Source organism: Ralstonia pickettii (genome assembly GCF_016466415.2).
GTDB classification, from domain to species: Bacteria; Pseudomonadota; Gammaproteobacteria; order Burkholderiales; family Burkholderiaceae; genus Ralstonia; species Ralstonia pickettii.
The window spans coordinates 508,435-563,621 of record NZ_CP066771.1; the positions used below are offsets into that span (position 1 = coordinate 508,435).

56 protein-coding genes (2 of these 56 only partly in view) are annotated in these 55,187 nt (G+C 64.6%); 26 read left to right on the plus strand and 30 right to left on the minus strand.

Annotation, left to right across the window (positions count from 1 at the left end; genetic code table 11):
- The 3 genes from RP6297_RS02395 to RP6297_RS02405 all read left to right on the plus strand — a co-directional run.
- Positions 1–30, plus strand: partial view of an MFS transporter gene (locus tag RP6297_RS02395; protein ID WP_009239024.1) — the end only. 1,155 nt of this gene lie to the left of the window's left edge; 30 of the gene's 1,185 nt are visible here — the last part of the coding sequence; its start codon lies beyond the left edge, outside the window; it ends in the stop codon at positions 28–30.
- 212 nt (positions 31–242) lie between these two features.
- Complete coding sequence (locus RP6297_RS02400; RefSeq protein WP_009239023.1) at positions 243–632, plus strand: hypothetical protein; 390 nt, start codon at positions 243–245, stop codon at positions 630–632.
- Between the two features lie 19 nt (positions 633–651).
- Positions 652–1,479, plus strand: coding sequence for a hypothetical protein (locus RP6297_RS02405; RefSeq protein WP_009239022.1), 828 nt, complete (start codon positions 652–654; stop codon positions 1,477–1,479).
- On the opposite strand, the gene RP6297_RS02410 is transcribed toward RP6297_RS02405, so the two are convergent.
- Positions 1,469–2,257 (minus strand): DUF1045 domain-containing protein, encoded by a 789-nt coding sequence (locus RP6297_RS02410; protein ID WP_009239021.1) that lies wholly within the window; start codon positions 2,255–2,257, stop codon positions 1,469–1,471. The two genes, RP6297_RS02405 and RP6297_RS02410, sit on opposite strands and share 11 nt — an antisense overlap.
- An 8-nt stretch (positions 2,258–2,265) precedes the next feature.
- A complete protein-coding gene (locus tag RP6297_RS02415) occupies positions 2,266–3,441 on the minus strand; it encodes an alpha-D-ribose 1-methylphosphonate 5-triphosphate diphosphatase (RefSeq protein WP_009239020.1) in 1,176 nt (391 codons plus the stop codon).
- A gap of 170 nt (positions 3,442–3,611) precedes the next feature.
- Between RP6297_RS02415 and RP6297_RS02420 the strand changes: the two genes are divergently transcribed.
- Complete coding sequence (locus RP6297_RS02420; RefSeq protein ID WP_012761276.1) at positions 3,612–6,335, plus strand: bifunctional diguanylate cyclase/phosphodiesterase; 2,724 nt, start codon at positions 3,612–3,614, stop codon at positions 6,333–6,335.
- A 149-nt stretch (positions 6,336–6,484) separates the two neighbouring features.
- Positions 6,485–7,897, plus strand: coding sequence for a methyl-accepting chemotaxis protein (locus tag RP6297_RS02425; RefSeq protein ID WP_009239018.1), 1,413 nt, complete (start codon positions 6,485–6,487; stop codon positions 7,895–7,897).
- A gap of 540 nt (positions 7,898–8,437) precedes the next feature.
- Here the strand turns inward: RP6297_RS02425 and RP6297_RS02430 are convergent.
- From RP6297_RS02430 to RP6297_RS02445, 4 genes are all read right to left on the minus strand, one after another.
- Positions 8,438–9,760: an MFS transporter gene (locus RP6297_RS02430; protein ID WP_009239017.1), complete on the minus strand. Its 1,323-nt coding sequence runs from the start codon at positions 9,758–9,760 to the stop codon at positions 8,438–8,440.
- 169 nt (positions 9,761–9,929) lie between these two features.
- Positions 9,930–11,291 carry an amidase gene (locus RP6297_RS02435; protein WP_009239016.1) on the minus strand — a complete coding sequence of 454 codons (1,362 nt, stop codon included), beginning with the start codon at positions 11,289–11,291 and terminating at the stop codon, positions 9,930–9,932.
- 27 nt (positions 11,292–11,318) lie between these two features.
- The gene (locus RP6297_RS02440) at positions 11,319–11,996 is read right to left on the minus strand and encodes a DUF2848 domain-containing protein (protein WP_009239015.1); all 678 of its coding nucleotides are present in this window, start codon (positions 11,994–11,996) and stop codon (positions 11,319–11,321) included.
- 46 nt (positions 11,997–12,042) lie between these two features.
- Entirely contained in the window at positions 12,043–12,765 is a 723-nt protein-coding gene (locus RP6297_RS02445) for a GntR family transcriptional regulator (protein WP_009239014.1), read from the minus strand.
- A gap of 176 nt (positions 12,766–12,941) precedes the next feature.
- Here RP6297_RS02445 and RP6297_RS02450 point away from each other — a divergent pair, with 176 nt between their 5' ends.
- The 3 genes from RP6297_RS02450 to RP6297_RS02460 all read left to right on the plus strand — a co-directional run bounded on the left by RP6297_RS02450 (position 12,942) and on the right by RP6297_RS02460 (position 15,975).
- Positions 12,942–14,207, plus strand: a complete 1,266-nt coding sequence (locus tag RP6297_RS02450; RefSeq protein WP_009239013.1) for a flavin-dependent oxidoreductase — start codon at positions 12,942–12,944, stop codon at positions 14,205–14,207.
- Positions 14,208–14,252: 45 nt separating this feature from the next.
- A complete protein-coding gene (locus RP6297_RS02455) occupies positions 14,253–15,386 on the plus strand; it encodes an ABC transporter substrate-binding protein (protein WP_009239012.1) in 1,134 nt (377 codons plus the stop codon).
- Positions 15,387–15,459: 73 nt separating this feature from the next.
- Positions 15,460–15,975 (plus strand): MarR family winged helix-turn-helix transcriptional regulator, encoded by a 516-nt coding sequence (locus tag RP6297_RS02460; protein ID WP_009239011.1) that lies wholly within the window; start codon positions 15,460–15,462, stop codon positions 15,973–15,975.
- A 75-nt stretch (positions 15,976–16,050) separates the two neighbouring features.
- Here RP6297_RS02460 and RP6297_RS02465 read toward each other — a convergent pair whose 3' ends face one another.
- Positions 16,051–16,392 carry a hypothetical protein gene (locus RP6297_RS02465; RefSeq protein ID WP_009277266.1) on the minus strand — a complete coding sequence of 114 codons (342 nt, stop codon included), beginning with the start codon at positions 16,390–16,392 and terminating at the stop codon, positions 16,051–16,053.
- A 343-nt stretch (positions 16,393–16,735) separates the two neighbouring features.
- On the opposite strand from RP6297_RS02465, the gene RP6297_RS02470 reads away from it, so the two are divergent.
- Positions 16,736–17,950, plus strand: coding sequence for an HD-GYP domain-containing protein (locus RP6297_RS02470; RefSeq protein WP_009239009.1), 1,215 nt, complete (start codon positions 16,736–16,738; stop codon positions 17,948–17,950).
- 27 nt (positions 17,951–17,977) lie between these two features.
- On the opposite strand, the gene RP6297_RS02475 is transcribed toward RP6297_RS02470, so the two are convergent.
- Positions 17,978–18,151, minus strand: coding sequence for a hypothetical protein (locus RP6297_RS02475; RefSeq protein ID WP_009239008.1), 174 nt, complete (start codon positions 18,149–18,151; stop codon positions 17,978–17,980).
- 232 nt (positions 18,152–18,383) lie between these two features.
- Between RP6297_RS02475 and RP6297_RS02480 the strand changes: the two genes are divergently transcribed.
- The 3 genes from RP6297_RS02480 (at position 18,384) to RP6297_RS02490 (ending at position 22,163) form a co-directional block, all read left to right on the plus strand.
- Positions 18,384–19,370, plus strand: coding sequence for a DUF6685 family protein (locus RP6297_RS02480; RefSeq protein ID WP_009239007.1), 987 nt, complete (start codon positions 18,384–18,386; stop codon positions 19,368–19,370).
- 105 nt (positions 19,371–19,475) lie between these two features.
- Positions 19,476–19,892 carry a hypothetical protein gene (locus tag RP6297_RS02485; protein WP_009239006.1) on the plus strand — a complete coding sequence of 139 codons (417 nt, stop codon included), beginning with the start codon at positions 19,476–19,478 and terminating at the stop codon, positions 19,890–19,892.
- An 87-nt stretch (positions 19,893–19,979) separates the two neighbouring features.
- The gene (locus RP6297_RS02490) at positions 19,980–22,163 is read left to right on the plus strand and encodes a TonB-dependent receptor (protein ID WP_009239005.1); all 2,184 of its coding nucleotides are present in this window, start codon (positions 19,980–19,982) and stop codon (positions 22,161–22,163) included.
- A 54-nt stretch (positions 22,164–22,217) separates the two neighbouring features.
- On the opposite strand, the gene RP6297_RS02495 is transcribed toward RP6297_RS02490, so the two are convergent.
- Both RP6297_RS02495 and RP6297_RS02500 read right to left on the minus strand, forming a co-directional pair.
- Positions 22,218–22,853: a hypothetical protein gene (locus tag RP6297_RS02495; RefSeq protein ID WP_009239004.1), complete on the minus strand. Its 636-nt coding sequence runs from the start codon at positions 22,851–22,853 to the stop codon at positions 22,218–22,220.
- A gap of 137 nt (positions 22,854–22,990) precedes the next feature.
- The gene (locus tag RP6297_RS02500; RefSeq protein ID WP_009239003.1) at positions 22,991–23,578 is read right to left on the minus strand and encodes a hypothetical protein; all 588 of its coding nucleotides are present in this window, start codon (positions 23,576–23,578) and stop codon (positions 22,991–22,993) included.
- A gap of 172 nt (positions 23,579–23,750) precedes the next feature.
- On the opposite strand from RP6297_RS02500, the gene RP6297_RS02505 reads away from it, so the two are divergent.
- On the plus strand, positions 23,751–24,056 hold the full coding sequence (locus tag RP6297_RS02505) for a hypothetical protein (RefSeq protein ID WP_009239002.1): 306 nt from the start codon (positions 23,751–23,753) through the stop codon (positions 24,054–24,056).
- 218 nt (positions 24,057–24,274) lie between these two features.
- On the opposite strand, the gene RP6297_RS02510 is transcribed toward RP6297_RS02505, so the two are convergent.
- On the minus strand, positions 24,275–24,616 hold the full coding sequence (locus tag RP6297_RS02510) for a hypothetical protein (RefSeq protein ID WP_009239000.1): 342 nt from the start codon (positions 24,614–24,616) through the stop codon (positions 24,275–24,277).
- A 204-nt stretch (positions 24,617–24,820) separates the two neighbouring features.
- On the opposite strand from RP6297_RS02510, the gene RP6297_RS02515 reads away from it, so the two are divergent.
- Complete coding sequence (locus RP6297_RS02515) at positions 24,821–26,284, plus strand: aminotransferase-like domain-containing protein (protein ID WP_009238999.1); 1,464 nt, start codon at positions 24,821–24,823, stop codon at positions 26,282–26,284.
- A 9-nt stretch (positions 26,285–26,293) separates the two neighbouring features.
- On the opposite strand, the gene RP6297_RS02520 is transcribed toward RP6297_RS02515, so the two are convergent.
- Genes RP6297_RS02520 through RP6297_RS02535 form a run of 4 tightly spaced genes read right to left on the minus strand, consistent with a single transcriptional unit; the run spans position 26,294 to position 30,112 of the window.
- Complete coding sequence (locus tag RP6297_RS02520; protein ID WP_009238998.1) at positions 26,294–26,962, minus strand: PqiC family protein; 669 nt, start codon at positions 26,960–26,962, stop codon at positions 26,294–26,296.
- Positions 26,959–28,602 carry a PqiB family protein gene (locus tag RP6297_RS02525; protein WP_009238997.1) on the minus strand — a complete coding sequence of 548 codons (1,644 nt, stop codon included), beginning with the start codon at positions 28,600–28,602 and terminating at the stop codon, positions 26,959–26,961. Before RP6297_RS02525 ends, RP6297_RS02520 begins: the two co-directional genes overlap by 4 nt.
- A complete protein-coding gene (locus tag RP6297_RS02530; protein ID WP_009238996.1) occupies positions 28,599–29,336 on the minus strand; it encodes a paraquat-inducible protein A in 738 nt (245 codons plus the stop codon). The genes RP6297_RS02525 and RP6297_RS02530 overlap by 4 nt, the downstream gene beginning before the upstream one ends.
- Entirely contained in the window at positions 29,333–30,112 is a 780-nt protein-coding gene (locus RP6297_RS02535; protein WP_009238995.1) for a paraquat-inducible protein A, read from the minus strand. Before RP6297_RS02535 ends, RP6297_RS02530 begins: the two co-directional genes overlap by 4 nt.
- Before the next feature lie 236 nt (positions 30,113–30,348).
- Here RP6297_RS02535 and RP6297_RS22665 point away from each other — a divergent pair, with 236 nt between their 5' ends.
- On the plus strand, positions 30,349–30,858 hold the full coding sequence (locus RP6297_RS22665) for a hypothetical protein (protein WP_009238994.1): 510 nt from the start codon (positions 30,349–30,351) through the stop codon (positions 30,856–30,858).
- Positions 30,859–30,876: 18 nt separating this feature from the next.
- Here RP6297_RS22665 and fghA read toward each other — a convergent pair whose 3' ends face one another.
- Both fghA and RP6297_RS02550 read right to left on the minus strand, forming a co-directional pair.
- Positions 30,877–31,740, minus strand: a complete 864-nt coding sequence (gene fghA / locus RP6297_RS02545) for an S-formylglutathione hydrolase (protein WP_009238993.1) — start codon at positions 31,738–31,740, stop codon at positions 30,877–30,879.
- Between the two features lie 22 nt (positions 31,741–31,762).
- Positions 31,763–32,869: an S-(hydroxymethyl)glutathione dehydrogenase/class III alcohol dehydrogenase gene (locus RP6297_RS02550; protein ID WP_009238992.1), complete on the minus strand. Its 1,107-nt coding sequence runs from the start codon at positions 32,867–32,869 to the stop codon at positions 31,763–31,765.
- A 231-nt stretch (positions 32,870–33,100) separates the two neighbouring features.
- On the opposite strand from RP6297_RS02550, the gene RP6297_RS02555 reads away from it, so the two are divergent.
- Positions 33,101–34,903: a methyl-accepting chemotaxis protein gene (locus tag RP6297_RS02555; protein WP_009277271.1), complete on the plus strand. Its 1,803-nt coding sequence runs from the start codon at positions 33,101–33,103 to the stop codon at positions 34,901–34,903.
- A 27-nt stretch (positions 34,904–34,930) separates the two neighbouring features.
- Here the strand turns inward: RP6297_RS02555 and RP6297_RS02560 are convergent, their stop codons facing one another.
- From RP6297_RS02560 to RP6297_RS02570, 3 genes are all read right to left on the minus strand, one after another.
- Positions 34,931–35,599: a glutathione S-transferase family protein gene (locus RP6297_RS02560; protein WP_009238990.1), complete on the minus strand. Its 669-nt coding sequence runs from the start codon at positions 35,597–35,599 to the stop codon at positions 34,931–34,933.
- A 253-nt stretch (positions 35,600–35,852) separates the two neighbouring features.
- On the minus strand, positions 35,853–37,610 hold the full coding sequence (locus RP6297_RS02565) for a GGDEF domain-containing protein (protein WP_009238989.1): 1,758 nt from the start codon (positions 37,608–37,610) through the stop codon (positions 35,853–35,855).
- A gap of 339 nt (positions 37,611–37,949) precedes the next feature.
- Positions 37,950–38,231: an antibiotic biosynthesis monooxygenase family protein gene (locus tag RP6297_RS02570; protein ID WP_009238988.1), complete on the minus strand. Its 282-nt coding sequence runs from the start codon at positions 38,229–38,231 to the stop codon at positions 37,950–37,952.
- A 253-nt stretch (positions 38,232–38,484) separates the two neighbouring features.
- Here RP6297_RS02570 and RP6297_RS02575 point away from each other — a divergent pair, with 253 nt between their 5' ends.
- Positions 38,485–39,534: an AI-2E family transporter gene (locus RP6297_RS02575; protein WP_009238987.1), complete on the plus strand. Its 1,050-nt coding sequence runs from the start codon at positions 38,485–38,487 to the stop codon at positions 39,532–39,534.
- Between the two features lie 40 nt (positions 39,535–39,574).
- On the opposite strand, the gene RP6297_RS02580 is transcribed toward RP6297_RS02575, so the two are convergent.
- Positions 39,575–40,819, minus strand: coding sequence for a saccharopine dehydrogenase family protein (locus RP6297_RS02580; protein WP_009238986.1), 1,245 nt, complete (start codon positions 40,817–40,819; stop codon positions 39,575–39,577).
- Between the two features lie 441 nt (positions 40,820–41,260).
- Here RP6297_RS02580 and RP6297_RS02585 point away from each other — a divergent pair, with 441 nt between their 5' ends.
- The 3 genes from RP6297_RS02585 to RP6297_RS02595 all read left to right on the plus strand — a co-directional run bounded on the left by RP6297_RS02585 (position 41,261) and on the right by RP6297_RS02595 (position 45,258).
- Positions 41,261–42,847, plus strand: coding sequence for an isocitrate lyase (locus RP6297_RS02585; RefSeq protein WP_009238985.1), 1,587 nt, complete (start codon positions 41,261–41,263; stop codon positions 42,845–42,847).
- 269 nt (positions 42,848–43,116) lie between these two features.
- A complete protein-coding gene (gene tcuC, locus RP6297_RS02590; protein ID WP_009238984.1) occupies positions 43,117–44,412 on the plus strand; it encodes an MFS transporter in 1,296 nt (431 codons plus the stop codon).
- Positions 44,413–44,475: 63 nt separating this feature from the next.
- Positions 44,476–45,258 carry a substrate-binding domain-containing protein gene (locus RP6297_RS02595; RefSeq protein WP_009277273.1) on the plus strand — a complete coding sequence of 261 codons (783 nt, stop codon included), beginning with the start codon at positions 44,476–44,478 and terminating at the stop codon, positions 45,256–45,258.
- Positions 45,259–45,294: 36 nt separating this feature from the next.
- Here the strand turns inward: RP6297_RS02595 and RP6297_RS02600 are convergent, their stop codons facing one another.
- The 3 genes from RP6297_RS02600 to RP6297_RS02610 form a co-directional block, all read right to left on the minus strand.
- Positions 45,295–46,212 (minus strand): LysR family transcriptional regulator, encoded by a 918-nt coding sequence (locus RP6297_RS02600; RefSeq protein WP_009238982.1) that lies wholly within the window; start codon positions 46,210–46,212, stop codon positions 45,295–45,297.
- A gap of 198 nt (positions 46,213–46,410) precedes the next feature.
- Complete coding sequence (locus RP6297_RS02605; protein ID WP_037027485.1) at positions 46,411–47,913, minus strand: GGDEF domain-containing protein; 1,503 nt, start codon at positions 47,911–47,913, stop codon at positions 46,411–46,413.
- A gap of 236 nt (positions 47,914–48,149) precedes the next feature.
- Positions 48,150–49,013 (minus strand): SDR family oxidoreductase, encoded by an 864-nt coding sequence (locus RP6297_RS02610; RefSeq protein ID WP_009238980.1) that lies wholly within the window; start codon positions 49,011–49,013, stop codon positions 48,150–48,152.
- 103 nt (positions 49,014–49,116) lie between these two features.
- Here RP6297_RS02610 and RP6297_RS02615 point away from each other — a divergent pair, with 103 nt between their 5' ends.
- Positions 49,117–50,016, plus strand: coding sequence for a LysR family transcriptional regulator (locus RP6297_RS02615; RefSeq protein WP_009238979.1), 900 nt, complete (start codon positions 49,117–49,119; stop codon positions 50,014–50,016).
- On the opposite strand, the gene RP6297_RS22790 is transcribed toward RP6297_RS02615, so the two are convergent.
- The 5 genes from RP6297_RS22790 to RP6297_RS02640 all read right to left on the minus strand — a co-directional run bounded on the left by RP6297_RS22790 (position 49,952) and on the right by RP6297_RS02640 (position 52,065).
- On the minus strand, positions 49,952–50,170 hold the full coding sequence (locus tag RP6297_RS22790) for a hypothetical protein (protein ID WP_397467652.1): 219 nt from the start codon (positions 50,168–50,170) through the stop codon (positions 49,952–49,954). The genes RP6297_RS02615 and RP6297_RS22790 overlap by 65 nt on opposite strands.
- 380 nt (positions 50,171–50,550) lie before the next feature.
- Positions 50,551–50,835 carry a hypothetical protein gene (locus RP6297_RS02625; RefSeq protein WP_009238978.1) on the minus strand — a complete coding sequence of 95 codons (285 nt, stop codon included), beginning with the start codon at positions 50,833–50,835 and terminating at the stop codon, positions 50,551–50,553.
- Between the two features lie 59 nt (positions 50,836–50,894).
- A complete protein-coding gene (locus tag RP6297_RS02630) occupies positions 50,895–51,275 on the minus strand; it encodes a hypothetical protein (protein WP_009238977.1) in 381 nt (126 codons plus the stop codon).
- Positions 51,276–51,362: 87 nt separating this feature from the next.
- On the minus strand, positions 51,363–51,647 hold the full coding sequence (locus RP6297_RS02635; protein WP_004629776.1) for a hypothetical protein: 285 nt from the start codon (positions 51,645–51,647) through the stop codon (positions 51,363–51,365).
- A gap of 91 nt (positions 51,648–51,738) precedes the next feature.
- The gene (locus RP6297_RS02640) at positions 51,739–52,065 is read right to left on the minus strand and encodes a hypothetical protein (protein WP_004629775.1); all 327 of its coding nucleotides are present in this window, start codon (positions 52,063–52,065) and stop codon (positions 51,739–51,741) included.
- A gap of 711 nt (positions 52,066–52,776) precedes the next feature.
- Between RP6297_RS02640 and RP6297_RS02645 the strand changes: the two genes are divergently transcribed.
- The 5 genes from RP6297_RS02645 (at position 52,777) to RP6297_RS22800 (ending at position 54,333) form a co-directional block, all read left to right on the plus strand.
- Positions 52,777–53,007 carry a hypothetical protein gene (locus tag RP6297_RS02645; protein ID WP_009277277.1) on the plus strand — a complete coding sequence of 77 codons (231 nt, stop codon included), beginning with the start codon at positions 52,777–52,779 and terminating at the stop codon, positions 53,005–53,007.
- Positions 53,008–53,088: 81 nt separating this feature from the next.
- Positions 53,089–53,343, plus strand: a complete 255-nt coding sequence (locus RP6297_RS02650; protein ID WP_009238976.1) for a hypothetical protein — start codon at positions 53,089–53,091, stop codon at positions 53,341–53,343.
- A 101-nt stretch (positions 53,344–53,444) separates the two neighbouring features.
- The gene (locus RP6297_RS02655) at positions 53,445–53,657 is read left to right on the plus strand and encodes a hypothetical protein (protein WP_004629768.1); all 213 of its coding nucleotides are present in this window, start codon (positions 53,445–53,447) and stop codon (positions 53,655–53,657) included.
- A gap of 178 nt (positions 53,658–53,835) precedes the next feature.
- Positions 53,836–54,141, plus strand: coding sequence for a LysR family transcriptional regulator (locus RP6297_RS22795; RefSeq protein ID WP_051132532.1), 306 nt, complete (start codon positions 53,836–53,838; stop codon positions 54,139–54,141).
- A 54-nt stretch (positions 54,142–54,195) separates the two neighbouring features.
- Positions 54,196–54,333, plus strand: a complete 138-nt coding sequence (locus RP6297_RS22800; RefSeq protein ID WP_370452702.1) for a type 2 periplasmic-binding domain-containing protein — start codon at positions 54,196–54,198, stop codon at positions 54,331–54,333.
- A gap of 500 nt (positions 54,334–54,833) precedes the next feature.
- Here RP6297_RS22800 and RP6297_RS02665 read toward each other — a convergent pair whose 3' ends face one another.
- Positions 54,834–55,187, minus strand: the 3' end of a protein-coding gene (locus RP6297_RS02665) for an SDR family NAD(P)-dependent oxidoreductase (protein WP_009238974.1). The gene runs 354 nt beyond the window's last position; the window shows 354 of its 708 coding nt (coding positions 355–708); its start codon lies off the right edge, out of view — the gene reads right to left on this strand; its stop codon occupies positions 54,834–54,836.

Genomic DNA, 55,187 nt, shown 5'->3' on the forward strand with positions numbered 1-55,187 from the left:
CGGTCGATCCGCCTGCCGGAACATCGCTGATGGCCCCGGGCTGCCGCCCGAATCTGCCCAAAAAATATGCAGTTCCTCTGCGTTGACTTTCCTGTGCGCTTGCCATAGCGTACGACGAGGAGAGGGGGTTTCCCGGCGCCGGCGCCAACGTCCAAGTTGCGCACGACATCGGGATGCGTTCAAAACGAGGCTGCTCCATGTGATTTGACCAGCCCAAACGACCCATAGGAAAGGAGCTTCAGATGCCGTACAAACGTCTTACCCTCGTGGCAGCGGTCGCTGTCGTAGCAGCCATCGGCACCGTGGCCCACGCGCAGACTGACCAGAAGAAGTTCGACCCCTATAGCCAAGGCGCGAAAGTCGGCGAGAAGTTCGATCCGTACCAGCAAGGTGCGAAGGCCGGCGACAAGTTCGACCCGTATTCGCAAGGCGCCAACAAGAACGACAGCACCGCCAGTGCGCTCAACCCCGGCGCTCAGCCGGCCAATGTCGAGAAGGGCAAGTACGACACGTACACCCAGGGCGCGAAGGCCGGTGACAAGTTCGATCCGTACAGCCAGGGCGCGAAGGCCGGCGGCAAGTTCGACCCGTACAGCGAGGGCGCCAACAAGAAGGACGCGCCCAAGCAGTAAGCCCGTGCCGATCGGGTCCATGAAGACGCTGATGCATCGCCCGATGCATCGGCGTTTTTCTTTATGGAACGCCGCCGCAGTCGTGGCGGCGATTGCGTTGGCGTTGGCGTTGGTGTTGCCGGCGCAGGCAGCGGGACTGTGCTCCGCGCCGTGGGTGCACGACGGCAGCCGCGTGCGCCTGGACGGCAACGGCAAGACGCCGATGATTGTCGAGTTCACGCTGCACGATGTCAGTCACGACATGCAGGACGGCTGCGAAATCGGCCTGCACATCTACGCCAAATCGGGCTTGGTGGCGCTGGGCGGCCGCCCCATCGAGACGGTGCAGGAGCACCAGCTGCTGGTGGACGAAGCTGGCGTGGTCACGCGCATCGTCAGCATCAATGGCCGCGTGTTTGCGCAAAGCGAACATGCCGATCTGGTCGGCACCGTGAGCACGGCCATCTCAGGCATGTTCCTATACGGCGCCGGCTTGGCGCCCGAAGCCCAGATGCTGCCGGGCGATACGTATGAATCGAGCTTCGACTTCGATGTGGTGTCGCCGCGGCTGGGGATCTCCGTGGGGCGCATGCGGGCCGAGCGCGCCAAGGTGGAGGTGTCGGAGCGGGAGGTCGGGCCACCGCAGCCGATGAACACCGTGGTCGGCCAGTTGCAGTGCCGGCCGATCCGCTACACGCGCACCGCGCGCCTCGGGGTGCTGCGGCTGGGCAATGAAACGCTCGAGCCCGATCCCACCGTTGCACACATCACCGATTGGTATTGCCCGGAAGCGGCCGTCGTCATGCGCCAGGAGGTCGAGCAGCACGGCCAGACGCAGGTGATCGACGTGGTCGAACTCAAGCGCTAGGCGTGCCGTGTGCAGCGCTGAAGTCTTCGGTGCTGCCGTCAAACCAATACACACGCACCACGTTGAAAGGCGCTTCCGGCGCAGCCTGCGAGAACAACGCGATGTGGTCGATGGGCATGGCGGCTGGCAGCACCACGCGCGTCGCTTCCAGCGCGCGATAGCACGCGAGCTGCTCGGCATGGTCGAGCCGGCTGGTCAGCGTGACGTGGAACGTGAACGTATCAAACACATACGGATAACCCCAGCGCTGCAGATGGCGCTCCTGTACCTCTGACAGGCCGGCGCGGCGGCGGCGCGCGAGTTCAGTGGGCGGTGGGGGTGCGCGGAAGGCGTCGAACTCGCCGACGCACGCATCGGCGAACTGAAGGAGCGTGTCGCGGGCGGGATCGCCATGACGCAGCCTCCAAGCCAGGAAGCCGCGCAGCGTCTGCAAGGCGGGCTCGATCGCGAAGGCCTGCTGCTGCAGTGCAAAACCGCGCAGCGCGGCGTCCAGTTCATCGACCGTACGATCGCTGGCCAGGCGGAACGGCGGCTTGAACGTCGCGTGCAGGCCGTACTGACGCGGCGCTTCGGTCCAGCGGTCGAGCGTGGCGAGGTCGATGCCGGCTTCGCGCACAAATGCCTCGCGCTGATCTGCGGAGATGACCGTGTTGGTGCGGGCGCAGCGCCCGAGCCACCGTGTGCCCAACCCGTACCACGGCTCGGGCGGCAGCAGGTAGAGCGCGTATCGCCAGGCCGTCGGTATCGATGACGATAAGGGTGCCCTCGCCTGCTGCATGGCGTTGCTCAGCCGATCAGCGGCAATTGGCCCGCGGCATGGCGCAGCCGTCCGCCCACCACGGCCGCCACCACGCGAGGCAGCCCGGGGCGGCGGTCATCCACCACGATGGCATCGGCGCGCAGCCCAGGCGCGAGTACGCCGCGATCCGTCAGTCCTGCGGCTTCTGCCGGGTTGGCGGCCACCAGCGCCCAGGCCTCGGCCAGTGGCACCACGCCGCGCTCGGCGAGCTTGAACGGAGCTGCCAGCAGGGCCGGGTAGTAATAGTCGGAAGCCAGCACGGTGCCCAGGCCCGCCGCCACCATGGCCGACGCATTCGGTGCGCCATGATGGCTGCCGCCACGCACCACGTTGGGCGCCCCGAAGACGGTATGTCCGCCATGCGCGCGCGCTGCCCGCGCGACATCCTCGGTCAACGGAAACTCCGTGACTGTGCAGCCGTGCGCGTGGAAGGTATTACGCGTGGCGATGTCGGGTTCATCGTGTGAAGCCATGCAGATGCCGCGTTGCTGCGCCGCCCGGGCGAGCGTGCCGGTCACCTCGTTGAGCCTCGTCGCATTGGCTGCGGCAGCATTCAAACGGGCCAGGAATGTGTCGATGTCGCACTCGGCGCGATCGGCGTATTGTGCGAGCTTGCGCGCGTCGCCCAGCTTGTCGCGCATCATCGGCAGGTGATCGTTGAATGACAGGAAGTGCACGCGACCGGCATCCATCCAGGCGAGCGCATCGGCAACGCCATCGGCGTGATGCAATTCGAAGCGCAAGTGCATCAAATGCTGTGCCCCCAGGTGCGGGCGCATGGCATCGAGCGTGTCGAGCATGCGCACGGCGTAGGCGCGGCCACGCAGGCCGCCCTCCCAGGAATACGTGACGCCGTGGAATTCGGTGGTGATGCCGCAGGCCAGCAATTGGCCGTCAACGTCGGCCAGCGCGGTCTCGTAGGGAAAGGCCACACCGGGGCGCGGCATGACGGCGCGTTCGAAGGCATCGCCGTGCAGATCGACGATGCCGGGCAGGACGAGCAGGTCGCCGTAGTCGATCATCCCGCGAGTCGGGCTCCCGTCACACGCAGCGATCTGCCCGTCGCGAAATTGCACGGCAGCTTCCGCCAGCCCTTCGGCGAGCAGGGCGCGTCGCGAAATCAGGCCGGCCACGTGGCCGACGGAAGACGAAAACGATTGCATAACGCCAAGGTGCGAACAGTTGTGCAGGAACGTCGTGCGGGCATTGTGCCGCAACTGACGTGCCGCTTGACCGCATATCGGCCATTTGTCCCACCCTGAAGGGGGGAGAGGCAGCCAAACGCCTTAACTTTCCCGACACGATGGTCGATATCTTGAAAAAGAACCCAGATATGGACGCCACCTCTGCTGAGCGGCCTGACCGTCCTGAACCGGATGTGATCGATCAGGACAGCCCCAGGCCGCTGCCGCTCGCTGATGACCGCTACGAAGCGCTCGTCCGGCAAATGCCGGATGCGCTGTACATCGTGGCGGACGACATCATCGTTTTCGTCAACGAGGCGGGCGTTCGCCTGTTCGGCGCGCAGACGGCACGCGACATCGTGGGCCATGAACTGGACGAGTTCGTGCACGACAACTCGATGCACCTCGCCCGCCAGCGCCGGGAGTGGATGGTCTCGCACGGTGCAGGCTTGCCCCCGGTCGAGCAGACCTTGCTGCGCTGCGATGGCACGCCGGTGGAGGTCGAGGTGCTTTCCGCGCCGGTGCAGCTTGGCTGGCGCACCGCCATTCAGGTGGTGGCACGCGACATCACCCAGCGCAAGCAGGCCGAACAGGCCCTGCGCGAATCCGAAGCCAATTATCGTGCACTGGCTGCCGAAACCGCACGCGCCAAGGAATTGCTGCGTTGCGAAAAGACCGTGCTCGAACTCAGCTCGCGCAACGTGCCGTTGCCCGACCTACTGGCCGAGGTGTGCCGGCTGGTGGAGGCGCTGCTCGACGACGGCGCCATGTGCTCGGTCCTGCTCAGTGGTGATGGCGAGCACGTTACGCAGGCCGTGGCACCGTCGCTGCCTTGCACGCTCTCCCAGGTGCTGGTTGGGATCGCGATTGGCCCTTCGGTCGGTTCATGCGGCACGGCCATGTTCCTGAACAAGACCGTGGTGGTGGAAGACATCGACGCCGACCCGCTCTGGGATGGCTACCGCGACATCGTTGCGCCGCTCGGATTGCGCGCGTGCTGGTCGACGCCCATCCGCGGCGACAACGCGCAGATGATCGGCGCGATGGGCATCTACTACGACTCCCCGCGTGCGCCCACGCGCGACGCCATGGGGTTGCTCGACGGTATTACCGACATCATCGGCGTGGCCGTGCAGAAGGCGCATATCGCGCGTGATCTGAGGGAGAGCGAAGAACGCTATCGCCTGGCCGTCGACAACCTTACCGAAGGCATCGTCGTGCAGGCGGCCGACGGCACCATCCTCGCGTGCAACCCGAGCGCGCGGCGTATTCTCCGGGCGGGCAGCGTGTCGCCGGTGGGCACCAGCCACCTGGCGCTGATGCGGCGCTCGTTGCGTGAAGACGGCAGCGAGATCCCGGTCAACGAGCGCCCCACGCGCGTGGTGCTGGCCACCGGACGGCCGCTGCTGGGCTTGACTGTTGGCCTGGAACTGGTTGACGGCGATGTGGTGTGGGTGCACGAAAACGTGCTGCCCATCGTGCGCCCTGGCGACGATACCCCCTCAGCCGTGCTGATCTCGTTCAACGATATCGGGCCGGCCCGCGCGGCCCAGCAGCAGCTCACGTTCCTCGCGCAGCGTGATGCGCTCACCGGCTTGTACAACCGCGCGTACTTCTCGCAGCGCATGCAGGCGGTGATGGAGCAGGCCGCCAGCCAGGCCAACGAGGCGCGCCAGGTCGCCGTGCTGTTCCTCGATCTGGATGGCTTCAAGAAGGTGAACGACACCGCTGGTCATGAAGCGGGCGACCACCTGCTGCGCATCGTCGCGCAACGCCTCTCGGCCTGCGTGCGCCAGAGCGATACGCTGGCGCGCCTCGGCGGCGATGAGTTCGTCGTGCTGCTCGACAATGTGCGCTCGTTGGGGGAAGCGGAGCGCTTGGCCAAGCGCATCGTCCATTCGATCGCGCAGCCGTTCTCGACGAGCGGCACGGAGTACTACCTGGGCGCGTCGATCGGCATCGCGCTGTACCCGGAGCATGGCAACGACGCCGCCACGCTGCTGCGCTGTGCGGATGCCGCCATGTACAACGCCAAGCAGAACGGCCGCAACCAGCATCGCGTGTACACCGCGCGCCTGTCGCAGCGGGCGCAGCGGCGCTTCCAGCTGGAATACCACCTGCGCCGCGCGCTGACGGCGGGCGAGCTGTCGTTGCGCTTCCAGCCCATCGTCGACGCCACATCGATGGACATCGTCGGTGCTGAAGTGCTGCTGCGGTGGCACAGCACCGAACTGGGCGAGGTGTCCCCCGCCGAGTTCATTCCCGTGGCGGAAGACGCCGGACTTATCGGCGACATCGGCGAATGGGTGCTGGCGCAGGCGTGCCGCCAGGCCGCGCATTGGCGCGCCACCTGCATGCCGGAGTTCTTCGTGGCCGTGAACCTGTCGCCGCGTCAGTTTGGCGAGGGACTGGTGCCGACCATCTCGCGCTGCCTGACCGAAGCTGGCTTGCCCGCGAGCGCGCTCGAAATGGAGATCACCGAAGGCCTGCTCATGCGCGACACGGCCGCAGTGATGCCGATGCTCGATGCGCTCACGGCCCTGGGCATTCGCATCTCGATCGATGATTTCGGCACGGGCTATTCGTCACTGTCGTATCTGCAACGCTTCCCGATCGACAACCTGAAGGTGGATCGCTCGTTCGTCTCGGGCATTCCGCGCCATCGCGATTCGGTGGTGATCTCGCGCGCCGTGGTCGCGATGGCCGCGTCGCTGGACATGACCGTCACGGCAGAGGGTGTCGAGACGCTGGAGCAGGCCGAGTTCCTGCAAGCCGCGGGGTGCGACAAGTTGCAGGGTTTCCTGTTCGGCCCCCCGATGACGGCTGCCGCCTACGAGTCACGGCTGCGCCGCGACCGTTCCGCGCGGGCCTAGTGCTGCGCAAGGCGCATGTAATGCCCGCGTAAGTCAGGGCGGGTAGCGTCGCTCAAGCGCGCTTCGCACGTGCCGATACCCCCCTTAGAGGGCCGCTTCGCCATCAGCGCGAGGGCGCACACAACAACGACAATTGGAGACAACCGCACGTGAAGCCATTCGCCTGGGGCCGCGGCCCGAAAGCCTCTCCCGACCTTGTTGCCCGTATTGCCGAAGAGGCCGGCCGCGTCGGCATGGGCATCTGCGAGGTCTCCGGCAACGTGGAAGACGTGGCCGTGCGCCTGCGCCGGCAGGCCGACGTGTTTGATCAGTTGCGCAACGCGGCCGATGTCACCATGCGCGGCAATCACGATATCGCCGTGGCGGCGCGGCATGCGCGCGAAGTCGCATCGCATGCCAGCGAAGAGGTGAGCGGCTCGCGCGAAACGGTCGATGCATCGCTGCGCGACATTCGCGAGCTGGCCGTTGGTGTGGCGAGCATGGAGCAGCAGATTGCGGCACTGCGTGAAGCGCTGATCCAGGTGGCGCAGGCGTCCGAGCAGATTTCGCAGATTGCCAAGCAGACCAATCTGCTGGCGATCAATGCGGCCATTGAAGCCGCTCGCGCGGGCGAATCGGGCCGCAGCTTCGCAGTGGTTGCAGGTGCGGTGAAGCAGCTTGCCGGGCAGACCGCCGAAGCGACGCAGCGTATCGAAACCACCTTGGCGGATTTGTCTGGCCAGACCGACAAGCTGATCGGCGACAGCAGTGCAAACGTTGCGCGCGCCCAGCGTGTGGATGCCGGCACGCAGGCCATTGGCGCGGTGATTGGCGTGGCGGGCGAGGCCATTGCGCGCTTCGATGTCGAGGCGACGAGCATTGCGGAATCCACTGCGGCCATCGAAGATGAATGCGCGTCGCTCGCGCGTGAGGTGGAGGCGATGGCCGAGGGTGTGAAGCAATCCAGCCACAACATCGACAACGCGCAACGGCAGCTTTCGGGGTTGCTGGGGGCGTCGGAAACGCTGATCCGGTTGACGGCTTCGACGGGCGTGCAGAGTGCCGATACGCCCTTCATCGAAGCGGTGCAGACCGCCGCCGGCAAGATCAGCGCATTGTTTGAATCGGCGCTGGCACGCGGCGATATCAGCGAAAGTGATCTGTTTGATCGCACCTATGCGCCGGTGCCGAATACCGATCCGCCGCAGCATATGACGCGATTTACGGCGTTCACGGACCGTGTGTTGCCTGCGGTACAGGAGCCGTTGCTCCAGTTGGATCCGCGCGTGGTGTTCTGCGCGGCGGTCGACACCAACGGCTATCTGCCGACGCACAACCTGAAGTTCTCGCAGCCGCAGGGGAGTGACCCGGTCTGGAATGCGGCCAACAGCCGCAACCGCCGGCTGTTCACGGATCGCACGGGGCTGGGGGCGGCGCGCAATACCGAGGCGTTCCTGTTGCAGACGTATCGTCGGGATATGGGTAACGGGACGTTTGCGATGATGAAGGATGTGTCGGCGCCGATTTACGTCAAGGGTCGCCACTGGGGTGGTTTTCGGATGGGCTACAAGGTGGCCGGCTAAGGTCCGTAACGCCTGGGGTGGGGTTCAGAACTTCGCTGATGGGGTTCGGAACGGCATTGCTGAGGTTCGGAACTCCATCCGTGTTGTTCAGAACGGCATCTGCTTGGTCGGACCTTGGCGCTTTTGGCGTTTGGAACGTCGTGAATGGGGTTCGGGACTGCTTTGGGCGGGTTCGGAACCTCATCGGTGGGGTTCGGGACTGCTTTGCTGGGGTTCGGGACGTCTAGGGGCGGGGTTTGGGACCTTGCTGGTGGAGTTTTTAGTGTTGATGGTGCATCCCTTGTTTCGTCCCCTGCCGGGGCCGACTTACTTTCTTTGTCTTGCCAAAGAAAGGTAAGCAAAGAAAGGCGCGCCCGAGATAGCGACCCCCTCCTTGAATTTCTGTCGCAGGGAGGGGAAGGAGGCAAACTCGCTGCGCTCAGACAGGCCTCCTTCCCTTTTCCTCCCTGCAACAGAAATTCAAGGCGCCATCTAGGGCAGGAACGTCAACGGCCAAACCATCGCGGCGCGGGAGTTGGCCGCGATGGTTCATCTGCGTGCTTAGTGTTTGCGCGTGCCCAGGATGACCAGGACGGCGGCGCCCAGCTCCAGCGCGGCTACGAAGTAGAGGCCGGCGGAGAGGTGGCCGGTGCTGGTCTTCAGCCAGCCGATCATGTACGGCGCGACGAAGCCGGCGAGGTTGCCGATGGAGTTGATCAGCGCGATGCCGCCTGCGGCAGCGGTGCCGGCCAGGAAGACAGCGGGGATCGACCAGAACACCGGGAACGCGGCGAGGATGCCGATGGCGGCGACGGTGAGCGAGATCAGCGCGAGCGCCGGCGAGCCGAGCAGTGCGCCTGTTGCGACCAAGCCGGCGGCTGCGATGACGGCCGCAATGGCGCAGTGCATGCGGCGCTCGCCCGTACGGTCGGAATGCGCGCCGTTCCAGACCATCGCGATCGTGCCGGCGATGAACGGAATGGCCGCGATCAGGCCGATCTGGAAATTGCCCTGGACGCCCAGCTCCTTGATGATCGACGGCGTCCAGAAGGCGATGGTGGCATTGCCGCTGACCACGCAGAAGTAGATGGCTGCGCAGACCCACACGCGGGCGTTGGCGAGTGCCGCACCAAACGAGGCGTGCTTGGCGGGGTCGCGATTCTCCGCTTCAACGGCGCGAACGACGGCGTCTTGCTCGGCGGCGGAAAGCCATTTGGCCTGTCGAGGCGTTTCGGGCAGCCACGCAAGCACGGCAAAGCCGGCCAGCACGGAAGGAATGCCTTCGAGCAGGAACAGCCATTGCCAGTTGGCGAGGTGGCCCACGCCTTCCATGCGGCTCATGATGAAACCCGCAACCGGGCCGCCCACCACGCCCGCGATCGCGAACGAGGTCATGAACAGGCCGTTGATACGCGCACGGTGTGCGGAGGGAAACCAGTACGTCAGGTACAGCACCACGCCCGGGAAAAAGCCGGCTTCAAAGATGCCCAGCAGAAAGCGCATCACGTAGAACGAGGTCGGCGTCTTCACGTAGATCATAGCCATCGAGGCCAGGCCCCACAGGATGGTGATGCGTGCCAGCGTCTTGCGTGCGCCGATCTTTTCCAGCAGCAGGTTGCTCGGCACTTCGAACAGGAAGTAGCCGATGAAGAAGATGCCGGCGCCCAGGCCGTACACCGCTTCGCTGAACTGCAGATCCTGCAGCATCGACAGCTTGGCGAAGCCGACATTGACGCGGTCGATCCACGCGAGGATGAACAGCACCACCAAAAACGGCACCAGGCGATACGCAATGCGGCGGTAGGTGGCATCCAGCTCGGTGCTGGGAAGCGGACGACTGGCCGGGTCGGTCGGGTTGGCCGGCAAGGCTTGGGTTTGCGACATGGTTTCCTCCAATAGCGTGTGAGGGCGCCTGCGCTTCGTGTGCTGCTGTGTTTTACGAAACGCAGGCGTGAGTTGGGCCCGGCACGTCTGCAGCGCGCCTTTTTTGGACTTGGCTTGGGAAACCGCCTGCGTGGCCCGAGCGCAGGCGGCGAAAGTTCTGGCTAGTCGATCAACGCCGCAGGGCTGCCTCCACCGCCCGGCCGACGCGCAGGATGCGCGCGTCGTCGTTGGCGAGACCGCAGAGCGACAGACCGACCGGCAGTTCACCGGCCGCGTGTACCGGCAGCGTCAGCGCGCAGCCGTCCAGGAAATTGATCACGCTCGGATTGCGCAGCGCGAGGGCGTTGACGCGGAAGAAGGCTGCATCGTCCGCTTCAAGCGGGGCGACCTCGGGCGGCACGATGGCCACCGCCGGCATCAGCCATGCATCGAAGTTGCCCAGGCGCTTGCGAGCGGCGGCGATCATGCGTGCGCGTGCGTTGATCACATCGATGTATGCGGCCGCGCTCATCTGGTCACCACGGCGGATGCGCGTGGCGACGCGCGGGTCGTACTGGGCTTCCGCACGCGCGAGCAGCGAACGATGCCATGCCCAGGATTCCGCGGCCGAGAAGCCGCCGCCGCTGTTGATCTCGGGCAGTTGCAGCAGCTCCGGAAATTCAAAACGCACGATGTGCGCGCCGGCACGTTCGAGCTGTTCAACAGCGCGGTTGAATGCAACGGCGACCGTGTTGTCGAGATCCGCACCGACATAGTCCTGCGTGACGCCGAAGCGCAATCCGGCCAGCGGCACGGCGGCGGTGTCGAATGCGTCGTTGCCTGACTCGCCGCTCAGCACGGCGTCGACGATTGCGCAGCAGTCGACCGAGTTGGCGAGCGGGCCGCCGGAATCGAGCGACGTGGACAGCGGCACGCCGCCCGTCATCGGGACGCGGCGTGCGGTGGGCTTGAAGCCGGTCAGATTGCAGAACGCAGAGGGAATGCGGATCGAGCCGCCGGTATCCGTGCCCAGCGCCGCCACGGCCATGCCGCCCGCAACGGTGACGGCGCCGCCCGACGTGGAGCCGCCCGCTGCACGTGCGCCGTCCGCTGGCGTGCGCGGCGTGCCGTAGTGCGGGTTCAGCCCCAGTCCGGAGAACGCGAATTCGCTCATGTTGGTGCGGCCCAGCAGCACGGCGCCGGCCGCGCGCAGGCGTGCCACGGCAGCCGCATCGGCAGTGGCGCGCGGCTGGTCCGCCAATGCGCGCGAACCGGCTGCCGTCACCTGACCCGCCACGTCAAACAGATCCTTGATCGACACGGGCAACCCGGCCAGCAGCGAGGGCACATTGCCCGCAGCACGCGCGGCGTCGGCCGCGCGTGCCATGGCCAGCGCGGCTTGCTCGTCGATGCTTACATAGGCGGTCCCGCCTGCGGCGCGATGCGATTCGGCGCGCTCCAGCGCGGCTTCGGTCAGCGCGACGCTGGTGGTGCGGCCGGCGGCCAGGGCAGCGGCCAGCGAGCGGATCATGTTCGGGCGGGGCGTCATCATGCGGTGATCTCCGTGAGGTGGGGCGCTTCAGCCTTCAACAGGCAGCGTGTCGACAGCATAGCGATGGCGCAACTCGGTGCCCGACACGGGGTCGATCAGGGCCATGTCGAAGGCCTCGCCGAAACCGAGTTCGCCGATGATCGGCTGCGTGCCGCAGAACATGGCGGTGCCGACCGGCAGCGTGTCGTTGCCGGTGTAGCGGCGGATGAGGTCGCGCGGGTCGAGCATGCGGGTGACGCCGCCTTCCTGGTACAGCGCGGTCTGGCCGTCGCGGGTGCGCCAGGTCTTCATCTGCAGGCTGTCCCAATGATCGGCCAGCGCTTCGAAGCGCCACACGTCGCGGCTTACGGGCTTGGCGCACATCTGCTTGGACACCGTCACGCCATAGGCTTCGACCTTGCGGTCCGTGTGGTCCGAACCAATGCCGACCAGCAGGCCCATCGGCGTGGAATACAGCACGAATTCCGCTTCGCCGGACGAATCGGCGCCAGGAATCTCCACGGTGGCGTCGGTGGTCAGCAGCGAGGCCGACACGCGGTAGAAGCACGGCACGCGCGCCGGACGCGCCACGCCGATCGCTTCAAGCTCGGCGATGTGGTGTTCAACGGCTTGCGCATCGCGGCCGGTCCAGCCGGCAATGACGAGGTGGTCCACGGTTACGTCGATGGGGCCGTGGCCAATCAGGTTCAGGTGCAGCGTGGTCATGCGGAATCCGGAAGAGGCGGGAACAACAAACGGGGGGAAATCGGGATCAGAGCGTGCGGATGATCGTGCGGCGGAACTCGTCGATGTGCTCGCGAATGGCCTCGCGCGCTGCAGGCACGTCGCGGCGCTCCAGTGCATCAAGCACGGCAAGGTGCTCGTCGTACACGTTCTGCAGGTGTTGCGGCTCTGACAGCGACAGGAACCAGAAGCGCGCCTGCTTCTCGTGCAGGCCGCGCAGCAATTCGGCCAGCACGCGGTTGCGCGAGGCCGCGGAAATGGCGAGGTGGAACTTGAGGTCCAGCGCGGCCAGCGCGGCAATGTCGCGGTGTTCGATCAGCGCGGGCGATGCATCGACGATGGCGCGCATGGCGTCAAAATCCGCCGGGTGGGCGCGCTCGGCGGCCAGCGTTACGCACAGGATCTCGTTGGTGGCGCGCACCTCGATCATGTCGAGCACGTCGTTGAGCGACAGTGGCGTCACCAGCACGCCCTTGCGCGGCAGGATCTGCACCAGCCCCTCCACCTCCAACCGATGCAGCGCCTGGTGGATGGGCGTGCGGCCCAGCCCCAGCAGCGCGCCGAGTTGCGCTTCGTTGAGCGGCTCGCCGGGGCGGAATTCGCACGCCATGATGCGGCGCTTGATCTCGTTGTAGGCGAGTTCACGCATGGCGGCGCCCTTGGGCGCATGCGCAGCAGGTTCGACGGCAAACGGTGCAGATGCCGGCGCGGTTTGGGCGGAACCGGAAACCAGCTTGATCGGACGCGACATGGAAGCGACCTCGATTCGTGTAAAAGTCGAGTGATGGTATTGTGATATCTCACAGAGCGTCAAGCGTGCAACGCGCTGCTTTCAGCGGTCTTTGTCTAGGTATTTGCCCTGATATGCCCCTGGCGTGATGCCGTTGAGATTCGTTATAGACTGCAACAAATTTCAGGGAGACAGCCATGAAGATCGCCATCATCGGGGCGGGCATCGGCGGCTTGACGCTCGCGTTGATGGCCGAGCGGCAGGGTTTTGAAGTCGAAGTGTGGGAGGCCGTGCAGACGCTGCGGCCGCTGGGCGTTGGCATCAACCTGCTGCCGCACGCTGCGCGCCAGTTGTGCGAGCTGGGGCTGGAAGACCCGCTGAGCGCGCTGGCGATACGTACCTCCGCGCTGGCTTACTACAACCGTTTCGGCCAGCCGATCTGGCACGAGCCGCGCGGGTTGGCCGCCGGGTATGACTGGCCCCAGTTCTCCATCCATCGCGGCGAATTCCAGATGGCCCTGGCCGATGCCGTGATTGAGCGGCTCGGTGCGGATTGCATCCGCCTGGGTCACACCTTCGAAGCGGTTCAATCGACAGGCGAGAAAGGCGGCCCCGTGCGCTTCACGCTGCGTGATCGCACCAACGACACCGTTGTCGAATCCTCAGCCGACGTGCTGATCGGTGCCGATGGCATCCACTCGGCCGTACGCCGGCATTTCTACCCGACGGGCGATGCACCGCGCTTTGCGGGCCGCATGCTGTGGCGCGCCGTCACTGAAGCCGAGCCGTATCTCGATGGCCGCACCATGTTCATGGCGGGCCATCAGGACCAGAAGTTCGTCGCCTATCCGATCTCCGAACCGCTGCGCCAGCAGGGCCGCTCGCGCATCAACTGGATTGCCGAGCTGCGCGTGCCCGACGAGGCGCCGCCGCGCAGCGACTGGAACCGCGAGGTCGACCGCGCGATCTTCCGCAGCGCCTTCGCCGACTGGAAATGGAACTGGATCGACATTCCCGCCTTGATCGACGGCGCGCAGGCCGTGTACGAATTCCCACTGGTCGACAAAGACCCGTTGCCACGCTGGACTTTCGGCCGTGTCACGCTGCTGGGCGACGCGGCGCATCCGATGTATCCGATCGGCTCGAACGGCAGCGCGCAGGCGATTCTCGATGCACGCGCGTTGGTCGATTGCCTGCTCGCCACGCGCGACACCGGCGTGGCGCTGCGTGAGTACGAGGCCGATCGCCTGCCGCGCACCGCTGGCATCGTGCTGCGCAATCGCCTCAATGGCCCGGAGCAGGTCATGCAACTCGCGCATGAACGCGCACCCCAAGGCTTTGCGAGCATCCATGACGTGATCCCGCGCGCCGAACTGGAAGGGATTGCGATGCGCTATAAAAAACTGGCCGGTTTCGATCCGCAATCGCTGCGCGATCAGCCGCCCATGCCACGCCGCGCCTGAAAAGCCCGTAACGCATTCACACGCTAGAAGAGAAAAGGGGACCCCATGACCACCCGCCGCACCCTCTGCGCCGCTGCTGCGCTGTTGCTTGCCACTGCAGCCCACGCCGACATCGTCGTTGGCGTGAGCCTGTCGACCACAGGTCCGTCGGCGTCGCTCGGCATCACGCAGAAGAACTCGCTGGCGTTCTATCCGGACACCATCGGCGGGGAAAAGCTGCGCCTTGTGGTGGTGGATGACGCCTCCGACCCGAGCACCGGCACGCGCCTGGCGCGCAAGCTCGTAACGGAAGACCACGTCGACATCATCGTTGGCTCATCGGCGGTGGCACCGTCGATTGCGATTGCCGAAGTCGCCACCGAATCGCACACGCCGCAACTGGCGTTGGCGCCGGTCGAGCTGAAACCGGGCAAGGGCGATTGGACCTACCGGCTTGCGCAGCCGATCTCGCTGATGGCCGAGGCGATTGCCACGCGCATGGCGGCGTCCGGCATCAAGAACGTCGGTTTCATCGGCTTTGCTGACGCGTACGGCGAAAGCTGGCTGAAGGACTTCACCGCCGCCGCCACGCCGCGCGGCATCAAGATCGTTGACGTAGAGCGCTACGCCCGCGCAGATACCAGCGTGACAGGGCAGGTCGCCAAGCTGGTCAGTATCAAGCCCGATGCGGTTTTGGTGGCCGGCGCGGGCACGGGCGCTGCGCTGCCGCACACCGCGTTGCGCGATCGCGGTTATGTGGGGCCGATCTATCAGACGCACGGCGCGGCGACGAAAGACCTGATCCGCATCGGCGGCAAGGCGGTCGATGGAGCCATCCTGCCGGCCGGCCCGGTGATCGTGGCGGAGCAATTGCCCGACAGCCACCCGAGCAAAAAGACGGCGCTTGAATACGTGACGCGCTATGAGAAGGCCAACGGCCCCGACACGCGCACGCAGTTCGGTGCCCACACGTGGGATGCGCTGCAGGTGCTCCAGCGCATCGTGCCGGTGGCGCTCAAGAAGGCCAAGCCGGGCACATTGGAGTTCCGCCAGGCGCTGAAGAATGCGCTGGAATCGGAGCACGACATTGTCGTTTCGCACGGGGTGCTCAACTACACGGCCACGGATCACTTCGGCTTTGACGCACGTGGCCGTGTGCTGCTGACCATCGACCACGGCAAATGGAAATTGCTGAACTGACGCGTATGCGCCCGCATGGCCGGCGGGCGCATCGCCGACGATAATCGAGGGGTCCTTCACCATCGACACCGCCATGCCGCGCACGCCCAAAGCCGACGACCTGTATCCCGCCGTGGCCCCTTCGGGGCATTTCAACCCGCATCTGGCGGACGTCGAGTATGGCGCGCTCGATGGGCTGGTCGGCTACGCCGTGCGCCGCGCGCAACTGCACATCTACGAAGATTTCGTGCGTTCCCTGCAGGCGTGGAACATCACGCCGCCGCGCTTCTCGGCCATGACCGTGATCGCGCACAACCCGAACCTCAAGCTGACGGAGCTGGCCAACATCCTGGGCGTGGCACGCTCCGGTGCGGTGCTGCTGGTCGATACGCTCGAAGACATGGGCATGGTCGAGCGCCAGCCCTCGCCCAAGGACAAGCGCGCATTCCGGCTTGTGCTGACCGCCAAGGGAGCGACCACCCTCGACGAAATCACCCGCGCCGTCACCGCGCACGACGCCCGCGTGACGGCGCATCTTTCGGCGGACGAGCGGCAGACGCTGCTGGCGTTGCTCAACAAGCTGGCATCGGGGCCGGATTCCGCTTCCTGATCGGCAAGCCGGCGCGTGCAAATGACAAGCGGCCCGAAGGTGGGCCGCTTTGCTTTGGAGCGAACTGCGAACGCTTCAGCGCTTGTTCGCGTCGATGGCCTTTTGCCAGAGGTCCTTGTCGGGCGGATACAGCGAATCGAAGTATTCGCGCAGCGTGCAGATTTCCTGGACGATCTCGAACGGAAATCCCTGGCGGCCGCCACGGTCGTCAATCTGCAGGCTGTTCAGGTAGCGCCGGCAGCCGATGAAATCGGCCCATTTGGCGGCAATCGTGTTGATGATGCGCGGAAACTTCCGGCCGAGTTCGATCGGCCGCACCGGGTCGGGCAGGGACGCGAGCCACCGGATGGCGTCGCGGGTGAGCGCGAAGTCATCGGCGTTATGCTGCTTGCGTTGAGAGACGGGATCTTGAGTCATATCGGATGCGCATCCTTGAGGGCTAGTGTACCCCTCCCGCGCCGGGCCGCCAGCCCGCCCGGCGAGGGTCTTGACGCGCCACCTGTTTGATTCGGCCTCTGCCACAGCCGGTTTTCCGGTGTTTGCTTGCCGCGGCTGCAGTATGCCGCGCGCCGCCCAACCCATATCCACCTCAAGTTTTGTGCAGGGCTGCCGATAAGCCAAGCGCGGTTTGTCGTGCTGGAGGACCAGAGCATCCACCAGCGTGAAGCGCCTGGACTGCGAAATACGAGCCAGTGTCGGCTGGCACGCCGCTCCCCTAATTCAATCAAAAAACCGGACTTCGAGCCGAGGTAGGCAGGGTATGAAGCGAATCGATGCGAGCCAATTGCGTGTCGGCATGTTTGTGATGAAGCTGGGCGGGTCCTGGCTGAAGCACCCGTTCTGGCGTGCGCAATTCCAGTTGTCGCACCAGGGCCAGATCGACGACATCCGCAAAGCGGGTATCACCGAGATTTGGATCGACCCCGAGCGCGGCGAAGATGTCATGTCCGAGACGCTGATGCCGGCACCGGCTCCGGCGCCCGCACCCGAGCCGCTCACGCGCGAGACGGTGGCTGCGCGACCGCCGATCACGCCGACGTCGCTCAAGGAAGAGTGGAAGCACGCCCAGCAGCTGATGCAGAACGGCAAAGCGACGCTTGGCCACATGTTTGCCGAGGCGCGCATGGGCCGTGCGCTGGAAACCGAAAAGGCGCTGCTGCTGGTGGACGACGTGTCGAACTCGCTGGCACGCAACTCTTACGCGCTGATCGCCCTGGCGCGCCTGAAGAACAAGGACGACTACACCTACCTGCATTCGTTTGCCGTGTGCGCGCTGATGGTGGCGCTGGCCAAGACGCTGGGCTTGCCCGAAGACGAGATCCGCGAATGCGGGCTGGGCGGGCTGGTGCATGACATCGGCAAATCGGCCATGCCGCGCACGCTGCTCGACAAGAGCACGGCGCTGACCAAGGACGAACTGGCGCTGCTGCAGACGCACGCCGTGGGCGGCCATCACCTGCTGCAGGGCACCGGACAGTTCAGCGAGATTGCACGCGAGATCTGCCTGCACCACCACGAGCGCATTGACGGCAGCGGCTATCCCGACGCCCAGAAGGCCGACGGCATCAGCCTGTGGGCCAAGATGGGCGCGATTTGCGACGTGTACGACACCCTCACGTCGAGCAGCCCCTATCACCATGCGTGGTCTCCGGCGCAGGCCCTGAAATACATGATGGCGCGCACCGACACGCAATTCGATCGCACCGTCTTCCAGGCCTTTACGCGCAGCGTGGGCATCTACCCGGTCGGCACGCTGGTCAAACTGCGCACCAACCGGTTGGGCGTGGTGGTTCACCAGAACGACGCGTCTGCGTTGAAGCCGGACGTGGTCGTCTTCTATTCGGGCAACACCAAGACGCGCGTGCGCCCCGAGCGCATCAGCCTGGGCAAGTCCGACGATTCCATCGTCACCGTGGAAGACGCCACCACGTGGGGTTTGTCGGACGAGGAAGTGTCCGACATGTGCCTGGTCTGAGGCGCCGGCTCTCGGCGCTGGAGGGCGTCAGTAGTCTTCCACGGGGGGCTCGTTCTGCTCGGCGGGATCGGGGTGCGTGTCGCGAGGCACCTGTGGGCCGCCGGGCTTGCGCTTGTCCGGCGCAGGCGTGGTGTTCGGGTGTCCCGTGTCGGCGGGTGGCTGCGTCGTATCGGTTTCGGAATGACCTGGTTGAGCGGACATTGCGGTTTCCTCCTGATCTGCGGATGCCTCTCTTCCAGCATGTCGCGCGCCTGGCAAGCCCCTACGGTTCATGTGTATGTTTCTTAACACGGACTTCAACAAACTTCATGGCACACCCCTCTAAAGTGGGGTAATTTTGAGTCGTTGGTTTTTACATTGCTGAACATTCGCCACACATTCAGAGCGATGTCGGCAACCCGCAAACAAACGATTCAGTCTTCCGGGGGGTGACATGAACGTTTCCAATCTGCTGCATGCGGCGTCGAACTGGGTCATCCAGTCGCGCGCCTTCAATGTCACGCAATCGGTTGCACACCATCGCACGCCCAGCGATGCGCTGTCGCACTGGAAACTCGATATTTGGCACAAGAGCGTGCCGTTCCTGTTCGAGGGCGGCCTTGCCGAACCCGCGCACCAACTGTTTCCCAAGCATCTGGCGCATGCCGAATGGGTGGACGAGCTGCATCACCATCTGAGCCAGCTTGTGGGCGTGCGCCGGGAGCATTGCAAGATCGACATTCGCGCCGTGACGGGGCTGGCGCAGTCGCCGTGCTCGGTGCATTCGTTTCCGAGCATGCTGGTGTTTGCGCATCAGCATTGCCGCCGCATTCCGCATAGCACGGACGCGGATTTTGCCGCCAACCGGCGCCACGTCTTCCGCTACGCAGATCAGGCCAACGTGTTCCGCGCCTACGACTTTGCCGGCGGCGAGCTGTTCTACATGAACGAGTGGGGCGCCCACCATTTCGCGGCGCTGGCGTTGCAGGCTCGCACGCAGAACCGTGAGCTGCTGGTCGATGCCGAGGTGCGTCATGCGCGTTCTGCGCTGGGACTGCGCCGGTTGCTTGACAGCTTCCATGTGATCGGCGCGCGGCGGCAAGGGCAGCAGCGCTACGGCACCCGTTTGTCGGAAGCGCTGGCCAGCCACCAGGTACCGCATCGCTGGATGCATGGCCGTCGTGAGGCCGAAGGCTTTGAACTGTGCTTCCTGCCCAAATCGGATCGCTTTGCCAATTGCGTGGGCGAACAGCTCATGCGCGACGGCTGGTTCGACTACGGCGCGTGGCTGGCAAGCCTGCACGATGCCACGGAGCTGGGTGCCCCCGCGCAACGCGCCGAGGCCGCCCGCAAGACGCGCCCGAACTGGAAGCGCGTGCCGGTGCCGAGCCTGGGCGTGCCGACGGGTCTCATGCCGGGCTTTGCGCACACGCGCTTGTAATACAAGCGCGCTACGCTCGGGGGTTGTTCTGCCCCTCCACCTGACGGATTGCTGAATCAGGCGGCTGGTGTCAGAATTCGCAACTTAGTTGCATTGGGGCGCACAATGTCGGGTGACATTGTGCGCCGGCACCTGCGCCCGACCTTGCGTTCCTTCCGCTCATCCTTCCTCCATCCGCGTTGGCTGGCTTGCCTGCTGACCGTGTTCCTGCTGTTCGGTCAGCAGGGCGCGCTGCGGCATGCGCTCTCGCATTGGAGTGAATTCAGCGAAGCGACCGGCGTCGCGTTCAATGCCGCTGCCACGGCCAAGCCGGCCAGTGCCGAGCGCAGTCAGCCCGCGCAGGAACACGCCGCGTGCCTGCAGTGCGCGGCCTATGCCGCCCTGGCGGCTGCCTTGCCGATGCTGGTGGCGCTGCGGCTGGCACATACGCGCCGCTGGCACTTTCCGCACATCGGTTTTCATGCGGGCGCGCCGGTGTTTCCGGTCGCCGTGTGTTCGCGCGATCCTCCAATCCGCCTTTGATTCCTGCCTTGCCCGTCGGCGCGCGCGTTGTAGTGACGCATGCGCGTGCCGCTGTTTAACGCATCCGCTCGATTCAAAGGTTTTTTCATGATTCCCTTCCAGCCCCGCAAGCTGGTGATGGCGCTTGCCGCCGTCCTGCCGTCCGTCGCCTCGGTTTCCGCCCTGGCTCAGGAGGCCACACCGCCGGCCGCCGCGCCTTCCACGCCCGCCACGACGGCACCCGCCACCAACGTGCGCGACCTCAGCGAAACCCGCGTCACGGCCAAGCGCCTGGACGCCGCACGCAATGCGCTGTCGCCGGACACCGGCAGCTCCGTCTACAAGTTCGACACCGATGACATCGCCCGCCTGCCGCTGGGCGATGCCACGCCGCTCAACCAGGTGCTGCTGCAGGCGCCGGGCGTGGTGCAGGATTCGTACGGGCAACTGCACGTGCGCGGAGACCATTCGAACCTTCAGTACCGCATCAATGGCGTGATCGTGCCTGAGCCGATCAGCGGTTTCGGGCAGATGCTCGATACGCGCTTCGCCAACCAGATCAACGTGCTGACCGGTGCGCTGCCAGCGCAGTACGGCTACCGCACCGCCGGTATCGTCGACATCACCACCAAAGGCGCGTCGACCGACGAGGATGGCGAGCCGAAGGCCTTTGGCGGCGAGATCGGCACGGTGCTGGGCAGCAATGCCACGCACGAGGTCAATGCGCAGATCCAGGGCACGAAAGACCGCTTCAGCTATTACCTGTCAGGCGTGTTTGCCGAAAACAACATGGGCATTGAAAACCCGACGGGCAACCGTAACGCCACGCACGACCACACCACGCAAAACAAGTCGTTCGGCATGCTGTCGTACCTGCTTGATAGTGATAGCCGCGTAAGCTTCATGTTCGGCACGTCGAACGGCCGCTTCCAGATTCCGACGCGCCCGGGCTTGACGCCGAAATTCACGCTTGATGGCGCAGTGCCGCCGGCGTCGGAAGCGCTCAACGCCAATCAGCGCGAGAAGACTGACTTCCAGATCCTGACGTATCAGCAGAAGGTATCGCCCAAGCTGGACTACCAGGTGTCGGTGTTCCGCCGTGTCAGCCGCATCGACTACATGCCCGACCCGATCGGGGATCTGGTCTACAACGGCGTGGCGGCCGACATCATGCGCCGCAATGAGGCCTACGGTGTGCAGGGCGACGCAAGCTACAAGCTGACCGACAAGCACACGCTGCGTGCCGGCGTGTTCGTGCAGCGCGAGCGCTATGTGGCCAACAACACCGCCAGCGTATTTGCCGCCGACGCCTCCGGTGCGCAGACCAGCACCACGCCGTTCACCATTGTCGACAACCACAGCGGTAGCGGGACAACCTTCGGCGTCTACCTGCAGGACGAGTGGAAGCCCACCGACCGGCTCACCGTCAACTACGGCGCACGCTACGACCGCGTCAACACCGTCGTCAGCGAGCAGCAATTGAGCCCGCGCCTGGGCTTGACGTATGACCTGACGTCGCGCACCCGCGTGCATGCCGGTTACGCGCGCTACTTCACGCCGCCGCCCACGGAGAAGTTCGACAACACCTCGGTGCAAGCCTTTGCCGGCACGACCAACGCGCTGCCTTCGGATGCGAACACGGCCGTCAAGTCGGAGCGCTCGAACTACTTTGATCTGGGGATTTCCCACCAGCTCACGCCGCATCTGACGCTGGGACTGGATGCGTATTACCGCGACGTGCGCCATTTGCAGGATGAAGGGCAGTTCGGCAATGCGCTGCTGTACTCCGCGTTCAACTACGAGCGTGGCCGGATCTACGGGCTGGAAGGCAGCGCGAACTATCGCAACGGCAACTTCGGGGCGTATCTGAACCTGGCCGTGTCGCGCGCGCAGGGCAAGGGCATCGAGACCGGCCAATTCCACTTCGATGCGGACGAGCTGGCCTACATCAACAACCATTGGGTCAACCTCGATCACGACCAGCGCCTGACCGCGTCGGCGGGCGTGTCGTATCGGTATTCCGGCACGACCTATTCGAGCGATGTGCTGTTTGGTACGGGACTGCGCAACGGCTTTGCCAATACCGACCACCTGCCTGCCTACTGGCAGATGAACGTGGGCGCCGCCCGCGACTTCAACCTGCCGACGCTGGGCAAGTTCAAGACGCGGCTGACCGTGCTGAACATCTTCGACCGCAGCTATCAGTTGCGCGACGGCACGGGCATCGGCGTGGGGGCGCCGCAGTTTGCGCCGCGCCGTACGTTCCTGTTGTCGGTCAGCAAGCCGTTCTAATGAAATCGGGCCAGCACATGTGGCTGGCCCGATGTTGCATCCACTACTTCGTCATCACATCGGCGGGACCATCCCGTCCTTACCGACCAACACGCGTTGCGCAACCAGTGTGCCCTGCGCATCGGCGCGTACGAACATCACGACATGCGCGCCGGCCTTCAAGTCGTCGCGCCGGCCCGGCTCGAAGGTGACGATCGGCACCTGCGGCGGCACCACGATGCGCTGCTCTCCATCCTTGTATTTGACAGACAGCGTGCGGCCCTGCGCCCCGGTGACGGCGCCTGCCTGCTCGACCGTGCCGTTGGTCATGCTGCTGTTCGGCCCCAGATCGTAGGGGCGGTGGCCGTCTCCGGTGCCGCGCATGGCTTCCGGAAACACGTGTACCTCCAGCGCACGGAGCGTGCCGTCCGGCTCCTTGACCGCAGCCGTGCCGATGTAGCTGCCGGCCCGAATGGCCGACGGCTCGATCGGCGCAACCTGCGTGACGCTGATGTCCACCGGCAGCGTCACGGTGGCCTTGTTGCCGGACGTGTCGGTCACGTCGACAGCGGAGCTGTGAACCGCATTGATGGTGGCCCGCACACGCGTGGGCGCGGCGGCGGTGCTTTGTGCGGAGGCGGGGAGGGGAAGGGCAGCAGTCAGAAGGGCGACAACTGCAGCAGTACGGGCAGAAAAGCGTAGACGGGTCATAGGGCAGGCACGTGAGATTCACCCAGACGTGGGCGCGGCGGGCCAGCGTGCATGCGCGTTCGCGAAGCGCTGGTCCGCCGCCAGTCTAGACCGGACCGCGCTGGCGTGCAGGGCGGCCCGCGGTCATCCCGCCCGGCTCAACCGCGATGCTGACCCGGCACGCGCTTGCCCTTGTACGTCGGGCGGCTGCGGCGCATGTTGTCGGCCCCAGTCGTGCTGCCTCCGGTGGGCGATTGCACCGGCAGGTCGCGGCTGCCGGCTTGCGGGTCGATCGGCGCATCGTCCAGCTCGACGGCGTCGGGGGCGTCTGCGTCGTCGTTTTCTCCGGCCAAGCCTGTGGCGTGCTCGAAGTTCTCGTCGTCGATGGGGGTGTCGACTTCCGGGTCATTCAGGTCCCGTATGGTGTCGGGCATTAAGTCGCCGCCCTCGCGTATCACCGGTTCGCGCCCCGCTGCGCGCCGCTCGCCCGTGCCGGTGGAATCGGTGTCGCTGTCGAGATTGACGTCGCCAAGGTCCGCGCCAGCCGTGCGGTTGGCTGCATTGCCATGCGGATGGACGGCGGGATCCTCGTCAATGCGATCTTCGACGTCGCTGCCCAGACCCGGGCCGCCGACCACGTCACTGCCCGAGTCCGAACTGTCGGAGGGGCCGAGGGCGTCGGTGCCGTGACCCTTGCCGGTTTGTGCAGGTGCCTCGCCGGTGCGATACAGGTTGCTGGTAGCCATGTGGATTCTCCATGCGTGCTTGTGCGCCAAGGCGCGACACTGCGAATGCAGCAAGGCGGATACCTGCGCGCGGCGCAAGCGGCGTCCGCCAGCGCACTGTTTGGGCGGCACGCTCGTTGCGACCCACTTTGCCGCGGGCAAGCCGCTCGCAACTGAAACCAGGAGGCTGACGATGAAGCAACACGCACAGCAACCGCACAAGCCCGCTGCACAGGCGGGAGGAAACGCGGGGGAACGAACGAGTGAGAGTAAGAAGGGCGAACGCCGCGATCAAGCGCAGAAGGAAGGGGCTCGCGCCAAGGGCAGCACAGAATCCGACCGCGCCGAGCGCACTTCGATGCAGCACGGCACCGGCCAGTCTGCCAAGCGCCCGACGCCGGCGCCCGCTGAAGACGGCCGTGCCGCTGCTCAAGAGGGGCAAATGCCGCAAAACCAGCAGCGGCTGGGGCAGCACCAGAACAGCCGGAAACAGCCATGAGCGGTACCCATACACCCCGTGATGACAACAAAGCCAAAGCGCCTTCGAGTGACGCCACCGCCAAACCCGTCGCGCCGGCCATCCCAAGCGAGAGCGGCGTAGGCGAAGAGGACCCGGGCGACTTCGAAAACGCTTCGATCAGCGCGGGCGACGGGGAACGCCCCGCAGCGCCGCCCGCAAAGCCAGACCGGCGGCGCTAGCCGCTCAGCATCGTCATTTCAGCCGCGCGAGGTCTGGCGCGGCTGAATGATGTTTGCCAGCCAACGCCCCATCGCTGACCACATCGGGCGTGGCGTGCGGGCAGCACCGGCGACGATGCGCAGGTGCGCGCCGGAGCGCTCATCGGCACGCAGACGCCACCACCCGGACGTTTCCACAACGTGCGCGTGGCCAGCGCCGAGGGTGTACCGCGCGGCTGCCACCGAGCGCGATGGTGGCTCCAGCCGCAAGCTGCCTTCCAAAGTCACGAGCGTAGTTCCAACGGGCAGCCAGTGCAGGCCGGCTTGTCCGGGGCAAAGCGCCAACCATTGCGGTTCGTGTGCGGATGTCGTCGCAGTCATGTCGATCTCCTGAACATGGCTGCAGCGTAGGGAACACGCCGGGCCGCCAATAGACACAGAGCGGGGCGACGTGAGCCGCAACACCCGAGGTGTTGTGACCATCTGTTACGGTACAGTTTGCCGCTGTCTGTATCTGTTGCGGTCGCGGTCGTACCGGCATGATGTGCTGGACTCTACCCGCCGCCTGTCGTCGCCCTCGCCGCCATGTCCGTCACCGAGTTGACCTCCCCGCCCGCGCAGCCGCTGTACCGGACGCTTGCCGACCATTACCTCGGCGCGATTCGCAGCGGGGTGCTGGCGCCGGGCGAGCGAATGCCGTCGGTGCGCATGCTGATGCGCACGCACGCCGTCAGTCTGTCGACTGCGCTGCAGGTATGCCGGCATCTGGAGGCGGAAGGCTGGCTCGAAGCGCGTGAACGCTCGGGTTACTTTGTGCGCCAGCCGCGCCGGGCGCTGCTTGCGCCGGTGAAGGAACCCGAGGTGTCGACGCCGGATCCGGCGGCCTACGTGGGCGTGCATGCGCGCGTGTCGGCCATCGTGGCGCGCGGGCAGCAAGCCACAGTGCATGTCGATCTATCCGGCGCGAGCGGGGCGGCCGCGTTGTATCCGGCAGCGGCGCTCAACCGGATTGCGTCGCAGGTGCTGCGGCGGTATCCGCTGCTGCTGACACAGGCCGTCATCCCGAACGGCCATCCTGAATTGCAGACTGCCGTGGCGCGTCGTGCCCTCGACATGGGCGTGCAGGTCGCGCCGGACGACGTGATCGTCACTCACGGCTGCATCGAGGCGGTGAACCTCGCATTGCGCGCGGTGGCCCAACCGGGCGATACCGTGGCCGTGGAATCGCCGACTTATTACGGGTTGCTGCAGGTGCTGGAAAGCCTGGGCATGCGCGCGGTGGAAATTCCGACCAGCCCGCGCACCGGCATGTCGCTGGAAGCGCTGGAGATGGCGGTGCAGGCCTACGGCAACATTCGCGCCGTGGTGGTGGTGCCCAATCTGCAGAATCCGCTCGGCAGCATCATGCCCGACGCCGCCAAGCGCCGGATGGCGGCCTTTTGCGATGCCAACCGCATCGCGCTTATTGAAGACGATACCTACAGCGCGCTCGGCGACAGCCCCACGCCGCTCAAGGCGCTCAAGGCATGGGACCGCACGGGCAACGTCATCTACTGCGCGTCGTTGAGCAAGGTGTTGGCACCCGGCCTGCGCCTGGGCTGGATGGCGGCCGGCCGCTGGCAGGGGCGCGTACAGATGCTGAAGTTTGCGCAATCGCGGCCGAACGATTCTTGGTCGCAGGTGCTGGCGGGGCGTTTTATCGCCTCGGGTGCGTACGACCGTCACCTGCGCACGCTGCGCCAGACGTTGCGCGAACAGCGCGAGCGGATGGCCGAATCGATTGCCGGATGTTTTCCGGCCGGCACGCGGTTATCCGTGCCGTCAGGCGGGTTGGCGATGTGGGTGGAGTTGCCCGCGAACGTGTCTTCGATGGAATTGTTCGATGCGGCGCTGGCGCAGGGCATCCGCATTGCGCCGGGGACGATGTTCTCGAACCTGAACCGCTTCGATCATTTCTTCCGCATCTGCTTCGGGCTGGAACCTTCGGCCAACCTCGAAGCTGCGCTTGCCACGCTCGGCCAGCTCACGCAGCAACTGGCCGAGCGCTGACCGATCGACCTACCGGCACCACGCCGGCACAGCGGAAGGCGCTTCCAGACCCTGCACGCTCTGCGCAATCTGTTGCGACCATTGCTGGACGAGGCGTTGCGTGGATGACACCACCGCGTTGACGCCAGCCTCTGAATCCGCGGCTGCGGATGGCCCAGACACAGGTAGCGCAAGCATCGTCTGGCAGGTGAGCGCGGCGGTGCTCGCGCCTTGGGCGGCCGCATCGCGCGATACGCGCCACGTCACCAGCGCCGTCACGCCTTGGCCGGGCCGCGCGTCATAGCTGCGCATTTCGGCACCGATGCGGTAGAGCGGCACGCCCGCAGGCGCTGCGGCACTTCCCACGTCCACGGCAGACAGCGTGGTCGCCAGGTTCGCAGACAGCGCATCGCGCAGTTCCGAACCGAACGGCGCGGCCCAACGTTGCTGCTCAAGCGCCACCACTTCGCTGTCGGACGTACGCAGCACGATCTGCGGCTTGTCCAGGCGATCGGGCACCCGCACGCCCGAGAGGCGGAATGCACGCTGAAAGCGGCTGGTGTCGGTTGCTTCAGGGCGCGCCGACAGCGTATGCAAGGTCGGCTCGGGCGAGGCGCACGCGCCAACCAGCAAGGCCACGGCAGCGCCGCCGGCCACGCGAAGAGAAAAAGACAGCATCGTCGTTTGCATCGGCATCATTGCGCGTCCTTTGCCTTGCCGCGGATCAGCGCTTCCGGGTGGCGGTCCAGATAGTCGGTCAGCACGCGCACGGACGCGGCGGCCTTGGCCACCTGTTCCAGCGTGTCGCGCGCATTGCGTTGCAGCGGGGCATCGTCGGAGAAGACCTGCCGCGCAGAGTCGAGCGTGCGGCGCGCCTCGGCCAGCGTTTCCTTCATCTGCGGGGCGAGATCGCTGTTGACGGTCTTGGCCAGTTGCTCGGTCTGCTTGAGCGTAGCGTCGAGCGTCGTCAGCGTGCGGTGAACATCCTGTCCGATCTGCTCGAACGGCACCTTGTTGAGCTTCTTGGCGATGCCGGCAATCTGCGCTTCGATATCGTCCGTTGGGTTGTCGGCCGTGGGGAACACATACGCGCCGTCGCGATCGCGCATGCCGAAGCGCGGCGGGGTCTTCTCGCGCTCGGCCGTGTCGATGAAGTCGAGGTTCACGAACTGCTGTCCCGTCAGCAGGCTCGCGCTCTTGAGCTGCGCGCGCATGCCGTTCTTCACCAGCACGTCGAACTGCGTGCGGACGTCTTCGGCGGCGTGCTGGGGGTTGTCGTCGCGGATGTCCATGCCGAAGCGCGTGGGGTACAGCGTGGCCGTCACGGGCAGCACGAACTCGTGGCGCTTCTTGCTGTAGTGGATGCCGATCGACTTGATCTCGCCCACGTTGATGCCCTTGAATTCCACCGGCGCGCCCACGTTGAGCCCGCGCAGCGAGCGGTGGAAGTACATCACCACGGTCTGCGACAGGTGTTCAGGGTCTTTCAGTGCCATGGTCTCATTGCGCACGAGCTGGAACTCGGCGTCGGAGGCGGCCGTCTCGTGATCGGCTTCTTCGGGCGTCTGGAACGCGATGCCGCCGAGCGCCACGGTCAGGAGCGATTGCGTATCGACCTTCAGCCCGTTGGCGTCGAGCTTGAGGTCGATGCCGCTGGCGTTCCAGAACCGCGTGCCGCGTGCCACAAACTTGTCGAACGGCGCGTTGACGAAGATGTGCAAGGTCACGCCCTTGCCGTCGGCGTCGATGTCGTAGGCAGTGACTTGCCCCACGCGCACGCGGCGGAAATACACCGGGGCGCCGATATCGAGCGAGCCCAGGTCGGGCGCATGCAGCGTGAACTGTTTGCCCGGGGCATCCGCGGAGATGGCTGGCGGTGTGTCGAGGCCCTTGAAGACGGATTTCTTCTCTTGCGAGCGGCCGCCGTCCACGCCGATGTAGGCCCCGGAGAGCAGCGTGCCGAGCCCCGAGATGCTGCCGGCCGCCACGCGCGGACGCACCACCCAGAACCGAGTGTCGGACGCGGCAAACGCCTTGCCGTCATGCGTGAGTTCGATCAGCACCACGGCGCCCGACCGGTCGTCGGTGAGCCCCACAGCCTTGACCACGCCGATATCGACGCTCTTGTATTTCACGCGCGTCTTGCCTGCCTCAATGCCCTCGGCCGAGCTGAACGTGACAGTCACTTGCGCGCCGCGCGCGAGGATCACGCGCGCCATGAGCGTGGCGCCCACCGTAAGCGCCACGATCGGCACCAGCCAGATCAGAGAGGGCAGCCAACGCTTGCGCTTCATGCGGCGCGGCGCGGGAATGTTTTCGTTATCGACGGGGTCGGTCATACATCGGTCTCTTCAGGATCGGGCTCGTCGATGACGTCCCAGATCCGGCGGGGATCAAAACAGCGGGCGGCGAACATGGTCAGCACCACCACGGCGGCAAACGGGCCGACACCAGGGCCGGGTTTGATGATGGCCAGCGTCGACAGATGCACAAGCCCTGCGAGCAGCGTTACCACAAACACATCGAGCATCGACCACCGGCCGATGATCTCGACCAGCGCGTACAGTCGCGTGCGCAGTCGCGGGTTCCAGCGCCAGCGTTGCTGCACCGAAAGGCACAGCACCGCCAGGATGCCGAGCTTGGCCAGCGGCACCAGAAAGCTGGCAATGAACACGATGATGGCCAGGTGCCACGAACCCGACGTCCACAGGTAGACGATTCCGCTCATGATGGTGTCCTGCTGCGAGCCGAGCAGGGTGTCGGTAATCATCACGGGCAGCAGGTTGGCCGGCAGGTACATGGCGGCTGCCGCAATCAGCAGCGCCCAGCAGCGCGCCAGGCTGTCGGGTTTGCGCACGTGCATGGGCGATAGGCAGCGCGGGCAGACGGGCGCTGCGGCGGTGTCGTCGGGCGCGTCTTCGCGCGTGAGCACCGCTTGCGTGGCGGCCGGGGTTTGGGGCATGCGCGCGAGCAGTCCGCAGCGCTCGCATGTCACCAGGCCGTGTGCGGCGGCCCGCAGCGGGCGACCCTCTTGACCGGGTTGCGCCTGTGCAGGCGTGGTGGCGCTGTTCATGGGCGATCCTCGCCGGGGCGGGCCGCGGCGTCCATGCCGGTCGGCGCGTCGACTTGCGAGCCAGGCGGCAGCGTCAGGCCGATCTCGCGCCAGAACGGCCGCAGGTCGATCGACAACGCCACCGTCAGGAACACGGTCAGCGCGGCAAACGCCCACAAGCCCGCGTCGGCTTCCAGCGACACCATGCGCGCCACTTTGATGAGCGCCACCACCACGCCCAGCATGAAGATCTCGACCATCGCCCAGGGGCGAATCAACGCAGCCGCGCGCAGGACGAGCGCGGCCGCCGGATGCTGCCGCCCGCGCCATCTCGCGATAAGCAGCGGCGCCAGCACCGACATGTACATCAGCGGAAAGAACACCGTGGTGAGCGCCACCAGCACGGCAGCGAAGAGCATGTCGTAGTCATACAGCGCCACGATGGCGCCCCACAGCGTGGTGGCGTGCCGGTTGCCGCCGCCGTTCATCTCGGCAATCGGAAAGATGTTGGCGACGATGTAGACGATGAGGCCCGTCACCACCAGAGGCAGCAGCACCGACAGCCGCTCGCTTTGATTGCGATACAGCTTGATGCCGCAGCGTGTGCAATGCGCCTCTTCATCCAGCGCAATGACTTCGTGGCGATGCAGGGTGTCGCAATGCTCGCAGGCGATCCAGGCATCGGGATCGCCCGGCAGCGGCAGGGCGACCGGGGCGGCCTTGGCATCGGTGGTGTCGCCCGCTGGGCGCCATGACTGGGGCAGCGGGATGGGGAGTTTCACGGTGAGCAGCTCCATCGTCGGGCTGAAGGCGCGGTGGCAGCGTTGGACACGCACGCGACGGCGCACCGATAGTCGGGCAGGCGATTATACATACACAGTTGAATGTATAGCTGAGTGCGGACCTCCGCATTTTGACGCACGGTCTCAAGCAAATATCCAGCCAATCAGTGCGTTCGACGATGGCGCCGGGTGATGGCGGAACGGGCCTTGCTGAGTTGGAGGGGCACATCCTCAACCTCAAGGAGCCATTCATGACGTATCTCCGTGCATCTTCTCTTGTTGTCGCGCTGGCGCTGGCCGGCGGTACCGCGGCGGCTTATGCCCAGACGGGGGCGGCCCAATCCAATAGCACGGCGGGCGGCAGCAGCATGTCCCCCGCCGGCGGTACCAGCACCGACGCGACCACCACGGGCAGGGGGGGCACCGCCGTCGACGGTGGTTCGACGGGCAGCGGGCGGGACGCCACCCGCAATCGCAATGCCACCGGCAAGCAAGGACGCTCCGGCAACACATCGTCGCGCTCGGGTTCCAGCGGCGGCAATGGCGGGAGTGCGAACGATTCGACCGGCAGCACGACCGGCGGCGGTTCGGGCGGGGTAGGGGTAGGCGCTCCTGGCACGGGCGGTTCGATGGGCGCGCCGGGCGGCGGTAATGGCGGAGGTACCGGCGGCGCTGCCGGCTCGGGCGGTGTCGGTGGCGGGGCAGGCAGCGGCGGCGCCGGCGGGGCCGCGGGCGGCAGCGGCGGTGGTAGCGGCCGCTAACCGCGCGCTCACCTGCTGCTAACGCAGTTGTGCCGCGTGGTGCAGCAGGTGGTCTTCGATGAAGGTCTCGATGAAGTAGTAGCCGTGGTCGTACCCGGGGTGGCGGCGCAGTTGCAGCGGCTGCCCGGCTGCGGCGCATGCGGCCGCGAAGTCATCCGGGTACAACTGTTCTGCCAGAAATTTGTCGGCCTCGCCCTGATCGACCAGGATGCCGCGCGGAAACGGGCACGACGCCTGCTGCATCAACTGCGTGGCATCGTGCGCTGCCCAGGCGGTGCGATCGTCCCCGAGATACCCGGTGAATGCCTTGATGCCCCACGGGCACACAGACGGATGCGCAATGGGCGCAAACGCAGACACCGAAGCAAAGCGTTCCCGATGGCGTAGCGCCAGCGTCAACGCGCCGTGGCCGCCCATCGAGTGCCCAAAGATGCCAATGCGCCCGGCCGCCACCGGAAAGACCACGCGCGCGATGTGGTGCAGTTCGTCGGCGATATAGCTTTCCATGCGGTAGTGCTCGCGCCATGGCGCCTGCGTGGCGTCCAGATAGAAGCCGGCGGCAATGCCGAAATCCCAGCTGTCGGTTTCGCCGGGGGCGTTCGCGTCGCGCGGGCTGGTGTCGGGGCCGATGAGGATGAGCCCCTCGCGTGCTGCCACGCGCTGCGCACCGGCCTTGATGGCGAACGTCTCTTCCGTGCACGTCAGGCCCGCCAGATAGAACAGCGCGGGGCAGCTCGTGCCTGCCAGCGCCTGGGGCGGCAGGTAGACCGAGAAGCGCATCGGCAGCCCGATCGCCGTCGAGGCATGCTGATAGAAGCGCTGCACGCCACCAAAGCAGGCGTGTTCGGAAAGCAGTTCAAGTGCCGGTACCGGGATCGTCATCGCGTGGCTCCATCCCCAAGGATCAATACAACACGACCGAACGGATCGACTCACCGCGCTTCATCAGCTCGAAGCCTTCGTTGATGCGCTCCAGCGGCAGCGTGTGCGTGATGAGGTCGTCGATGTTGAGCTTGCCTTCCATGTACCAGTCGACGATCTTGGGCACGTCGGTGCGGCCGCGGGCGCCGCCGAATGCGGAGCCCTTCCACTCGCGGCCGGTCACGAGCTGGAACGGGCGCGTGCTGATCTCCGCGCCGGCTTCGGCCACGCCGATGATGATCGATTGGCCCCAGCCCTTGTGGCAGCACTCCAGCGCCTGGCGCATGACCTTCGTGTTGCCGATGCATTCGAACGAGTAATCCGCGCCGCCATCGGTGAGCTGGATGATGTGATCGACCACGTTCTCCACATCGCTCGGGTTGATGAAATGCGTCATGCCGAACTTGCGTGCCATCGCCTCGCGTGCGGGGTTCAGGTCCACGCCGATGATCTTGTCGGCGCCCACCATCTTCGCGCCCTGGATCACGTTCAAGCCGATGCCGCCCAGACCGAACACAACCACGTTTGCCCCCGGTTCCACCTTGGCCGTGTAGACCACCGCCCCCACGCCCGTGGTGACGCCACAGCCGATGTAGCAGACCTTGTCGAACGGCGCGTCGGGGCGGATCTTTGCCAGCGCAATCTCCGGCACCACGATGTGATTGGCAAACGTGGACGTGCCCATGTAGTGAAACAGCGGCTTGCCATCGAGCGAGAAGCGCGACGTGCCGTCCGGCATCAGGCCCTTGCCCTGCGTGGCACGAATGGCCTGGCACAGGTTCGTCTTGCGCGACAGGCAAAACTTGCACTGGCGGCATTCCGGCGTGTAAAGCGGGATCACGTGGTCGCCGGCTTTCAACGATGTGACACCTGCCCCCACCTCGAGCACGACGCCTGCGCCCTCATGCCCGAGGATTGCCGGGAAGATCCCTTCCGGGTCTGCGCCCGAGAGCGTGTAGTAGTCGGTATGGCAGATGCCGGTCGCCTTGATCTCGACGAGCACCTCGCCGGCACGCGGGCCTTGCAGGTCCACTTCTTCCACAGTGAGCGGAGCACCGGCTTTCCAGGCGATGGCGGCTTTGGTTTTCATGCGCATTCCTTTTTTTGAAGTGGAGCCTGCCCGACGTGGGCAGCCTAGGGAGGGCGATTGTAGAACGTTGCCTGCCCCGGCAACGTGACAACAACGTCATGTTCGACAAATCAGACTTCAGATTCTCTTACAACGGCCGTTTCTTGTGCGACGGCAGGCCGACAGGGCCGCGTGCCGCATGCCTTACATGGTGGAACCCCTGCCATGGGCCTCGTAGTAGGAAACCATACCGTGCTTGCATCCATCCGTACTCGCATTTTGCTGACCTGCGTTGCCATCGTGGTCGGCGCATTGACCTTTGCCGGCGGTCTCAACTATCTCGTGACGCGCTCGTACAACGACGAGTCCATCCGCCAGAACCTGCAGTCCGTCGCGCGCGGCCACATCGCTGGCATCGACGACTGGGTGGCGTCCAAGACGCAGATGATGGCGTCGCTGCAAGACGTGGCGGTGTCTGCCGATCCGATTCCGGTCTTCAAGGCCGTGCACAAGGCTGGCGGCTTCATTAACGTCTATGTCGGCTATCCCGACAAGTCGTACAAATTCTCGAACCCCGAAGGCATTCCGCCGACGTATGACCCGACCGCGCGCCCCTGGTACAAGCAGGCGGTGGACGCTGGCAAGCCCGTGGTGACGCCGCCGTACGTGAGCGCCAGCACTGGCCAGCTCGTGGTGACCTTTGCGGTGCCCATTCTGGAAGGCGGCACGCTCAAGGGCGTGATTGGCGGCGACGTGGCAATGGACAGCGTGATCGCCAACGTGAAGGCCATCCATCCGACGCAGGCGAGCTTCGGTTTCCTCGTCAACGCTGCGGGCAAGATCGTTGCGCACCCGAATGACAAACTCACGCTCAAACCGGCAACTGAGCTGGCGGCAGGGTTGAACGAAGCCACACTGGCATCGCTGGCACAAGCCGACAGGCCCGTGGAAGTGACGGTGGATGGGGCGTCCAAGCTGCTCTACCGCCAAGGCGTGAAGGGCACCGACTGGGGCCTGGTGGTGGCGCTGGACAAGTCTGACGCCACCGCGGGTATGCGCTCGCTGGTGATGACGTCGATTGGCGCGCTGGTGGGCGTGGCCATCGTTGCAGCACTCATCGTCGGTGCAATGACGGCACGCGCGTTCCGCCGCCTCTCGATGATCCGCGATGCAATGGACGACATCGGCTCGGGCAGCGGCGACCTCACCAAGCGTCTGCCGTCGGACGGCGAAGACGAAGTCGCGCAGATCGCCCGTTCGTTCAATGCGTTTGCCGACAAGCTCACGGCGGTGATGCAGCAGATCCGCCTGGGCAGCGATTCGGTGCGCTCGGCCGCGCAGGAAATTGCCGCCGGCAACGCAGACCTGTCGCAGCGCACGGAAGAGCAGGCCAGCTCGCTGGAAGAAACCGCGTCTAGCATGGAAGAACTGACGAGCATCGTGAAGCAGAACGCCGACAACGCGCGTCAGGCCAGCCAGCTTGCCGTCACGGCGTCGGACGTGGCCACGCGCGGCGGCAACGTGGTCGGCCAGGTTGTGCAGACCATGGGCGGCATCAACGAGAGCAGCAAGAAGATTGCCGACATCATCGGCGTGATCGAAAGCATCGCCTTCCAGACCAACATCCTGGCGCTGAACGCGGCGGTGGAAGCCGCGCGTGCCGGCGAGCAGGGCCGCGGCTTTGCCGTGGTGGCCAGCGAAGTGCGCAGCCTGGCGCAGCGTTCGGCCGGTGCGGCCAAGGAAATCAAGGCGCTGATCAGCGACTCGGTGGATCGTGTGAGCAACGGCACGGCGCTGGTGGATCAGGCCGGCGTGACCATGGCCGAGATCGTCGATGCGGTGAAGCGTGTGACCGACATCATGGGCGAGATTTCGTCAGCGTCGGAAGAGCAGAGCAGCGGCATCGAGCAGGTCAACCAGGCCGTCAACCAGATGGACCAGGTGACGCAGCAAAACGCTGCGCTGGTCGAGCAGGCGGCTGCCGCTGCGGAATCGCTGGAGGAACAGGCCCACAACCTTAACGAGGCAGTGGGGCAGTTCCGCCTGTCGCACTGAGTCCGCTAGACCTACGCGGTTGCAGCGTTATGGGGCCGGGGCGGCGTTTGTTGCCTCGGCCTTTGCCTTGTCCTGCGCTTCGGCCAGCGCCACGTCGGCAGCTTGCGCGCGCTGCATGGCTGGCCGCGCCATGACGCGGTCAATGTAACCGCGCACCAGCGGTGTTTCCGGGATGAGCTTGAACATCGTCGTCCAGCCCAGCGCCGCACCCCACAGCACATCCGCCGCGATAAAGCGTTCACCCAGCAGGTAAGGACCTTTCTCCAGCTGGGCTGTCAGCGTGCCAAGCATGGTGTCGAAGTTGCCATACGGTGACATCGAATACGCTGCCGGTTCGCGTTTCATCGAGCGGTCGACGATGGCCGGCTCGAAGCACGCGCCGTAGAACGCCATCCAGCGCAGGTACGCACCGCGCAGCGGATCACCCACCGCCGGCGATAGCCCGGCCTCCGGATACAGCTCCGCCGCATACAGATACACCGCTACCTGCTCGGTGATGACCGCATCGCCGTGACGCAGTGTCGGCACCTTGCCCAGCGGATTGATGGCAAGAAACTCCGGTGTCTTGTGCTGGCCGGTCGTCAGGTCGAAGGCATGCAGTTCGTAGTCGGCGCCGAGTTCTTCGAGCAGCATGCGCGCGCCCCGCGAGCGGCTGCGTGGCGAGTGGTACAGAATCAGGCGGCGGTCTTGCGGCATCGTCGGCTCCGATGTGCAGTGCAATGGGTGGATGACAGCTTGCCACTGTAGGCGGTCGATCCGGCTCCGTCTTGGAAGAATGCGCTGCGGCGGTGCATCATCGCGGCATTGTTTCTGCTGCTGCCGCTTCCAAGAGCGATCTGCGTGAGGTTGTCGACAAACCAAACACACGCAACTTCCGGCGCCTTGTGGGAAAGGCACCTGCGGAGTATTGCGTATTGGCGCGCCAATCAGCCTTAGCGCTCTCCGCGCATCAATCCGCCGCGAGCGCCACGTCGGGCGACGCAGGCGGGCGGTCCGCCATCACGCAGTTGCGCCCCGCCAGCTTGGCGGCATAGAGCAGATGGTCTGCCCGCCGCAGCAGCGGCTCCAGTTGGGGGCCATCCGCCGCGGGCGCTGCCGCCACGCCAAAGCTGGCCGTCATGCGGCAGGGCAGATCGGTACCGGTGGGCACCGTCACCTCGGCAATGCGATGGCGCAGATGATCGGCCACCGCGCGGGCCTGCGCGAGGCTGTCTGCCCAAACCATCACCGCGAATTCCTCGCCGCCGATGCGCGCCACCATGTCGGCCGACGGGCCTTCAGCGCGGCACAGTCTTGCAACGGTGCGCAGCGCTTCATCGCCCACGGCGTGGCCGTATGTATCGTTGATGCGCTTGAAGTGGTCGATGTCGAACATGATCAGTGCAATGAGCCGCGCCTTCGGCTGCGGCGATTTGCACATCGCGCCGGCGCGGTCCTCAAAGGCGCGACGGTTGAGCAACTGGGTGAGCGGGTCGGTCTCGGCCATGCGCGAGAGTTCCTGCATCAGGTGCGCGCGTTCCACCTCCAGCCGGCGGCGCTCGATGCTATTGATGCGCAGCACGCGGATCGCGTCGAACATCGCTCGGATCTCGCGCCGCGCAAAGTCGGTCGGGATGTGCACACTCAAGTTGCCTCGCGCAATCCCGTCGATCAGCCGCGTGGCGTTGACAAACGGCCCCACCACGTTGCGGCGGAACGAAATCGTCATCCACGCCAGCGCGCCCAGCACCGACACCACGGCGCCTGCCGAGCCCATCAGCACCAGCAGCATCGCCCGCCGATGTTCGCGGATGTCGTCATCCGCCAGGCGCAGCACGATATCGCGGAAATCCGTGATGGCGCGCATGGTAGGCACGTATCGCTCGGCGAATGCGGCTGGGGTGATATCGACACCGCCAAGCTGGCTGGCCTTCGCGCGCACGGCCGCCACGTAGCGCAACCCGTCCCCGAAGTACTGGGCGCCAAGCGTGGCCAGGGCGTGCTGGTTCAATGGCGCCCGCCCGCCCACGCGGGTCTCGATCATGCTGCGCAGTTGGTCGATGCGGCCTTGCGTGCGTTCGATGGCAAGCTGCTCGTCAAACGTGAGCATGCGGTGCATGGCCAGCGCACCGGTAAAGCGCGAACCGAGCTGGCCCGCGTATTCACGCAGATCGGCCGACAGCCGCGCCAGCGTCAGGCAATTGAGCACGTCGGGATCGCCGCGCGTGATGTTGGCCGTGCGCGCGTTGACGATGGGCAGGAATTCGGGGATGACCGCGATCATGCGGTTCACGCCATCGGCCAGGTCGTCGCTGCTGCGTGAGCGCAGGGGCAGGGCGGTCAGCCGGTCGATGTTGGCGCGCGCGGCGGCCAGATGCGTCTGGGCGCGGCGCGCGGCCTGGATGTCGGCCTCGCAGCCTGGGCAATGTTCAGGGCCCAGCGCGTCGAGCAATTGGGCGACGTGCTCGTCGCTGGTGGCGCGCATGCGTTGCAGGGCCGCGCTGCGCTCGGCCGGCACCGGCAAGTCTTCGCCGAGAACGCCGTTGGTCGGGCCGCGTTCGGCTGAAACCTTCTCCATGGCCAGCAACGTCATGCGCAGCGCCTGGACGCTGCGGGCGGAATCGTCGGCACGGCCGTAGGCCAACCATGCATAGCCCAGCAGCCAGCACGATAACGACAACACCGGAACGAGGACGATGGCGACGCTGGCGCCAAAGCGCCTGTCCATCGACGTTTCAGAAGACATGAACGGAGTGGTGGAGCGTCTTGGCGGGCGGTTGGGCGGGCCGGAAGGCGGTTGCGAACGGGTTGCACAGGTGCCGACGCGCTTGCCGCGTGCAGTACACGTTTCTGGCTAACGGCAGCATTGGACGCTTCTTTACCGTGCCATTGGACCCGCGCCGCGAGCGCGGACTGCAAACAAATGCAAAAGGATTTTTTACGGAATATTCAGGCCGGAGCCCTGAAAAAAGGGCCGGGCGGCCGGGTTGTTGCCGCGGCATGGCACGAGATGGCGCCACGCGCATCCCGTGCCTGGATGAGCATCGAACGATTCGGGGCGGGTCGACTACTTGACCGCCACCTCGGAGTGCACCACTTCCGGCGCCTTGGCAAAGAACGGGCCGACCAGCTTGCGCCATTCCTGGAAATCGTCGGATTCGCGAAAATCGACCATATGGTCTTCCACGGTGTTCCAGCGCACCAGCAGCACGTAGCTGGTGTCGCGCTCGACGAGGTGATGCAGCTCGGCGCAGTGGCACCCCTTGGCGCGCGCAAACAGCGGCAAGGCTTGCTGGACGGCGGCTTCAAACTCGCGTTGCTTGCCGGCGAGAATTTCGATGTGGGCCATTTCGAATACCACGTTGTGCTCCGTTTGGTTGGAAGGGTGAGCAGACTATAGCCGGCAATCGGTTTCGCCATCGCCTGGCGTGCATGAGACTGTTCGGCGCGCGGGCGTCAATGTCGGGTTGGCTTCCAAACGTCTGTCTGCCCGGATGCGGCCCCTATGACAACGGCAACCGCGCGGGCATACTCGGATTTCATTGCCTTGGCCCGAATCCTGCTCAGGCCTTTCAGGCGTCACCTTCAAGCAAAAACAACCCATGGATAGCGGAAACGGCCACCAGAAATTCTTCTTCCTCCTGCTGTTTGTCGTCACCCTCGGGCTCTGCTGGATCCTCTCGCCGTTCTTTGGCGCGGTGTTCTGGGGCGTCATCCTGGCGATTCTGTTTCAGCCCGTGCAGCGCGCGCTGGTCGCCCGGATGGGCAAGCGGCCCAACCTGGCGGCGCTCGCCACGCTCACGCTGATCATTCTCATCGTGATCCTGCCCGTGATCTTTGTGACGGCGACCATCGTGCAGGAAATCGGCGTCGCCTATCAGCAGATCCAGGGCGCGCAGCCGAATTACTCCAGATACCTCTCCGAGGCGGTGCAGGCGCTGCCGACGTGGGTGCAGCAACTGCTTGCCAAAGCCGGCCTGACGAACATTGCCGGCATCCAGAAGAAGCTCGCCGATGGCGCTGCGCAGATCAGCCAGTTTGCCGCCACGAAGGCCCTGAGCATCGGGCAGAACACGTTCCAGTTCGTGGTGGGTTTCGGCGTGATGCTCTACATGGTGTTCTTCCTGCTGCGCGACGGCACCGACATTGGCCGCCGCGTGCGCCGCGCGCTGCCGATGGACGAAGAGCACAAGCGCCTGCTGCTGAACAAATTCACGACCGTCGTGCGCGCCACCGTCAAAGGCAACATTGCCGTGGCGCTGGTGCAGGGCGTGCTCGGCGGGCTCATCTTCTGGTTCCTCGGCATTGACGGCGTGGTGCTGTGGGGCGCGCTGATGGCGTTCCTGTCGCTGCTGCCCGCGATTGGCGCGAGCCTCGTCTGGATTCCGGTCGCGCTTTATTTCCTGATGGTGGGCGCGATCTGGAAGTGCGTGATCCTGGTGGCCTTCTGCGGTGGCGTCATCGGCTTGGTCGACAACCTGCTGCGCCCGCTGCTGGTCGGCAAGGACACCAAGATGCCCGACTGGGTCGTGCTGATCTCCACCCTGGGCGGTATGGAGCTGTTCGGCATCACCGGCTTCGTGATCGGGCCGTTGGTCGCCGCGCTGTTCATGGCCAGCTGGGACATCTTTGCGCGTGAACAGAGCGAGTGATGCCGCTGCCGAGCGGACGCTTCATCGCGCTCATATCCGCTCATATCCGCTCAAAACGCAGACCTGCGTGGCGGGTCAGGCGCTCGATGAATCGGTCATCGAACATGGTGGCGGGCGTCCAGAAGCCGCCTGGGCGCCCGGTCTTGAGGCCGTCTTTCGTGTGGTCGAGCGCAAGACTGATGGCGGCCTGGCCGAGCATCTTGCTGGTCGAGCCATAGCCGGGGTCGCGATCCCCGGTCACCTTCACCCGCAAGGTGTTTCCTTGATCGGTGCGGCCAAAGAGCCGCAGGTCATAGCGGCCAGCCAGTTGCGCCGCAGGCGTGGGGCCTTCGCCGGGTTTGGGCAACAGAAAGCGCTGCATTACGATGCGGGCGGGCTTGATGACAATGCCCAGCATGAATGCGGCCAGGCCGGCCACCATAGTCATCGCTCTCATACGACCGCTCAGGCCTGCTCCGGTGATCACCGCTTCGTCATAGAGGAATGGATTGCCATAGGCGTTGCCGGACAAGGCGTTGGAGCGATGCACCACGCGCTCGTTGATGGCGGCCATGACAAACGGTGCAATCCACACACCGAAATCGGCATCGAATGCCGCGCCTCTGACAGAGCGCTGGCGTGCCGTGAAGCCGTGGCCCCTCGGGCACAGCGCGTAAGGGTCGGCCAGCTCCCTGCGCAAGGCAGGGTCGGCAGCGGCTTCCTGCACGACGTTGACGAGGCTGGCCACGGTGCCGCCGGAGGCGCCGCCTTTCAGTGTCTTGACCCGCAACTTCACCTGCGTGACGGGCGTGCCCCATTGCCGCATGGCTTGTTGCTGCAGGAAGTAGACCCCCATGTCCGATGGCACCGAGTCGAAGCCGCAGCAATGCACGATGCGTGCCCCAGACCGCTGCGCCGTCGCTTCATATGTGTCGATCATGCGCTTGATCCACTGCGTCTCTCCGGTGAGGTCGCAGTAGTCCGTCCCGCTTTCGGCGCAGACCTTGATCAACGGCTCGCCATATAGGGCATAGGGGCCGACCGTAGACACCACCACCCGCGTCTGTGCGCACAGGGCCTGCAATTGCGCTTCGCTGGCAGCGTCCGCCACGATGATCGGAACGGACTCGCCTGCCGCACCCAGCGAACGTTTGACCTCCAGGAGCTTCGCTTCGGATCGTCCGGCGATGGCCCAGCGCAGCGTTTCCGCATCCCCCGAAAAGTGCTCTGCCAGGTAGCGGGTCAGGATCTGGCCGACAAAGCTCGTGGCGCCAAACACGACAACGTCATAGTCAGGAGCGGGCATGGGGTCTTCCTTTTTGATGGGCGGGTGAAGGGGTCGGTACGGCTGCCTTCCATCGTTCAGCGGCAAGCAATAGTGAAGGCGCCGGACTCGTCGAGCAACTCACAGCGCCGGCATCGCTCGACCTGGGCAGATACGCATCCGCCCGGCGTCAGTCCAGGCGTTCGCCAGCCTCCGGCACTTGAAAGGTTGTTTCACATTATGGAATCCGCTAGGAATTTCTCTTGCGTGGCCTTCCCGTTTGCTGAAAAACCATTCCGCATTGCAAAATAAGTTGTCTATCTCATTGAAAAATAAAGAAAAACTAACTCTTATGTCTTATATAAGACCTTGCTGCGACGCGTCAAAGCCGGCCTACAATAAATCCATGCTGCTCGCTTCGAATTCCGTAGCTGCACACGCAACCGATTCTTCTCAAACGCGCTTTATTTCCAGGAAATTGACATGGCCCAGTATCAAGACGACATCAAGGCAGTTGCCGGTTTGAAAGAGACCTACGGCAACGCATGGAACGCGATCAACCCCGAGTACGCTGCCCGAATGCGTGCCCAGAACAAGTTCAAGACGGGTCTGGACATCGCCAAGTACACCGCCAAGATCATGCGTGCGGACATGGCTGCCTACGACGCCGATCCGTCCAAGTACACGCAGTCGCTGGGTTGCTGGCACGGCTTCATCGGCCAGCAGAAGATGATTTCCATCAAGAAGCACTTCAAGAGCACCGAACGCCGCTACCTGTACCTGTCGGGCTGGATGGTCGCTGCGCTGCGCTCCGAGTTCGGCCCGCTGCCGGACCAGTCGATGCACGAGAAGACTTCGGTCAGCGCGCTGATCCGCGAGCTGTACACCTTCCTGCGTCAAGCGGACGCCCGCGAGCTGGGTGGCCTGTTCCGCGAACTGGACGCTGCCAAGGACCCCGCCGCCAAGGCCGCCATCCAGGAAAAGATCGACAACCACGTCACCCACGTCGTGCCCATCATTGCCGACATCGACGCCGGTTTCGGCAATGCGGAAGCGACCTACCTGCTGGCCAAGCAGTTCATTGAAGCGGGCGCCTGCTGCATCCAGATCGAAAACCAGGTGTCGGACGAGAAGCAGTGCGGCCACCAGGACGGCAAGGTCACCGTGCCGCACGAGGACTTCCTGGCCAAGATCCGCGCGATCCGTTACGCGTTCCTGGAGCTGGGCGTGGACGACGGCATCATCGTCGCCCGTACCGATTCGCTGGGCGCCGGCCTGACCAAGCAGATCGCCGTGACGAACACGCCGGGCGACCTGGGCGACCAATACAACTCGTTCCTCGATTGCGAAGAACTGTCGGCTGACCAACTGGGCAACGGTGACGTCGTGATCAAGCGTGACGGCAAGCTGCTGCGTCCGAAGCGCCTGCCGAGCAACCTGTTCCAGTTCCGCGCCGGCACGGGCGAAGCGCGTTGCGTGCTCGACTGCATCACCTCGCTGCAAAACGGCGCAGACCTGCTGTGGATCGAAACCGAAAAACCGCACATCGGCCAGATCGGCGGCATGGTCAAGGAAATCCGCAAGGTCATCCCGAACGCCAAGCTGGTGTACAACAACAGCCCGTCGTTCAACTGGACGCTGAACTTCCGTCAGCAGGTGTATGACGCGATGAAGGAAGCCGGCAAGGACGTGTCGGCCTACGAGCGCGGTCAGCTGATGAGCGCCGAGTACGACGACAGCGAATTGGCGAAGCTCGCCGACGAGAAGATCCGCACCTTCCAGGCCGATGCGTCGCGCGAAGCCGGCATCTTCCATCACCTGATCACGCTGCCGACGTACCACACCGCCGCGCTGTCGACCGACAACCTGGCTAAGGAATACTTCGGCGACCAGGGCATGCTCGGCTACGTGGCTGGCGTGCAGCGGAAGGAAATCCGTCAGGGCATCGCCTGCGTCAAGCACCAGAACATGTCGGGCTCGGACATCGGCGACGACCACAAGGAATACTTCAGCGGCGAAGCAGCGCTGAAGGCTGCAGGTAAAGACAACACCATGAACCAGTTCCACTGATTCGCGGTTGGGGGTCTCACCCTGAGCAGAACGCCAACCCATTGCGGGTTGGCGTTTTTTTTGGGGGCAATTCCGACGCAATGACTTGCTTGAACCTGCCGTTTGGCGTCCACCCACAGGACGTTGCGCGCACAAGGGATTGATAATCAAAGCACATCAATCCTTCCGAAAATTGCACTTCTCGTTTGTCAGTCTCCCAGCGAACATTGCCAAAACGACAAACGCCGTTCAACGGCGTATTCTTTTTTTGGCTTCCAGGAGACACCCCGATGCACCCCCCGTCCAGCCTGTCGACCGGGCAATCCAAAGCCGCTGCGGTCTTCCGCGTCACCGCCGGGAATTTCCTGGAGCAGTTCGACTTCTTTCTGTTCGGCTTCTATGCCACGCAGATCGCCAACGTCTTCTTTCCGACCGAAAGCGAGTTCGCCTCGCTGATGATGACGTTCGCTGTTTTTGGCGCCGGTTTTCTGATGCGGCCGCTCGGCGCAGTCGTGCTCGGCGCCTACATTGACGATGTCGGTCGCCGAAAAGGCCTGATCGTCACGCTGTCCATCATGGCAAGCGGGACGGTGCTGATCGCGTTCGTTCCCGGTTACGCCACGATCGGCCTGCTGGCACCGGCGCTCGTGTTGCTGGGGCGTCTCCTCCAGGGCTTCTCGGCCGGTGCGGAACTGGGCGGCGTATCGGTGTATCTGGCCGAGATGGCCACGCCGGGGCGCAAGGGCTTCTTCACGAGCTGGCAGTCCGCCAGCCAGCAGGTCGCCATCGTCGTGGCGGCCGGCCTTGGGTTCGCGCTCAACCAATGGCTGAGTGCGCCGGCCATCGCCGCATGGGGATGGCGTGTGCCGTTCTTTGTCGGCTGCATGATCGTGCCGTTCATCTTCGTGCTGCGCCGCAATCTTGAAGAAACGCAGGAATTCAACGCCCGCAGGCACCGTCCGAGCATGAGGGAGGTGTTCGGCACGCTGCTGCAAAACTGGGGTGTCGTCGTTGCCGGCATGATGCTCGTGGCGATGACCACGACGAGCTTCTACCTCATCACCGTCTATGCGCCGACGTTCGGTAAAACCGTCTTGCATCTGAGCACGGCCGACAGCCTGCTCGTGACGCTCTGCGTGGGGGTGTCCAACTTCGTGTGGCTGCCGATTGGCGGAGCGCTTTCCGACAGGATTGGTCGCCGGCCGCTGCTCATCGGCATGACGGTGCTCACGATTGCAACGGCATATCCGGCGCTGTCATTCCTCGCACTCGCGCCGAGCTTCATGAACATGCTGCTCGTGCTGCTGTGGCTGTCGTTCATGTACGGCATCTACAACGGCGCGATGGTTGTCGCGCTCACCGAAGTGATGCCCGTGCAGGTGCGCGTGGCCGGATTCTCGCTTGCCTATAGCCTCGCGACGGCAGTGTTTGGCGGCTTTACACCGGCCATCTCGACAGCGGTCATTCACATGACCGGCGACAAGGCTGCCCCTGGCTACTGGATGAGTTTTGCCGCCGCGTGCGCACTGATGGCGACGTTGACGCTCTATCGCCGCCGTGCATTGACGCTGGCGCCGGCGCACTGACGCGGGGTGCATCCCGCGCCCCGCATCTTCACAAACAATGTACGACCTGGCATGACCCTCACCATGAAGACTCTGCTTCTGAAACTGTGCGCAGCCGCGCTTGTCGCAACGTCGGCGGTGGCAGCCACCGTCCACGCTGCCGAATTGCACGTCATGAGTTCCGGTGGCTTTACGGCGGCTTATAAGGTGCTTGGGCCCAAGTTCGCCGCGCAGACGGGCAACTCGCTCAACACTGCACTCGGCCCGTCGATGGGCAAGTCGCCCGAAGCGATTCCGAATCGGCTCGCACGTGGCGAACCTGCCGACGCCGTGATCATGGTCGGCTACGCCCTCGACGATCTGATCAAGCAAGGCAAGGTCATCCCGGAATCGCGCGTGGAACTGGCCGACTCGCGCATCGGCATGGTCGTGCGCGAAGGCGCGGCCAAGCCCGACATCAGCTCACCCGAAGCCCTCAAGCACGTGCTGCTGCATGCCAAGTCGATCGCCTATTCGGATAGCGCGAGCGGCGTCTATATCGAGCGCGAGCTGTTCAAGAAGCTCGGTATTGAAGAGCAGGTCAAGGCGAAGGCGAAGATGATTCCGCGTATTCCGGTGGCGTCGGTGGTGGCGACCGGCGACTACGAAGTCGGCTTCCAGCAAGTGAGCGAGTTGCTGCCGGTGCCCGGTGCCACCTTCGTCGGGAAGATTCCCGAGTCGCTGCAGTCGGTGACGCGCTATGCTGCGGGCATCCCGGTTGGCGCCCAGCACCCGAAAGAAGCCAAGGCGCTTCTCGACTACCTTGCTTCGCCCGCAGTGCAGGCAGACGTGAAGTCAACCGGGCTTGATTCCGTGCCTGGCCAATGAGGTAGTGCAGCGGCGCGGCAGGTCAAGCGGTGCGGGTCATGCATCGCCCGTGGTCACGCCGCTGCGCTTGGCGTCGATGATCATCTGGTGAAATTCTTCTGCGGCGGGCGTCAATGCCCGGCCGCGCCGCTTCACGATACCCACGCGCCGTTTCACGACCGGCTCCACCAGCGGCACGCTCGTGAGGATTGGATGGTCATGCCCCGGCATGGCCATCGATGGCACCGCAGCGACACCCAGCCCCGCTTCAACCAGCCCCAGCATGGTCGTGACGTGCCGCGTCTCGCAGACGCTTGGTGCACGCGGGGCGACGGCCGACAGCGCCTGATCGAGCAGCAGGCGGTTACCGGAGGTCTTGTCCACCGACACGTATTCGTGCGCGTAAAGCTCCTTCCATGTCACGCGCTTCTTGCGGGCGAGCGGATGATCGCGCCGGCATGCTGCAACAAACCGCTCCTGCAGCAGCATCTTGAATTCAATCTCCGGTTCCTGACTGCCCATGAAGCTCAGGCCAAAGTCGGCCTCGCCGCTGATGACTGCCCCCAGCACTTCGTTTGCGCTTGCATCGAGCAGCTTGACCCGGATGCGTGGAAAGCGGCGGTGATAGTTCGCAATCAGGTTCGGCAGAAAGTAATAGGCCACCGACGGCACGCATGCGATGGTCACCTGCCCGAGGCGGCTCGATGAAACGTCGCGGATACCGAGCAGGGCGACGTCGAGATCGTCGAGCAGTTGTTCAGCGCTGCGGGCGAACACGCGGCCGACGGTGGTGAGTGTGACGCTGCGGGTGGTGCGCTCAAACAGGGGAACGCCGAGCGCGCTTTCGAGCTTGTCGATCCGGCGGCTCAACGCGGGCTGGGAAATGCTGATCGCCTCGGCGGCCTTCCGGAAGTTGCCCAACTCCACCACCGCGCGAAATGCCTGCAAGTCCGTCAAATCGAAATTGATGCCCACCGGCCAGCCCCCACATCCCAGATGCGCAGCATTTTGCGCGATTTATCACGGGGTGACACGTCTCCAGCGGCCCGCGGCGTGGCCCGCCCAGTTGGATGCTTTGGCTCGGGCGGCACGTACCAGACGCCGATCAACACCGACGGCGGCCAGCTTGCGCGACTGCTCGGTCTGTAGATCGGGGCCGGCGCTCACGTAAGGCTAGGCAACCGTGGCGTAGTCAACGCGGTTGCGGCCTTTTCGCTTGGCTTCGTAGAGCGCATCGTCCGCAGCCTTGGTCAATGCGTTCCGCGACGGGAGGCTCGCGCGCCGCGCGGTCGCGCAACCGACGCTCACGGTGAAAGGGGCCACACCTGCGTCGGGGACGTGCGCGCCGGCGCCTTCCACTTCGGCACGGATCGCTTCGGCGATCCGCGTGGCACCCGCTTCGTCCGTATCGGGCAACAGCACCACGAATTCCTCTCCGCCGTATCGGGCCGCCAGGTCGCCGCGTCGTCGCGCATGCTTGGAAATGCACTGGGCGAGGTACTGAAGCGCGACGTCGCCCTGAGCATGGCCGTGCGCGTCGTTATAGCGTTTGAAGTGATCGGCATCGATAAAGAGCACGGACAGCCGACTGTCATTCCGTTGCAGCCGATCCCACTCGTTCTCCAGCGCAACATCCAGGGCGCGCCTGTTCTTCAGCCCGGTGAGCGGGTCGGTTTGTGTCAGCTCACGCAGGTGGTTTTCCGCCATCACGCGGCCCCGCAGCGCAAAAGCCAGGAGCCATACGCCTGCGCAGAAGGCGAGGCTGACCGACAGCGACGACAACCCGACGATCCACGACAGCCGTTGCCACGGTGCAAGCGCGTCGCTCATGGCGGGGGCAACGACCGCGATGAACGGTGTGCCCGGCACGCGCTGAAACGTGTAGAGCCGCAGCACACCGTCGCTGGACGACGGCGCCACGTAAAAGCCGGACTCCTGATTCACCATGCGCGGGAACGTCAACGATTTGTTGAGATCGGGTGCCCGAGCCGCGCTGGGCGGTGGATTTCTCGCCAGCAGCGTGCCGTCGGTGCGCACGATGGCCGTAACGCCGCGTGGCCCCACATCGAGCTTTTCAAGAAGCTGCTTGAAGTAATCGAGGTCGATTGCCACCAGTGCGGTGCCCGCAAACGTCCCATCCCGCCGGTCCATCCTTCGGCTCAGCGCGATGGCCTCCACGCCTGCGCGTGACCGGGCCTTGTAGACGCCGGACACATAGAGGCCAACGTTTGCGTGATCGCGATGAACGATGAAGTAGTCGCGGTCACTGAAATCCCAGCGGTGGGTCAAGGAGCAGCACCCGTCAACGAGCTGGCCCTTGTCGTCGGTCACGCCCATGCCGGTGACATACCGGGCCGATGCCGTCGGGCTGAACAGCAGATCGTGCCGAACCTGCGGATCGAGGTTGCGGATGCCGGGTTTGTCGAGCGCGCCTATCAGCGTCTGCAACGACTGGTCTGCCGATTCAACGGTGCGTGAAATGTGGCTGGCCAGAACGGCGGCGACATTCTTCGAGGTGTCGTGTGCGTGCTCGATGGCCGTTTCGCGGTTGGCCCACAGGGTCAGCACACTGATTGCCAGGACAATGGATGTCATCAACGTTCCCAGTGCACCAACGATCAAGGGGTGGTGGCCTGCCGATGTGGCCAGCCGTTGGGCAAGGGGGCGAAGGGGCATGTCGTGGTCTTGGGCGACGACAAACCGCACCTCTGCCTGTTCGACGAGGCATCGGGCGATCGATCTTGGAGACGGTATGGATGCGTGTGGGGCACGCCGTCACCGCTGGTTATCGGCACAAGACACCAAAACTGCAGCCCCGCGAGCGGTTAACGTCGCTCCCGCTCAGCGCAAAGGCGCGGAAGAGGGCAGGCGGGCGCCAGGCTCCCGCCCGTCGCCTGCCCGCCCCGCGCGCCTCACTGCGCAAGCGTCGCAGCGAAATCGCGATACGTGCCCAGCGGCCGCCCCAGAATGCGGGTCAGGCGCTCGACATCGCCCGCCTGCGGCACCATGCCGTCGCTGACATAGCGTTCGGCCATCAGGCGCATCTCATAAGCCATCCATTTGGGCAGGAAGTTGGTCAGATTGGTCTCGAATCCGCTCGGATCGTCGCCGCCATAGGCCACGGGGCGGCCGAGCGTTTCAGACCAGATCGAGGCCAACTCGGGGCCCGTCAGCGTGTCGGGGCCCACCAGGTTGATGGTCTCGATCGGCAGCTTGCCCGGTGCCGCATCCCGGCGGATCAACTCAATGGCCGCGACTTCTGCGATGTCGCGTGTGTCGACCATCGCAACCCCCTTGCTGCCGATCGGCATCGGGTAGACGCCATGGTTGACGATGACGTCCTTCACCATGTGTTCGTTGTCCATGAAATAGGCCGGACGCAGGATGGTGGCGCTGAAGCCCATCTGCTCGATCATGCGTTCCGCGCCGGACTTCACTGCAAAATGCGGCACGTTCACGAAGCGCTCGGCATGCATGACGGACAGATAGACAACGCGCTCAACGCCGGATTCGCGCGCCACGTTCAGCGCAAGCAAGGCCTGCGTGAATTCGTCGCCTGCGACCGCATTGAGCAGGAACAGGGTCCGGACACCAACGAAGGCACGCCGCAGCGATTCGATATCCAGCATGTCGCCCTGCACGACGTTCACGCTGGCCGGGAAGTCGGCCTTTGACGGGTCGCGCACCAGCGCGCGCACGTCCGCACCGCGGTTGGCAAGTTGATGGACGACTTGGCGGCCGACGCGGCCGGTAGCACCAGTAACGAGGATGGTCATGATGTTCACTCCTTGAGTGGGTTGGGTTCCCAGTTAAGGTAGGTGATCCATCTGTGGTCCGGAAGATGCTATAAAGAGACGAGGTATCTCACTGGTGGAACACATGGATTTGCTCGCGCTTGCCGATTTCAACCTGGTTGCCCGACATGGAAGCTTTGGCGAGGCTGCCCGGGCGACGGGGCGGCCGAAGGCGACGCTCTCTCGCAGGGTGTCGGAGCTGGAGGGCAGTCTCGAACTTCGATTGTTCGAGCGCGGATCGCGCGGGCTCAAGCTCACCCAGGAAGGGCAGGCGCTGTACGAGCGTACGGGCACGCTGCTCGCCGAGATTGCGGAGACGGCCGCCGCAATTGCATCCGGTAGCGAACGGCCACGAGGGCGTTTGCGCATCAGCGCGCCCATGCTGTTTTCGCAGGTGGCCATGGGCAAGCTGGTGGCCACGTTCGCGTTGAAATATCCCGAGGTGCAGCTGGAGGTGACGACCGAAGATCGCGGCGTCGACATGATCGAAGAGGGTTATGACCTGGTGATCCGAGTCAACCCGGACCCGGACGAAAGCCTGATCGGACGGGTGTTCTTGCGGGATCGCCTTGTCGTTGTGGCAACGCCGGAACTGGAGCGGCCCTCCGGCAAGGCTGTCGTGCCGGCCGTCCTTCGCGGCGCGGGCACCGGAAGCGCCGCCTGGGACGTCACCGGGCCCGACGGAACGTCCCGCATCGCGATCCGGCCCGTTGCGCACTTGTCGTCGTTGATCATGGTGCGCGACACGGTGCGGCTTGGTGTGGGGGCCGCGTGCCTGCCGGTGTCGCTCGTGGCCCACGATCTGGAGGCCGGCACGTTGGTGCATTGGGGCGATGTGGACAGCCCCGATATCGCGCTATGGGCGCTTTACCCTTCCAGGCGGTTGCTGAGCGCCCGCGTTTCCGCTTTTCTCGAGCATCTCAAAGACGCATTCCCGACGGGCGAGCCCCAAGAGCTGGCGGCCTATATGCATTCCTCACCATAGGAATATCCGGCGATAGAGCCTCGGAGTTTCCGCGCATTTCCGGCAATGGGCGATGCGCGATCTCGTCCGCCTCGGTGTGGTTCAGTCCGAGCATGCGCAGCAGTGCCGATGCCGCCGGCTCCGATTGCGCGTCGATTTGCACGCCGGCCGCCACGGCGGCGAGGACAGTGCCGCCAACCGAGATCAGGCTAACAGGCGCAACTGTGCCTCGCGTTTGCGACGCGGCCCACGCGGCTCCTTTTCTTCAAGGGCGGTGGCCGCCGGCGTTGCCGATGCAGCGGCTGTGGCGTGTCGTAGGAGTTTGCCAAGAACTGGACGCTGGTCGGCACCCTCGCCTATCTGCCGCGCAAGACCACATCGACCATCACGCTGCGCAGCCAGGCAGGCCAGGTACCGCCCGTCAACAAGACGGAAATCGACGTGAAGCCCGTTGTCTTCAGCCTGAACGTTGGATACCGGTTCTAGCGGATCGAGAAACCTCGGGGTGGCCAGGCACGCCGGCCCATCTCTGCGTGACTACGTCAGGGAATGCAACTACTGGGAATGCACGGATCGGCCAGGCACAAAGCCATCGATGATGTCTTCGGCCATCTTCGCAGCCGCACGTTTTGCCGTCCCGATGTTGTCCCATTGGGTTGCCGGCAGTGGGAAGATTCGGGAGCGCTCCGTGCTCGGCGGCTCCCCTTCCTGACAAATCAGCACAGAAGCGCTGTAAGACCGATCCGGACGCCGTTCATGCCATTCACGAGGCGGATCGAATAGATAGATCAGGGGGTAAACATCGAACCCCTTGTAGCGGCAAGTCGGATAGGCGTCCACAGCAATCTCCGTAGAAAGGGGTGGCTCCACTGTACGCGCATTCCGCTCGCTCCATCGAACTATCCACGAGCAACCAAATGTGGACGGGGCGGCTTCAGCGTGCTACGTGATCCAGCAGGTCTGAGTTCGCCCTCCCAGGGTTGCACGCGCATATCCAGGGTATGGTCTCCCTGTGCCGTCTTCGCGTGGAGGCTGTCTCGGATCACTTGCCCGATGGCCAGGCGACACAAGGTTTCAACGCTGGCCATGGCTGCGGACGCCAGATCCGGAGCGCTTGCCAACACCCTGAAGGACCGCCTTCCTTCACCCACGAAACTGGTGAACTGCACGCAGTTCGGCTGCCCATCGCGGATGAAGCCAACCGTGATGGAATACGCCATGCTCTTTGCCGCTCCGGGAAGGGTGCAGAGAAAGCTGGTCTTATCGGATGCATGAGTCATCTTGTTTCCTGGCTGGTCATGCAAGGAACACGCCTCGCCAACTCAGTATCAAAAAGAGCCACGGGCCACAGAAATACGCCGCCCGCATTACAGAGACGCCACCGATTCGCCGGGTATCAAGCCATTGATGACGTCCTCGCCGAACTTCAGCGCGCCCCGCCTTGCGGTCCCGACATTCTCCCAAGCGGTCGGTGTCATTTGAAAAACGCGCGAGTGTTCGGCTCCAGGTTGATGACCTGCGCGGCAGATCACCACGGATGCGTTGAACGTACGGTCGAGGCGCTTGCGCGGCCATGACTGAACCGCCTCAGTCCTGTACACCAATGGATACAGGTCGAAACCCTTGTATGTGGCTGACGGGCTTGCATTCATGAATGGCTCCAACCGATGGTGGGCGTGGTCGACACCCCGGCAGGGCATCGACAGTGACTGTGATCGGCAACCCGCTGATTGGCCTGGTCGGCTATGACGCCACCCCAAGATGATCGACGGTGATCACGAGCATTCGATCTCCACGGTCCGCTTGGGCATGCATGCCCAACTGCGCCCGCAGAAAGCGGTCAAGCATGCACTGCAGCTGACAAAGGTCTTGCTGATCTGCGTGCATCAACTGATTCATGACATCGTGCGTGAATGCGATCGTCAGCGTTCTCACACGCCAGATACGGCTGTCGAACTCAGGCACCTGCCAGTTTGCCGCCAGCACACTCGGCCCGGAATGCCAGGTTCGCACGTCCTGCCCGGTAATTTCATCCAGCACCGGTTTGGTAAATGCGACAAGGTCGAGCATCACGGATCTCCATGACTTACATCGCGAGTCGCGAGCATCAACAGGCAAGCGTCCGTGAGCGGAACTGGCGAGGATGACAGCGTGCCGGGCTTGGTCCAGCGCAGGAGGCGTTCCCGAGCGCCGTGATCCCAAGTGCGGATAACTTTGCTCTCGTACCCACGGAAGCAAGAACTGGAGCGCTGCGGTCGGTGCCCCACTGTACTCCCATAAGTACACGGTGGCGTGACGATCTTTCGAAGTACCGCGTGGCATGCTGCGCGCGCTCAGTGGCGGGGCAAGCTGAGGCGATAGGTAAAAGGTCAATCTCCGCGCTCCGGGGCATGTCGTTCAAGACGAGCAGCCATTGCGAGAAGCTGTTACTATGCGCGATCTTTGCCTGTCGTTCGAATGTTCGAATAGATCGGGCTGGGTGCCCAGCAAGAAAACCGACAAGACGCTGACCACCCGTCGGGCGTACACCCGAATCACCTTGGGCCATGCGGCCCATCACCTATCTGACCGGCGGTTTATCCGCTCCGTACGCAGCGCGCATGTACTAGGCGTGCCGGCCTACGCAAGTACGGTCACCTCGTTTCCAATCGCTTGCGCCATGCATTTGTATGCATGCGCCAAGGCGTTGGCCTTACCCATCGTGGCGTAGCTCATCGGCAGGAACTGGTTTGCCCAGGCAGTCCACGCCTGTATCAGCTCTCGCCCGAACCTAGCACTGTATTGAACAAAGTCGACTCCCCGTACACGGTATCCGTGTACCCAATTGAACAAGAACCCGGCGTCTGGTTTGCCACCTATCTCATCAATGAGTACAGAGATGGCACGGAACGCCTCCTCGCCAACGTCTCGATGCGCCACAACGTACATGGCACCGAAGCCCTCGCGAGGAATGCGGCGCGGCTTGCCGGAAGAGCAGCCATCGCACGTCTGGCGCACCGTCACAAGAACTGAACCACGCAAGCCGCCTTGGGCGGCTTTTTCGCTTGCGGCAACGGCAGGCGCAACCCCGAAGTCAAAGGGAAGGAAGTCACCATGTTTGCTAGCGAAGAATGGGAAGAACTGCATCTGACGCCCGAGGGCTGGAAAGATGGCAGCTATCGGCACGTACCGGGCGACCCCGTCATGATCGAACCGCCTGCCAATGATGTGTTGACGGTGCGTAGGCATGTGGCTGCAGTCTATGGTGGCCCGTCGCGCGTGACGGAAGACAGAACGCCGCGCACCGATGACATTGGCCAGATCGAGCAGTTGCTGCTGAAGTACGGCGCTCCTGTCTTTGGCGTCTAGTCCAAAGGCGATGCAGCGGAACGCGTCGCAGCCCAATGCCTGGGCGTTAGTCCTAGCGCCCGCGCCATATTCAGTCCACGTGATTTGAGAAAGGAGTTGGCATGACACTCTGCCGCGCTTGCCTTGCCATTGAAGTCCACCGACTTGGTGCGTCAGGCCATGCTTTCTTAAGGATCACCGACACCCAGCGCATCAAGGCATCCAAGACCGCTGCCGTCACCGTGAGCACGTTCGCATGCCGCACGTGCGGCGCCAGCTGGACCTATCGCGAAGGGAAAAACGTGCCTAACCCGGGATGGTCGCTTGATCATTAGGCGTCTTCATTGCCGGCGCCTTTGCGCTATGGCATCGCCTCGCTCTTCTCCTGCGCGCCAAGGCTCGCGATCAATGAGGCGCATTTGTGCCTCGGTCATGGAAGGCCAAGAGTCGATGTCGAACCCCTGACGGCGGCGCGCGAGCCTCAAACAGTCGTATTCCACCGTCCTCAACGACTTGCAAGCCTTCGTGGCCGAGGCACGGGAGCGCAGTTTCACCCGCGCTGCGGCGCAAATGGGGCTGTCTCGCTCAGCGCTGAGCCATGCGATGCATGCCCTGGAAGCGCGGCTGGGTGTGCGGCTACTGACGCGCACTACCCGCAGCGTTTCCACTACGGAGGCCGGTGCACGGCTACTGGAAGCGGTGGCACCCCGGCTCGATGAGATCGGACTGGAGCTCGGGGCCCTCACTGCACTGCGAGACAAGCCTGCGGGCACCGTGCGCATCACGGCCCACGACCACACCATCACCACCGTGCACTAGCCTCGGCTGCTGCCCTTGCTGCGAGACTATCCCGACGTCCATGTCGAGTTCAGCGTGAACTACGCATTCACAGATATCGCTGCGCAGCGCTTCGACGCCGGCGTGCGCGTAGGAGATCGCGTGGACAAGCACATGGTGGCCGTGCGTCTCGCGCCGGAGCAGGGCATGGCTGTGGCGGCGTCACCTGGCTAAATGGCGGACAAACGACTTCCCGTCAGGCCGCACGAACTCACCGAGCGATGGGCTTCGCCTTCGTGCCCCTGGACACCATGCAGCCCCATATCGATGCGGGCCGATTGGTACCGGTGCAGCAGGACTGGTGGCTGTCGTTTCCGGGCAACGACCTGTACTACGCCGCAGACACGTCTCGCCGGCGCTGGCTCTGGTGATCGAAGCCCTGCGATGGCGGGAAAGCGAAACTGACGCTACAGGCTAGCTGATCATGCTCGCCTGCTCGCCAGAATCTTCTGTCTGGCTTCGTCCAGCTCGTCGGCAACGCGATGCGTGATCACGTACGTGAGGCAATTCGGCTAACCGGATGCTGTTCATTGCAACGGGTCAAGGGATCTACGCCGCTCATGCATTGGAGGGTGCAGCCGCGCGCACGATGCAAGTATGGCAAGGCTGATCGCTCGCCGAGGCCACCGGGCATCTGCCCCGCTTTGGCGTGATCTCCTAACTGCGCGCCAGCGCTACAACGACGCCCCACCACACATCACGATCTGCTGACCGGTGATGGCACCGCCGTATTCGCCTGCCTGGAATGCCGCCATGGCCGCCACTTCTTCGGGCGCGATGAACCGGCCGATGGGGGGCATGCGCGGCGGGGTGTGCGCGCGTGCAGGGTCGTGCAGGAACGGTGTATCCGTCGCGCCGGGCGCAATCACGTTGACGGTGATGCCGCGCGGCGCCAGTTCGGCGGCCCACGAACGCGCCATACCCACGAGGGCCGCCTTGGTGGCGGCGTACTGGCTGCGCGTTGGGGCGCCGTTGGCCGTGCGGCTACCGATCAAGAGAATGCGGCCGCCGGCCGGCATGCGCGGCAC

Coding starts and splice junctions, on each gene's coding strand:
- RP6297_RS02400 (WP_009239023.1), top strand. CDS start 243: ATGCCGTACAAACGTCTTACCCTCGTGGCAGCGGTCGCTGTCGTAGCA.
- RP6297_RS02405 (WP_009239022.1), top strand. CDS start 652: ATGAAGACGCTGATGCATCGCCCGATGCATCGGCGTTTTTCTTTATGG.
- RP6297_RS02410 (WP_009239021.1), bottom strand. CDS start 2,257: ATGCAGCAGGCGAGGGCACCCTTATCGTCATCGATACCGACGGCCTGG.
- RP6297_RS02415 (WP_009239020.1), bottom strand. CDS start 3,441: ATGCAATCGTTTTCGTCTTCCGTCGGCCACGTGGCCGGCCTGATTTCG.
- RP6297_RS02420 (WP_012761276.1), top strand. CDS start 3,612: ATGGACGCCACCTCTGCTGAGCGGCCTGACCGTCCTGAACCGGATGTG.
- RP6297_RS02430 (WP_009239017.1), bottom strand. CDS start 9,760: ATGTCGCAAACCCAAGCCTTGCCGGCCAACCCGACCGACCCGGCCAGT.
- RP6297_RS02435 (WP_009239016.1), bottom strand. CDS start 11,291: ATGATGACGCCCCGCCCGAACATGATCCGCTCGCTGGCCGCTGCCCTG.
- RP6297_RS02440 (WP_009239015.1), bottom strand. CDS start 11,996: ATGACCACGCTGCACCTGAACCTGATTGGCCACGGCCCCATCGACGTA.
- RP6297_RS02445 (WP_009239014.1), bottom strand. CDS start 12,765: ATGTCGCGTCCGATCAAGCTGGTTTCCGGTTCCGCCCAAACCGCGCCG.
- RP6297_RS02450 (WP_009239013.1), top strand. CDS start 12,942: ATGAAGATCGCCATCATCGGGGCGGGCATCGGCGGCTTGACGCTCGCG.
- RP6297_RS02455 (WP_009239012.1), top strand. CDS start 14,253: ATGACCACCCGCCGCACCCTCTGCGCCGCTGCTGCGCTGTTGCTTGCC.
- RP6297_RS02460 (WP_009239011.1), top strand. CDS start 15,460: ATGCCGCGCACGCCCAAAGCCGACGACCTGTATCCCGCCGTGGCCCCT.
- RP6297_RS02465 (WP_009277266.1), bottom strand. CDS start 16,392: ATGACTCAAGATCCCGTCTCTCAACGCAAGCAGCATAACGCCGATGAC.
- RP6297_RS02470 (WP_009239009.1), top strand. CDS start 16,736: ATGAAGCGAATCGATGCGAGCCAATTGCGTGTCGGCATGTTTGTGATG.
- RP6297_RS02475 (WP_009239008.1), bottom strand. CDS start 18,151: ATGTCCGCTCAACCAGGTCATTCCGAAACCGATACGACGCAGCCACCC.
- RP6297_RS02480 (WP_009239007.1), top strand. CDS start 18,384: ATGAACGTTTCCAATCTGCTGCATGCGGCGTCGAACTGGGTCATCCAG.
- RP6297_RS02485 (WP_009239006.1), top strand. CDS start 19,476: ATGTCGGGTGACATTGTGCGCCGGCACCTGCGCCCGACCTTGCGTTCC.
- RP6297_RS02490 (WP_009239005.1), top strand. CDS start 19,980: ATGATTCCCTTCCAGCCCCGCAAGCTGGTGATGGCGCTTGCCGCCGTC.
- RP6297_RS02495 (WP_009239004.1), bottom strand. CDS start 22,853: ATGACCCGTCTACGCTTTTCTGCCCGTACTGCTGCAGTTGTCGCCCTT.
- RP6297_RS02500 (WP_009239003.1), bottom strand. CDS start 23,578: ATGGCTACCAGCAACCTGTATCGCACCGGCGAGGCACCTGCACAAACC.
- RP6297_RS02505 (WP_009239002.1), top strand. CDS start 23,751: ATGAAGCAACACGCACAGCAACCGCACAAGCCCGCTGCACAGGCGGGA.
- RP6297_RS02510 (WP_009239000.1), bottom strand. CDS start 24,616: ATGACTGCGACGACATCCGCACACGAACCGCAATGGTTGGCGCTTTGC.
- RP6297_RS02515 (WP_009238999.1), top strand. CDS start 24,821: ATGTCCGTCACCGAGTTGACCTCCCCGCCCGCGCAGCCGCTGTACCGG.
- RP6297_RS02520 (WP_009238998.1), bottom strand. CDS start 26,962: ATGATGCCGATGCAAACGACGATGCTGTCTTTTTCTCTTCGCGTGGCC.
- RP6297_RS02525 (WP_009238997.1), bottom strand. CDS start 28,602: ATGACCGACCCCGTCGATAACGAAAACATTCCCGCGCCGCGCCGCATG.
- RP6297_RS02530 (WP_009238996.1), bottom strand. CDS start 29,336: ATGAACAGCGCCACCACGCCTGCACAGGCGCAACCCGGTCAAGAGGGT.
- RP6297_RS02535 (WP_009238995.1), bottom strand. CDS start 30,112: ATGGAGCTGCTCACCGTGAAACTCCCCATCCCGCTGCCCCAGTCATGG.
- RP6297_RS22665 (WP_009238994.1), top strand. CDS start 30,349: ATGACGTATCTCCGTGCATCTTCTCTTGTTGTCGCGCTGGCGCTGGCC.
- fghA (WP_009238993.1), bottom strand. CDS start 31,740: ATGACGATCCCGGTACCGGCACTTGAACTGCTTTCCGAACACGCCTGC.
- RP6297_RS02550 (WP_009238992.1), bottom strand. CDS start 32,869: ATGAAAACCAAAGCCGCCATCGCCTGGAAAGCCGGTGCTCCGCTCACT.
- RP6297_RS02560 (WP_009238990.1), bottom strand. CDS start 35,599: ATGCCGCAAGACCGCCGCCTGATTCTGTACCACTCGCCACGCAGCCGC.
- RP6297_RS02565 (WP_009238989.1), bottom strand. CDS start 37,610: ATGGACAGGCGCTTTGGCGCCAGCGTCGCCATCGTCCTCGTTCCGGTG.
- RP6297_RS02570 (WP_009238988.1), bottom strand. CDS start 38,231: ATGGCCCACATCGAAATTCTCGCCGGCAAGCAACGCGAGTTTGAAGCC.
- RP6297_RS02575 (WP_009238987.1), top strand. CDS start 38,485: ATGGATAGCGGAAACGGCCACCAGAAATTCTTCTTCCTCCTGCTGTTT.
- RP6297_RS02580 (WP_009238986.1), bottom strand. CDS start 40,819: ATGCCCGCTCCTGACTATGACGTTGTCGTGTTTGGCGCCACGAGCTTT.
- RP6297_RS02585 (WP_009238985.1), top strand. CDS start 41,261: ATGGCCCAGTATCAAGACGACATCAAGGCAGTTGCCGGTTTGAAAGAG.
- tcuC (WP_009238984.1), top strand. CDS start 43,117: ATGCACCCCCCGTCCAGCCTGTCGACCGGGCAATCCAAAGCCGCTGCG.
- RP6297_RS02595 (WP_009277273.1), top strand. CDS start 44,476: ATGAAGACTCTGCTTCTGAAACTGTGCGCAGCCGCGCTTGTCGCAACG.
- RP6297_RS02605 (WP_037027485.1), bottom strand. CDS start 47,913: ATGCCCCTTCGCCCCCTTGCCCAACGGCTGGCCACATCGGCAGGCCAC.
- RP6297_RS02610 (WP_009238980.1), bottom strand. CDS start 49,013: ATGACCATCCTCGTTACTGGTGCTACCGGCCGCGTCGGCCGCCAAGTC.
- RP6297_RS02615 (WP_009238979.1), top strand. CDS start 49,117: ATGGATTTGCTCGCGCTTGCCGATTTCAACCTGGTTGCCCGACATGGA.
- RP6297_RS02630 (WP_009238977.1), bottom strand. CDS start 51,275: ATGACTCATGCATCCGATAAGACCAGCTTTCTCTGCACCCTTCCCGGA.
- RP6297_RS02635 (WP_004629776.1), bottom strand. CDS start 51,647: ATGAATGCAAGCCCGTCAGCCACATACAAGGGTTTCGACCTGTATCCA.
- RP6297_RS02640 (WP_004629775.1), bottom strand. CDS start 52,065: ATGCTCGACCTTGTCGCATTTACCAAACCGGTGCTGGATGAAATTACC.
- RP6297_RS02650 (WP_009238976.1), top strand. CDS start 53,089: ATGTTTGCTAGCGAAGAATGGGAAGAACTGCATCTGACGCCCGAGGGC.
- RP6297_RS02655 (WP_004629768.1), top strand. CDS start 53,445: ATGACACTCTGCCGCGCTTGCCTTGCCATTGAAGTCCACCGACTTGGT.